The following is a 52243-nucleotide window of genomic DNA, read 5'->3' on the forward strand; positions in this document are numbered from 1 at the left end:
GTGCAGATGGAGCGTGTGGAAGTGCTGCGCAATCTCCTACAACATACACGTGCTCGTTATTTGGAATATTGTGATATTTTGTTAAAACAACCCGTCCGCTACCATCTTGTTCAACTGGAAGGTTTCGAACAACTTCATTTGCTTGAATACCAGCTGTCCAGACGATTGCATCACATTCAAGTGGTTCATCGTGGTTGTACACAATATTTGGTTCTACTTTTGTAATGTTAGAGTTTCGTATAATAGTAACCTTATGTTTTACGAACCATTCTTCTACGTATCTACTTAATTTCTCTGGATATGGGAATAGAATTCTATCTTTTCGATCAAATAAGTGAATTTTTAAATCAGAACGGCTTTCGCGAAGTTCACTTGCAACTTCAACGCCACTTAATCCAGCACCAACGACAGCTACTGTTGCGTTTGGTTCTAGACTATTTAATTGTTCATATGTCTTACGTGTTTGTTCAATCGATTGTAGGCTATGTGTATATTCCTTCGCCCCAGGAACGTTATGATATTTATCCTCACAGCCAAGACCGATAATTAAATCATCATATGGGATGGCTTCGCCGCCATCGAGATGAACAGCTTTTTCTTCGAGATCAATATTTGTTATTGTGCCGTATTGAATATTGAGGCGTGGGTGCTCGGGAAACGGTATACGAATATGTGTTTCTGAAATAGTACCCGCAACTAATGCATAATATTCAGTTTTGAAGCAATGGTATGGTACTTTGTCGATTAATGTCACTTGTACATCATCTGGAAGTTGGTTGCTTGGAAGTAGCCGCTGCAGAATTCTCATTCCACCGTAGCCGCCACCTAGTATTACGAGGTGTTTCATGATGGATTACCCCTTTTCTGTTGAAATATCCCCTAATCATACAATTTTATATTAATAAAATATTTTGACTTTACTCAATCAAATTATATCGAATTTGTGAACAAATAACAATGCATGAATGAATACTCTGTTGTACAATAAGAAGAAAAGTAAAGTAAACTGTTTTTCCTTTTTAATTACTATTTCATTGCGAGCATCATGTTATATAAAATAAGTCCATCTACTTTGAAGTGAAATAGTGAAGTAACTAAATAGTTTAGAATGTATAACGAAAACAACAAGAGACAGCTTAGTTTTCTTCTTATAGATAGTCAGAAGGTAATTTGTTTTGTAGTACAGGGGGGAGAATTTTGATTAAACCATTAATTGAATTTTGTGTAGGTAACCTTGCGAGTGGTTCACAAGCAGCTTTAGAGAAATTAGAAAAAGATCCGAATTTAGATGTAATGGAATATGGTTGTTTAGGATATTGTGGTATTTGTTTTGAAGGGCCGTTTGCACTTGTAAATGGTGAAGTCGTACAAGGTGCTACAGTAGAAGAACTTGTCCATAATGTATATGAGTATTTGGATGAAAATCCAATGTTTTAAGGTGTTGCAATCAGCAGCACCTTTTTCTATTAGATAAAATCTTCTTTCGCGGGGGAGGATAATATTGTATGTAAATAAAAAAGGCCCTTGTAGAAGGGCTTTTTTCTTACACAATTTGTGCAAGAATGGCTCATCGCCAAATGTTGTCAAATATGAGAAACGGGGGACATTCATATTGTGTTCTAAAAGCGTGCATTTTATACTTAAAATAACAAACTATTTTTGGAGTGAATACAAATGAGCCAATTTTCTTTTACAAAAATGCATGGTCTTGGCAATAGTTATATATATGTAAATATGTTTGAAGAACAAATTCCTGAAGAAGATTTAGTTCTTGTGGCGGAAAAGGTTTCAAATATTAATACTGGTATTGGAGCAGATGGAATGATTTTAATTTGTCCATCTGACGTAGCTCCGGTGAAAATGCGCATGTTTAATAATGATGGTTCAGAAGGAAAGAGCTGTGGTAACGGTTTACGCTGCGTAGCGAAATATGCGTATGAGCATAAACTAGTAGAAGAAACAGTTTTCAAAATTGAAACGTTAGCTGGTATTGTAACAGCGGAAGTAACGGTAGAAGAAGGGAAAGTTACATTAGCGAAAATCGATATGGGAGCACCGCGTTTAACACGTGCAGAAATACCGATGCTTGGTGAAGGTGAAACACCATTTATTCGTGAAAACTTCTTATACAATAATCATCGTTATGCATTTACAGCTGTTTCAATGGGGAATCCGCATGCGGTTATTTTTGTTGATGATGTAGAGCAAGCACCTCTTACAACACTTGGTCCAGTCCTGGAGACACATGAAATGTTCCCAGAGCGAGTAAATGTTGAATTCGTCGAAATTTTGAATGATGCAGAGATGAACTTCCGTGTTTGGGAACGTGGATCTGGTGTAACACAAGCTTGCGGAACAGGGGCGTGTGCTGCAGTTGTAGCCTCTATTTTAAATGGGAAAATGGAACATGGTAAGGAAATTACAGTTCATTTAGCTGGCGGCGATTTAATGATTGCATGGACAGAAGAAGGCAATGTGTTAATGAAAGGACCAGCAGAAGTAATTTGCCGCGGAGTGTATGAGTACAAGATAGAAGCGTAAAGATGTATAATAGAATGAGAACAGAAAGGATGGTGTATTTCATGATTGAAGTAACAGAACAAGCAGCTTTTCAAATTAAAGATATGTTAAAAGATGCTGAAGATGGAGAGAAGTACGTGCGCCTTGCTGTACATGGCGGCGGATGTACTGGCCTTTCTTACGGGTTAGGATTTGAAGTAGAACCAAAAGAAGACGACACAGTTCTTGAGTTTTTCGGTGTTGAATTTGTTATCGATACAGAAAGTGCTCCGATTGTTAAAGGAGTAAAAATTGATTATAAACAATCTATGCTTGGCGGTGGATTCACAATCGACAATCCAAACGCAATCGCATCATGCGGATGTGGATCATCTTTCCGTACAGCATCGAATGCTGGTAAGCCAGAAGAGTGCTAAATTTTTAGCCGAAATAGAAAAAGACCTTTTTAGCGATGGAATAATCGTTAAGGAGGTCTTTTCTTTTGCCGTGAAAAATCAAAAAGCTACCTTCTAAATTTAGAAACCAGCCTTAAGATATTTGTACAACGAGTTTTAAAATCTTAAACTAATTTATCTTTGCATATATGCAGGTAGTAGTGAGTTGTTTGCCGTCAGCTGAAAAATCTTCATTACGTAATATCCCTTCAAGCTCAAAGCCTAATTTTTCAGGGATCGCACGACTTTTCGTATTGTTAGATTCACATCGTATTTCAATCCTTCTAAATTTGAATAACTGAAATCCAAAGTTTGTTAACGCACTTACTACTTCTGTCATATATCCATTTCCACTAAATTGCGTGTTAATCCAGTATCCAATTTCACATTTAGAAACCTTCCAATCAATTTCGTGAAGGCTAGCAGTTCCAATAAAATCATTCGTCTCCTTATGGTAGATAAGATAGCGAAAGCTTTCTCTTTTCAAAAAATCTATATGCGCATTTCTCAGGAGAATTTCCGTTTCTTCAACAGTAGGAATTGACTGGAATAAAAGCAACCACTGCTTTAATTCACTAATTGAATCTTTAATAGCTTCGTGTACTATATTCCCTTCACCAGCTTGAAGTGGTGCCCGAAGAATGAGTCTGTCTGTTTCTATTTGTAACGGAACATCTAATAAAATAGGATTCATATTATTTCACCTCTCGAAAACTAGAAAACAATAAATATATATTCAATTCATCATTTAGAAATCCCTTTTCACATATTGAAAACGAAACCGCTACTTAGAAAGGAGTTAAATGATTCCTTTTTAAGTAGCGGTTTTTCTTTTGTTTTGACATTTTGTATACAAACGTATACACTTTTGATTAACGAAATAAATGTATACATTTGTATACAAAGGGGGATTTGAAATGAGAAAAGATAAGTTCATGAAAGAAGGACACCACCGTGGTGAGCGTCATAAAGGGAGAGACGGATCGCATCATCGCGGACCGAAAACATTTCGCCGCGGGAGAGCGATTGCCTTTTTAGAAATGATGAATTTGAAACGAGCGACAATTAAACAACAGTTAAGTGAGCCGGAATTCCAGTCTATTCAGCAAATTTTAATCGGGGAATTAAAGGCAATTGATATGGTTATTAATGAATTTACACAACTATTTGAAATACATGAGAGTGAAACAGAAGAAGCGCCTATGTTAGATGAGAAGGAAAATCTAGAGCAAGGGACTGCATCTGATGAAACAAATTAATCGTTATATCGATTCAGTGTTTTGTGGCCAAGATGTCCTTTTGGATGAAGTGATTGTTTCCATAAAAGAAAACGAAATGCCGCCGATATCGGTATCGCCTTCTTCGGGTAAACTTTTAACGATGTTAGTTTCCATTTCTGGAGCGAAAGATATTTTAGAAATAGGTGCATTAGGTGGGTATAGCGGAATTTGTCTTGCGAAAGGTTTTGGAGAAGAAGGCATGTTAACTTCTCTTGAATTAGAAGAGAAATATGCAGAGATAGCACATCATAATCTACATAAAGCGGGATTTGGAAAACAAGTGTCGTATATGACTGGTGCTGCCTTACAAAGTCTTGAAAAATTAGCTGCAGGTAATAAGCGATTTGATTTCTTCTTTATCGATGCCGATAAGGAGAATTATGAAAATTATTTAACGTATTGTATTGAGCTTGCTAAACCAGGTGCTGTAATTGTTACAGATAATGTTTTAGCTGGCGGTAGTGTAGTGGGTGAAAGTGTGAAATCAAAACGTTATACAGAAGTTATGAAGAAGTTTAATGAAGTAGTAGCCAATCATCCGAGGTTAGAATCTGTACTTATTCCAATTGGTGACGGGATGACGGTTTCTAGAGTGAAGAAATAATTATTATCTTACAAAAGTGTAATGTTCATGTCATGTTTTTGAATTTCTTCTTTAAGCTCTGGGCTTTAAGATAAGAATATAAGAAAAAATATATGAGGTGAAGGAAATGAAAAGATACATTGCACTGTTTAGTATTTTAGTTGTATTCGCAAGTCTGTTAGTTGGTTGTGATATTAACCGTATGGGTAAAGATGAGTACTACGTTCAAATTACAGTAGATGGAAAAGAAGTTCATAGTAAAGCTGATAATGGTCAAAAATTTAAAGATTATGAATATAAGCTAACTGGCTTTGATAAAGACGGTAAAGAGAAAGAATTAGAATTTACTGCACAAAAAAACTTACGTAAAGATGCATTCCTACGTGTATATCATTCAGATAAAAAAGGTGTATCAGCTTGGGAAGAAGTAAAGAAAGATGAGCTTCCTGCGAAAGTGAAAGAAAAATTAAGTGTGAAATAAGACAGAAGAAGGAATTGACGAACAGGGTCAATTCCTTTTTATATTCTCAAAATCCTCTTCTGAAATGACTTTAAATCCATGTCTTTTGAATAAAGCAGTTGTTACCCCGTAACCAGTTTGCTTATTCCCGTTAAATTCTCCAGTGTAAATCGTAGAACTACCACAAGATGGACTACGTTCTTTCAAAATAATATATTCAGGATGTAAACCTTTCATTTGTTCTAGAGCTTTATAAGCGCCATTTACAAATGCTTCTGTGACATCTTCACCGTCTTTTGTCACCACTTTTGCTTTTCCATCCAAAACGTCATCGCCATTCCCGCCAATAATTTCAGCTGAAGGACGAGGCGTTGGTAATCCTCCTAATACTTCAGGACAAATGAGGACTGTATCTTCTTGTTGCAGTAGCTCCTCTATTTTTGAAACGAGATTGTCATTTCCATCATACCGACAAGCGATGCCACCTAAACAAGCGCTAATTACGATCATATTGTCACCTCCAAAAAATTTTAAAATACCCCGCCAATTTTGCTTCCTGACTCTTACCTATAAATGAGGTGATAAAAATGGGAAGCTTATATAATTTAATGAAACCATATAGTGAATTTCGAAGTAAAGAAGAGTTTAATACATATCAAAGACAAATTTTGAAGTGCTATCGATTTCAATTAAATAAAACGGATACAACTATCATTTATTTTTTAGGGAAGTATGCGGTGAATGAGAAACAGAAAACAGTGGGAGTTGCTTGTCCGTTAATGGAGACGATTGCTACAAATGTTGGAAAAAGTATTCGTACAGTACGCCGTTCAATTGCAAAATTAGAGGAACTAGGAATTATAAAGCGTGTTGCGACAAAAGAAAGACATAAGCGCGGCGGATATAGTGCGAACTTATATGTATTTCTTACATCTGCAATTGACCGCATGGATGACCGTATGAAACTGTCCGCATGTGAAAGTGAGGATCGTGCAGATGGCTGTAGTAAAAATGAGCAAAAAAGTGAAGGGGAAACAATTCTTTTTAAAAACATTCCACAAATAAAAGAGAATAGAAAAGAAACGTACGAGCTTGATGAGACGTATTGCCGTCACGATATACCGAAGCCTTTTATATACGCACTTGTGCCGATGACGCGTAATCCGAAGAAGATTAATATATTTTGGAGTAAGGTGGAACTTGCATATAAAAAGAGCGGGTTACTAGAGCAAGGTGTTTTACTGGAGCAAATATTAGCGGATGAAGAAGTGTATGGAAACTTCATTTGGCGAGTAAAGAGTGTTGTGAGAGCGTATAAATACGGGGAAATCCGTAAAAATGTGAAGGCGCTTCTATATAGTACAGTGCGGGATCTATTTTTAGAGGTTGGATTAGAATGGGGAGCAGCTGTGAGAAGGAGTAAGGGGATAACGTTATTTAATCCGTTTAAAAAAGAGCCATGCGTATAATACATGACTCCAAGTAGTTAATCAAACTTCCTTACAACTGGAACACGAATCGCTACAAATAGTACGAAGACGATAACGGCGATTGCACCGCTTTTCATAACGGTTACGATTGGAATTCCTATTGCAAGTGCGATTGATGTGAATGCATAAGAAAGCGGGATAAAGCCCATTGATGAGAGCATAAGTAGACTCATTACGCGTCCCATCATTTCTTCTTTTACTGTCGATTGAATCATCGCCATAAGCGGAACGATAGCCATTGCAATTGTAATACCGTAAAACATGCCAGCTAATAATGCTTGCCAAAGTACGGTGCTAAAGTTGATGGATAAGAAGAATACACCAGACAGTAGCATCATGATAATGCAAAATAGACCGCGTCTACGATTAATATTTTTTAAACCGACAATGACAGCGCCTATTGCCATTCCGCCCCCTACAGATGCTTCTAAGTAACTAAACTGAAGCGAGTCACCGTGCAGAACATTTTTAACGAAAAGCGGGAAACCGACTTGCATCGGGCCGATTAAAAATAAGTTTAAAAAGGCACTACAAATAAGGAAGGTTGAAAGGAATGGTGATTCCTTTACATATAAGATTCCTTCTTTAATAGAAGTGAACATGCCTTTGTCTGTATTTTGCTGTTCTGGCATCGTAAATTGTATTTTTTGAACGAGTATGGCTGCGACGATTAGTAATAAAATCGTGATCGAAAAGATCGTTTCATAGTTCGTAAATTTAATAAGAATTCCGCCAAGTACAGGGCCTAGGATGACCGATGCTTGATTTGACATTTGTGTAAGTGAGTTTGCTTGTGTTAAACGGCTTTTTTCTACAAGTTCAGGCAAGATAGATCCATCAGCTGACCAGAAAAAAGCATCAGCAAGCCCGAAGAATAAAGCGAATAAAGCAAATGTATATAGTGTTACATCACCTACGATGAACCATGTAAGGATGGTTGCGACGAGAATAGCACGAATAATATTAGAATAAAACATAATGTTTTTTTTCGGGAATTTATCAGCTACAGCACCGCCGATAATCATAAAAATAAGCCTTGGAACACTAAGAGCTACGAAAACAACACCGAGTGAAGCCTCAAGGTTTAATGTTTTTGCTATGTACCACGTTTGTGAAAAAGTAAAAAAGGCTAAAGCAAAACTTGAAAAAAGAGTAGCTGCCCAAAGAAAAAGGAAATTCGTATTTTTTAATAACGGTTTCGCATTTTCTTTTAAAGCAGATTTATTTTGTTGTAGTTCCTCCATATTGCTTCCTTTCTATGTGACAAATTTAAACTGAAAAACCTGTTAACAATCACTTTATACAGTTTCTAATATTTCTATACTGCACTTTCTCATTGTAGACAATAATGTTGGGTTTGCACAGTGGCTATTTAACGACAAAAAAGAAGATACCAAATGGTATCTTCTTTTTTGTCGTTCAGGCTAATGCAATATAAATATCCAATTGTACGTTGTTTGGATCTGTTGCTTTTTCATCATAAAGCTCAAAGTCTGTTGTAAAAGCACGTTTGTTTTCTTTTGACCATTTCCAAATATATTCCCAAGCCTCACAAACGACTTCAGCAACTGGTCCCTTTCTCGTTGTAAATACCGCATACGTAGCGGCAGGTATTGTTAAAATTGTCATATTTTCAGGAACGTCTTCTAATGAAGAAACGGGCATACCGATTGTAAATTGATATGTACCAGTTTCATCTGATTCGTAATTTGAGTAGAAAGCGAATGTTTCTTTCGTTTGTTGATTTGGGATGTGATGCATCATTTGTTCTTGGAAGTAGCGGTTCCAAAGTTGTGGGATTTTTCCTTCAGTAGATGCCTCTATTTCATTTGTCGTCGTAATCGAAACGCCGATTGCTTGGAAAGCTTCTTTTTTTACTATAATAGGTTCTTTCATTTTAAAATATCCCCCTTATCAAATAGAACGTTTGTTCTTATTCATTGTAACATATTTTGGAAGGATACGGTAGCACAATAACAAAAGAACTCCTTTTACGTAAAAGGAGTTCTTTTCATTTCTATATTAAAACATACTAGAGCTGTGCATCGGTTGAAGTTTTGCGTTTGGATCGAAGTAAGCTTTTGCATTGTTTACTGCTGTTGGTGCTTCACCGAAGCCGCAAGCAATGAGTTTTACTTTTCCTTCATATGTACAAATGTCACCAGCAGCATATATGCCAGGAATATTTGTTTCCATTTTCGAGTTCACAAGAATGCTGTTTTTTTGTATATCTAAGCCCCAGTTTTTGATTGGGCCAAGAGAGGAAACGAAGCCGTAGTTTACGATGACATCATCCACATCGATGATAATTTTTTCTTCTGTTTTTACATGCTGAAGAACGACTTGTTCAATGTTGTCATCACCAATGAGTTCTACTGGTATGTACGGTGTGCTTACTTCTGCACGAGAATTCATTAAGCTTTCTACGCTATGTTCATGTGCACGGAACTTATCACGGCGATGAACGATTGTAACTTTTTCAGCGATCGGCTCTAACATCATTGTCCAATCGACAGCTGAGTCGCCGCCGCCAAATACTACGACGCGCTTACCAGCAAATTTATTCATATCATCAACGAAATAATGTAAGTTTTTCTTTTCATACTTTGCTGTATCTTCTAATTCTAAGCGGCGTGGTTGGAAAGCACCATTGCCAGCAGTAATAATAACTGATTTAGAATAGTGAGTTTGCTTATTCGTAACAAGTTTAAATATACCGTCAGCTTGTTTCTCAAGCGTATCAACAGCTTCTTCTAAGCAAACGGTTGGATCAAATTTTTTCATTTGCTCTTTTAAGTTATCAACTAGTTCTTGTGCGCGCACTTTTGGAAATCCAGCTACATCATAAATGTATTTTTCAGGGTAGAGTGCGGATAATTGTCCTCCAAGTTGAGGTAAGCTTTCAATGATTTTTACACTTGCTTGTCTCATACCGCCATAAAATGCTGTGAACAGCCCTGTTGGACCACCACCAATAATTGTTATGTCGTAAACTTTTTGATTTTCTGCCACTTTCATTCCCCCTATAGATGGAATTTTGATATTGATTTCATATATTGTTCATATGTACACGAAAATCCTGCAAATGATGACACTTTCAAATAAATGATAGCATATTTGAGTTCATAATACTTCTGAAAACGACTGAATTGTGTGTAAGTTTTCGCATAGATGCTTTTTTAATTGTATAAAATATGGTGAAAGGAAAATACATGAAAAAAAGGCTGAAAAACCCTTGAAAACGCTATGTTATTTTAAAATATTGATAATTCTCCAGACGCTTGAATTCTGGAATAAAACCGACTAATATAGGGAAGTATTATGTTAAATTTCTATGACAAAATTCGTACGATTTTTTGACTGCGTTTTGTTATGATATAGAATGTGATAAATTCCACATTCTTGACAAATATAGTTTTTAGTACTTGGTATTATTTTTCATTACTATTATATAAAGAAAAGGGTTGTGATTTGGTGAAGACTCCAAAAATCGTAGTTTTAGGTGCAGGTTATGGCGGGATGATTACGACTGTTCGTCTGCAAAAAGCATTATCTGTAAATGAAGCTGAAATTACGTTAGTAAACAACAACAGCTATCACTACCAAGCGACTTGGTTACATGAGAGCGCAGCTGGTACATTACAAGATGAAAAAATCTGTCTAGATATTCAAGACGTTATTGATACAAATAAAGTGAACTTTGTACAAGACACAGTAGTAGAAATTAAAGCTGCTGAAAAACGCATCATCTTAAAAGACGGCGAGCTAGAGTATGACTACTTAGTAATCGGTCTTGGTTTCGAATCAGAAACATTCGGAATTACAGGATTAAAAGAGCATGCATTCTCAATTGCTAACATTAATGCAACTCGTGAAATTCGTGAGCATATGGAAGCTAGTTTCGCTAAATATGCAACTGAAAAGCGCGATGAGTTAGTAACAATCGTTGTTGGTGGTGCTGGATTTACTGGTATCGAGTACGTAGGTGAGCTTGCAAACCGTGTTCCTGAACTTTGCAAAGAGTATAATGTACCACGTGAAAAAGCACGTATCATCTGTGTAGAAGCTGCTCCAACAGCACTTCCAGGTTTCGATCCGGCATTAGTAGAATACGCTGTAAAACAACTTGAGAAAAAAGGTGTAGAATTCCGCATCGGTACAGCAATTAAAGAAGCAACTGAAGAAGGTATTATCGTTGCAAACGGCGATGATACTGAATTAATTAAGTCTGAAACAGTAGTTTGGGCTGCGGGTGTTCGTGGTAACGGTATTGTAGAAGAGTCTGGCTTTGAAGCAATGCGCGGACGTGTAAAAGTTGATGAGTACATGCACGCTCCAGGATACGAAGATGTATTTATGGTTGGTGACGCAGCGTTAATCATTAACGAAGAAATTAATCGTCCATACCCACCAACGGCACAAATCGCAATTCAAGAAGGTTACAACATTGCACACAACTTAACTGTGTTAGTTCGTGGTAAAGGCGAAATGAAAAAATTCGCATTCGACAATAAAGGATCTGTATGTTCTTTAGGTCATGACGATGCAATGGGCGTTGTTATGGGCAAAAAGTTAACAGGTTGGAAAGCTTCCTTCATGAAGAAAGTTATCGATAACCGTTACCTATTCTTATTAGGTGGACCTTTATTAGTTCTTAAAAAAGGTAAATTAAAGTTCTTTTAATATATAATAGAAAAAGCAGAAACGGCTAAGAGCTGTTTCTGCTTTTTTCATTTTAAAAATATAGTATAATATATAAAAAAGAAAGAATATTCTGTCCGTTCTAGTAGAGGAGGGTATTACATCATGGAGAAGCGAGGGAAAGTATGGCTAGCTGTTGGTGGCTTAGTAGCTACAAAAGATGGCAGGTGGCTGTTCGTTAAGAAAAAATATAGTGGATTAAAGGGGAAATGGTCTTTGCCGGCTGGTTTTGTAAATGAAGGTGAGACGGTTGATGAAGCTGTGAAACGTGAAGTGTTAGAAGAGACAGGTATCGTCGCTCATGTGAAGGGGATCATTGGTGTTCGATCGGGCGTGATTCGCAATGAGATTAGTGATAATATGATTATTTTCCTTTTGGAGCCTGAAGGAGAAAACATTATTGTACAGGAGAAGGAATTGTCTGAAGTAGCATTTTTACATCCAGATACGATTGCGGACGATCCAAATACGTCTCTACTTATCAAATATTTGTTTGAAGGAAGATCAGAACTACATCTTGAGATGAACAAAACATTAGATCCAGGAGAGCAATTTGGTTATACAGCCTATCATGTATTTACGGCGCATGCGAAGGAGAGGGAGAAAGAGTGAGTATACCAGTACTACTTATTTCAATGATGTTATTTTTTATTTTGTTTTTTGGAATTGGATTTTTACTCAACATGATATTGCGAGCGACATGGGTAATGGTTATTGTGTATCCGATTGTTTGTATACTTATTATTAATAAGGCGAGTGTGTGGGATTATTTTTCAAAGCCGAAAGAAACATTCTCTTCATTTGGGACAAGTGTATCACATTTAGGGCAGGCAGATGTGTTTATTCTATCTACTGGATTAGTAGGTGCTGCTTTAGCCGGAATTGTCATTAAGAAACTTCGGAAAAGCGGATATCAAATGTTTTAATCTCCAATTCATTTGGGGATTATTTTTTTTGCATATTCCTTCATCGTATAGGGAATGATTAACGATGAAGGAGTGTGGAATATAAAAATGTTAAAACGATATTGTATTCGCATTATGATGACTTGTTTACTTGTATCCGCATTATGCGTAACATGGAATGCTTTCACAGGAGTTTCTTTATTAGAGATTGTAAAGAAATATGAGGGAACGAGTGCAAAAGAAGTACATGCAGCAGAAGTTAAGAGAAATGTTGCTCCGAGTAAAGAAGTGATAAATGCTTTAGAGCAGGCAAACGACTGGTCTAAATATCGTTCAATTGAAATGACTGCAACAGGTTATACGTCGGGAATTGAGTCAACTGGTAAGAGACCGGGACATCCGGAGTATGGTATTACATATTCAGGAGTTAAGGTGAAAAGGGATTTATATTCCACAATCGCTGCGGACTTACGCGTATTCCCAATTGGAACGATTCTATTCGTACCAGGTTATGGGTACGGTGTAGTAGCTGATAAGGGCGGTGCAATAAAAGGAAACCGTCTTGATCTGTATTATGATACGGTGAAAGATGTTTATAGCCAATGGGGTAAGAAAAAAGTGAATGTGTATGTAGTGAAAGTTGGAAATGGTAAGTTTTCAGAAGAAGAGTTAACGATGTTAAATCAAGACGAAACGATGCAAGTGTTTCGTGGTCAATATTTAAAACAAAGATAGTCTAGTGGTAATTACGCTAGACTTTTTTATTTTATAAATAGAAGAAATATGGATTATAGAGGATGTAACAGAAGTTAGAATTATCGCATTTTATCGAAAATAAAGTTATAATAAAGGCAGAGTAGAGAAATTTAGGGGGTCTGAACATGTTTCAAGTACAAAAAGAATTAGCAAGCCATGAAGCAGTAATCGTTGCCTTATTTGAAGAAGAGAAAACGAGTAGTTTTGTACAAGAACTGGACAAAGCGTTTGAAGGACAACTACAAGTTTTATTAGAAGAGAAAGAACTTTCTACGAAGAAGAAAGCTATTTCAAAAGTACATAGTTTAGGAAAAACAAATGTGAAACGTTATTATTTCGTTGGTTTAGGTAAGAAAGAGTCTTACACGACAGAAACGTTGCGTGCTGCTCTTGGTAAGGCGTTTAAAACGTTACAAGCAGCAAAAGTACAAGATGCAGCAATCTTGCTTGATTCTTTCGTAACGGAGAAATTAGATGCGATTGATGTAGCTCATATTGCAGCAGAAGTACAAGGTCTTGGTACATATGAGTTACAAACGTATAAATCAGATAAAAAGGATCGTGTAGAGTTAGAGAAGTTCACGGCTATTACAGCGGAAGATGCACAAGAAATTGAAGCTGCATTAACAGTTGGCTACGTACATGGACGTGCAACAAATTCAGCTCGTACACTAGTAAATATGCCGCCAAACGTACTAACAGCGACGAAGCTTGCTGAGTATGCTGTTGAGTTAGCGGAAAAGTATGATATGGATTATAAAGTTCTTGAGAAAGAAGAGATGGAAGAGCTTGGTATGGGTGCGTTACTTGCAGTAAATCAAGGATCTAGTGAGCCACCAAAAATGATCGCTCTTATTTATAAAGGAAAAGAAGAGTGGACAGATGTCATTGGATTCGTTGGAAAAGGGATTACATACGATACAGGTGGTTATTCTTTAAAACCACGTGAAGGTATGGTCGGTATGAAAGGTGATATGGGCGGTGCAGCTGCTGTTTTAGGTGCGATGGAAATCATCGGCGAACTTCGCCCAGAGCAAAATGTGATCGCTGTTATTCCATCAACGGATAACGTTGTAAGTGGTACAGCATTTAAGCCAGACGATGTAATCACATCTATGAGCGGAAAAACAATTGAAGTATTAAATACAGATGCAGAAGGTCGCCTAGCGTTAGCTGACGGTATTACGTATGCGAGAAAACTAGGTGCAAACTATCTTATTGATGTTGCGACATTAACAGGTGGTGTAATTGTTGCACTTGGAAATCATACGACAGGCGCAATGACAAACAATGAAGAGTTGTTTGAGCAAGTGCTAGAGGCGTCTATGGAAACAGATGAATCAATTTGGCAATTACCGATTTTTGATCGTGATAAAGAACGCGTTCGAAACAGTAAGTTTGCCGATTTAAATAACTCACCAGGCCGCGAAGGACATGCGGTTATGGCAGGTACATTCTTAGGTGAATTTGCTGAAGATACACCTTGGGTACACTTAGACATCGCTGGAACATCTGAAACGTCAGGAGCGCATGATTTAGGGCCAGCTGGAGCAACAGGTGCAATGGTACGTACACTTGCAACGTTTGTTGAAAGGTTTAGTGATGGAGAATAAGCAAAAAGATAAAGGTGAATGGTTGTTACAACTTATAAGCAATCATAAATGAAATAATAGCAAAGAAGATAATTGCATTGTTATTACTATGAGAAGTAAGTTTTTGATAACTGAATATTTTTATGAAGATTTTCCATATAAATTATTATTTTGTTTTAAACATTTATCCTGTAGTTTGATCCAAAGAAAATGACCTCCAAATGAATCGTAGATTCGTTCGAAGGTCATTTTTTAATAGTTTATTGATTATATCCGACAATTTTATTTGTATCGATATCGACGTACACTTCAACGTTTTTGGGATAGGACGTATCAGATGGGAAATGCACGAGGTAGACACTTCTCCCTTCATATTCTTCATTGAATTGACGGCTATTATGTTTATGCAATATTGTTTTGATCATTGTTGCATTTTCCCAATCACCGATAATATATTGCTTTTCTTGATTGGATAGTTGATTCCAAACTGCCTTTTTTATGCCTTTTTCTGTTTCTTGATTTTGATAGGAAATGTCTTTCGAATTATTCGTATCGATGCAACCTGTAAAAGTGAAGCATACGAAGAGTATTGTAATAAATTGCTGTAATATGTTCTTCATGGCTAGCATATCGCCTCCCTGTTCCCATACACTTCAATTAGCAGAAAGAAAATTCCTGCTATGCGAGGAAATATAAGTGTATTATATGTTTCATAATGAAAATGTATATAAGGTTCCATCTAAGGCAAATGACGTTATACCAGTTTCCTCAGATACAACAAAAATAAGTGCATCACTGACTTCAGAGAGTCCAATTGCTGCGCGGTGACGTGTTCCCAACTTTCGATTGGATGTCAAAGCTTGTTGCGATAAGGGTAGTATATTTGCTGCTGATATAATATGGTTATTATTTACAAGAACAGCACCGTCATGAAGTGAGTTTCCAGGGTAAAAAATAGATTCTAGTAACTGAACTGTTAAATGAGCCTGAATTTCTATACCAGATTGGATATATGCTTCTAATGATTTTTCTCTTTCTATAATAATAAGAGCTCCATGGCGTTTTTGAGATAATTGCCTGATTGCAGTTAATAGTTGGATATAGCAATCTGTATATGGTGATAAATATGTTTTGAGATAGTAAGAAGCGGTTGTTGATTGAATTTGTAATAGTAATTTATGTATATCTTCGACTTTACATAAAAGGCATTTATCATTGTTCTCTAATGTGTTTTGCATATCTTGAAGTGCAAGGGAAATATCTTTGATAATCTCTTGGATATGTTGTTGTATTTCTGGTTTAAGCGCCCATTCTTGCATTGTACCTCACCTTATTCGAGAATATATTTATTTATGTATAGCTTTTCAATTTATACAAAAAGTATTCATAAGAGGTGCTGTTTTATACATTTAATGTAAAAGTTTTTGTGAGTATTAAATATAGTATTGAGGAAAATATCATTTTCACCATATAATTAAATTGTGTTTGATTGAGAGGAGAGAATTTAAAATGGAATGGAAAAAAGAATATGAACGCTGGAATACATTTGCTAGTTTGGATATAGAGTTAAAACAAGAGTTAGAGGAAATGAAACAAGATGTAAAGAAAATTGAAGACAGTTTCTACAAAAATTTAGAATTTGGTACAGGTGGTATGCGTGGTGAACTTGGTGCTGGAACAAACCGTTTGAACGTATATACAGTACGTAAGGCGACAGAAGGTTTAGCTCAATTTATTGAGAAACAAGGAGAGGAAGCAAAAGCACGTGGTGTTGTTGTTGCGTATGATTCTCGTCATAAATCACCTGAATTTGCAATGGAAGTAGCTGCAACACTTGGTGCCCACGGTATCACAACATATGTGTTTGAAAGCTTACGCCCAACGCCAGTGCTTTCTTTCGCAGTTCGTCATTTACATACAGTAAGTGGAATCGTTCTTACGGCAAGCCATAATCCGCCTGAATATAACGGGTATAAAGTATACGGTGAAGATGGTGGACAATTGCCTCCAAAAGAAGCTGATGAGTTAATTAGCTATGTAAATGCAGTAGAAGATGAGTTAACAGTTGAAGTAGCTGACGTGGAGCAATTAAAAGCTAATGGTTTATTACATATTATTGGACAAGAAGTAGATGATGCATATGCAGCAGAATTGAACAATGTCATTATTAATAAAGAAATGGTGCAAAAGGTTGGTAAGGACTTAAAGATCGTCTTTACACCATTACACGGAACATCAAATATTTCTGTACGCCGTGGTTTAGAAGAAGTTGGATTTACAGATGTAACGGTTGTAAAAGAACAAGAGTTACCAGATCCAAACTTCTCTACAGTGAAATCACCGAATCCAGAAGAGCACGCAGCGTTTGAGTATGCAATTCGTGACGGTGAAAAAATTGGCGCAGATGTGTTAATCGCAACTGATCCTGATGCAGACCGTCTAGGAGTAGCAGTTCGCAATCATGATGGTGAGTTCCAAGTGTTAACTGGTAACCAAACAGGTGCATTAATGCTTGATTACTTACTATCTCAAAAGAAAGAAAACGGAACGCTTCCAGAGAACGGTGTTGTATTAAAAACAATCGTAACGTCTGAAATTGGTCGCACAATTGCGAAAGCGTACGGTTTAGATACAGTTGATACGTTAACTGGATTTAAATTTATTGGCGAGAAAATTAAGCAGTATGAAGAAAGCGGACAATATGAATTCCAATTCGGTTACGAGGAAAGCTATGGTTATTTAATTAAGCCATTCTGTCGGGATAAAGATGCTGTTCAATCTGTTTTATTCGCATGTGAGGTTGCAGCATATTATAAGGCGCAAGGAAAGACATTGTATGATGGATTGCTTGAAGTGTTTGAAAAACATGGTTATTTCCGTGAGGGACTTGTGTCATTGACCTTAAAAGGAAAAGATGGCGCAGAACAAATTCAAAACTTGATGACAACATTCCGTGGAAATTGTCCTGTAGAAGTAGCTGGTTTAAAAGTTACAATTGCTGAAGATTATAAAGCAAGCTTGAGAACAAAAATTATAGGGGATGGAACAGAGGAAATACATTTACCAAAATCAAATGTGTTAAAGTATTACCTTGAAGATGGTTCTTGGTTCTGTTTACGTCCGTCTGGGACAGAGCCTAAAATCAAATTTTATTTTGGGGTGCAGGGAAGTACGCTACAACATAGTGAAGAAAAACTTGAAAGTATAAAGAATGATATTATGAACCGAGTTCAATAATATATTAAAAAAGCATGAGCGTTAGGTGCTCATGCTTTTTTTTTTGAAACTTGGAGTAAATTTTCTTGTTCGAATTTTTATCAGTAGTTGGTTTTATTGTCACAAATTGGACGCAATCAGTAGATGCATTTAATTAAGTTCAGAATGAAATTTTGGATCAATTATGTTAAAATTTGTTTCGTGTGTATATAAACTAAAAATGACAATTTGTAAAAAAGTGATGATATAACTATCAATTTTAAAAAAAGAGAGTTGAGTGTATGAAAGCATCAATGAAGCATTATATATTTTTACATGTTGCCTTTTTTTTATACTCTATCATAATGGTGTATATGAAATGGGCGGCAAACTTTTCAGTTGGATCAATTTCTTTTTTTATTGCCTACATGATTCTTGTAATTCTTTTATTTGGATACGCAATTATTTGGCAGCAAGTTATTAAACCATTTGAAATATCTAAAGCGTATTCACATCGGGGAGTCATTATTTTATGGGGACTATTATGGTCAGTGGTGTTCTTCGGCGATACAATAAAATGGAATAATTTGGTTGGTGCAGTCATTATTATTATAGGGATTGTCGTGGTGGTAAAAGATGAATAAATTTGTGTTGCTTTACATTTTTGGAGTTGTTTTAGCAAACTATTCGCAAATTTTATTAAAGAAGGCAACATTATCGAATTATGATACAAAGTGGAAGGAATATGTAAATCGCTACGTAATTGTAGGATATTCTTTATTTGTAATTAACGCTGGATTAAATGTAATTGCCTTGAAAGGTGTTCCATTAAAACAAGCGCCTGTTATTGAATCGCTTAGTTATATTTTTATTTTAATATTCAGTTGGTATTTTCTTGGTGAAAAAATAACGAGAAGGAAGATATTCGGAAATCTGATTATTATTATAGGCATTATTGTGTTTTGCATTCAGTAAAAGTCATTTTTCGTGCATCTACTGTATGCCGATATTTAGAAAATAATATAATCGAGGTGTTTGTAGCATGATAGGAAGAAAAAAGATATTTTTATCTTTTTTTATAGTTTTTTGTGCAGTTTTATATGTGTTTTTGACGGGACCTATACACACTGTAAATAAGAGTCTTGTTTATAGCAAATATAAGATGATTGATTTAGCGCAAGGTGAAGAAGTGCGTCAAGAGATTCATTTTGCAGGTGAAAACCCAAAGCATTTGCTGTTACCTCTTACAAGTGAAAGTTATCATAAAAACGCTGTGTTAGAGTATGAGCTCTCGGCTAAAGGGAAAATCGTGAGTAAAGAAAGAGTCGATTTAAAAACATGGGGCGGAGAAAATTATATTAAGGATCCTCATTTTAAGAGCAGTATTATAATTCCTATTGAAAAAGACATAAATAAAGATGCTGTCTTGAAAGTAAAAATAGTAGAAGCTGAAAATGGCGAAAAAGTTACTATTCGTACAGGGGCATCATTGTCTCCAGATGAAAAGCTGACTGTTAATGGTAAAGAAGAAAGTGAACAAGCGATAGCTGCAAAGGTAGCATATGATCAACTTGATTGGTTTAAGGTTGGAAAAGCAGTTGTTACCGCATTAGCTACTTTATTAGCTTTATTCCTTATTGGTAATAACACAGTTAAAAATTTTGTCGTTGTTACCGGAATAATGGGGGTTATGTTCAGTTTCAATAATCCACTTTTTGAGGCAACTGATGAAAACTTCCATTTTGCAAAAGCGTATGATATTAGCTTAGGGAATCTTCTCTCTACAAAACAGGGAGATAAAGTGGGCGTTAACTTACCAGAGAATATTGATGATATGCCACGCCCGAATCAATTTGAAACAACTTATGGGTTATTGGCAAATGGCGAAAGATACGATAGGGCTAAGAGTGATATTTGGGATACGTATACATTTGCAGATAAAACGAATTTTGTAGAGCAACCCACAACAGCTGTTTATACACCAATTCCTTATATTCCACAAGCTCTTGGCTTAATTATTGCTAATCTATTGGGGCTAAAAGCTTTTAGTGCGCTAATGTTAGGAAGGATTTTTAATTTAGCTGTGTATATTGCTTTGAGTGCTCTTGCGATAAAAATTATTCCAAGGTTGAAAAATACGTTAGCATTTTTAGCGGCATTTCCATTGTTTGTATCATTGGGTGCGTCGTTTTCAGCAGATGCAATGCTGATGGGGTTAAATTACCTGTTTATTGCTGTAATGTTGCAGAAGCTTATGCGTTCTGAAAAGAATACGTTAGGAATTAAAGATTTTATTATTCCAATTGTTTTATTAATCTTAATAGTATTATGTAAATTTACGTATTGGCCGTTATCATTCTTGATTTTTGCGTTTATTGGAAGGGATTTATTCCGTACAAAAATGCAAGGTGTTATGTCATTTTTATTACTGGCAGGAATACCAGGTTTGATAATGAGTTCTTGGAACCTATTCGTAATGAAATTTGTGGGAACTATTAATCCAAATGAAAAAATTAATCCTGTTAGTCAATTGAAGTTTATACTAGAGCATCCAGTTGAAGTAATGAAAGCTTTCTTTGGAACATTTGAAAGTGGAATGAGCATGTGGATGAACATGCTAAATCAAGTTGGATGGGTAACTCATTTAATGAGTGGTATTGTGCTTATTAGTATGATAGGACTTGTAATGACAGCCATTTTTGATTATAGCGAAGATGGATTTAAATTACGTAACTTCGATTATGCAGTCTTTATAATCACAATTACAAGTGTAGTTGGGCTAGTTATGTTAAGCTTATATTTAACATGGTCTGAAGTTGGTGCAGATTTCATTAGCGGTTTACAAGGAAGATATTTCTTACCTGTCATTCCAATTGTATTGTTCATCTTTAATGAAAGAATGAATGTGAAACAACACTCAGAGTTAACAGCGCAACGCTCAGCCAGATTAGCATGTTGTATGCTATTGTATGCAAATGTGTTTATGCTAGGATATTTTTATTAAAATTAGTGGAGTGAGGGATTCCAATTGTTAAAAAAGAAGTTGATTATTATTCCTGCTTACAATGAATCAACGAACTTAATACACGTTGTAGAGGATATAGAGAAGAATGCTCCAGATTTTGATTATGTTATTATCAATGATTGCTCAAAAGATGATACAGAGCAAATATGTAAAGATAATAATTTTAATTATGTAAGTTTACCGATCAATTTAGGAATTGGTGGAGGCATGCAGACTGGTTATAAGTATGCTCAGCGCCATGGATATGATGTTGCGGTACAATTTGATGGTGATGGACAACATGATGCGGCCTATTTAGGAGCCCTTCTTAAAGAAATGGAAGATACGGGAGCAGATATGGTTATTGGCTCACGTTTTATTAATAAAGAAGGATTCCAGTCTTCATTTACTAGAAGAGTTGGGATTCGTTTCTTTGAAAAATTAATCAAAATTGTATCTGGAAAGAGAATAACGGATGCGACTTCTGGATTTAGAATGGTAAATCGTAAAATTACTAATGAATTTTGTGAGTACTATCCAAAAGACTATCCAGAGCCGGAAAGTATTGTTGCTGTAATTAGAAAAAATTATGAAGTAAAAGAAGTTCCAGTACTTATGCGAGAAAGAATGGGCGGGACATCTTCAATAGTAAATTACAAAGCCATTTACTATATGATTAAAGTAACACTTGCGATTACAATTGATCGATTAAAACCTAAAAGAAAGGAGAATGCTTCGTGACAATTCGCCTTCAAATATTAATTATTTTAGGAGTTATAGTAGGATTAATTATTTTTACAAACCTAGTCCGTAAAGAAAAATTGGAATTGAAATATGTATTAACATGGTATGGAGTGTTAATCGGTATTTTAATGATTGGGATTTTCCCAAAATCAATTGATGTGGTTTCATATTTATTGGGAGTTGCTACACCGATAAATGCGCTATTCTTTTTGGGATTCCTTTTTGTAACATGTGTTTTATTTTTCTTAACTGTTGTAGTTTCGAGATCTTCCATTCGAATTAAAGAATTGACGCAAGTTATAGCTATTTATCAGCATGAAAATGAAAAAATGAAGCGAAAATTATTAACTCATAAAGAAAAAGAAGAAAAACAGAAAGTAACTGTATAATTAAATAGGTGACATAAGCGAAGCAGAAATATACTGGATTTCTGCTTTTCTTATGTCACCTTCTTTATGGGTCTCATAATAATGCTTTGGAGGAGAATAAATGGTAAATATAAAAATAAGTGAGAAAATGTTTAAGGTTATCTCCTTAATATGTTTGTTAGGGGCAATTGGGTACTCGCTAGGATATCAAGTCCTATGGCTACTTTATAAAGAGCCTGCAATGTTAGGGTGGATGTTTGATGATTTTCATTTCTTTTACTATGCATTTCATACAATTTGGAATGATAATGCTATAAGCATGATGTATGATTTGGACCATCAAATGGAGACATTTCGTCAACTATATGGTGAAACAAAAGGTGCACTAGGATACTATATGTATCCACCACAGTTCGCTGTATTTCTTTCGTGGTTCGCAGCATTTCCTTATGAAAAAGCACGCCTTTTATGGACCATGTTCAATAGCATATTATTCATATTAGGTGTATGTTTCGTAATACAAGCTGCGTATAAAGGAAGGGCAAAAGGGGTAAAGTATCTCTTGTTTTCTGCGGCTATTATTATTTATCCAGTATTTGCTGATTTTTATTGGGGACAATCCAATCGTTTAATCTTCTTTTTAGTATGTTTAACATATTATTTTTATCAATCTAAACATAAGTGGTTGGCAGGGATTCCGATTGTTTTTGCTACTAGTTTTAAATTACTACCGGGTATTTTTCTTGTATACTTCCTATATAAGAAAGAGTGGAAGGTGTTTTTAAGCGCTGTGATTACAACGATTATTACATCAGGGATTACTATTGCTATAGTTGGATGGAATGTAGCTTGGGAATATGTAACAAATGATTTGTTTGTTGTAAATGGAATTAATGAAATGCATGGTGGAGCACCTTGGGATAGCTCATTTAAAGGAGTATTAAAGACATATTTCCCACACGATTCAATGAGTATAACTCACCTTGTGTATGTCGTAATACTATTAGCAATTACATTTCTAGTTATTAGAAAATGTAAAAAAGACAGCTCGTTGGAGTTTGTCCTCGTTACAGCGCTTATGCTGTTATTCTCACCTGTTGTTGAAGTACATTATCTTGTATTAATGATCATTGTAATCGTATGTGTACTTTCACATATATTTAACAATTCATTAATAGAAGAATTCGTAGATGGTAATATAATGTATAACATTAGTCTAGATGCAAAAAGTGTATGGCATTTAGTTGTTACGGCGGTCTCAATCAATATTTTGATGGATTCACCAGAAGGAATGAGTTACTTCATAGCCATGTTATTCCTATTCTATGTATTATTAGGTCGTTACTATATTCAAAATAAAAAATAGAGTTTAGTAAAAGTTTACGTATAATTTGAAATTGTTATGGTAAAAAAAATTAAATTATATAATTTTAAAGATATATATTTACGTGGCCGTTCACATGTTTATTAACATGCACTTATTTAGCTTTTTTGCAAAAGGAAATAAGTCCATATTTGTCAGATTCGCTACGCTTTTTAGGACCAATTGTACGAAGGATACAGTAAAAAAAGGGGCTCATGAGTAGAGAATAAGGAGAAGCACATGAGAGATTAATAAGTAACCTTGACGAATAAAGAGACAATCATGTAGAATTTGTACGAAGTGTCTTTTGCAGTTAGTGAAGAAGTTAACATGTAAAAAACTTTAGTTTAATAAGAAAATTGATAGATATATAGTATAAAAGTTATACTCATTTGGATAAGAATGTATCCCATAAATATGGTTTGATAAGGGAAAAATAATAAAAATAACTACTGCTTGGACAAATATGAATATATACCAAAGATGAGAGAAAGAGGTTATAAGCATGAAAAAAGTAAGAAAAGCTATTATTCCTGCAGCTGGTCTTGGGACACGTTTTTTACCAGCTACAAAGGCACAGCCTAAAGAAATGTTACCAATTGTTGATAAACCAACAATCCAATATATCGTAGAAGAAGCTGTAGCGGCTGGTATTGAAGATATCATTATCGTTACAGGAAAAGGAAAACGTGCGATTGAAGATCATTTCGACAATGCATTTGAATTAGAGCAAAACTTATTAGAGAAGAAAAAATATGATTTACTTGAAAAAGTACAAGCATCTTCGAAAATGGTAGATATTCACTATATTCGTCAAAAAGAACCACAAGGTTTAGGACATGCAGTATGGTGTGCTCGTAAGTTCATCGGCGATGAGCCATTTGCTGTTCTTCTTGGTGATGATATTGTACAAGCTGAAAAACCTTGTTTAAAACAGCTTATCGATGAGTATGAGCATACACTTTCATCTGTGATCGGTGTGCAAACTGTTCCAGAAAATGAAACGCATCGCTATGGTATTATTGACCCATTAGAAAAAGAGGGTCGCCGTTATCAAGTGAAGCAATTTGTTGAAAAACCGGCTCTAGGTGAGGCACCTTCAAACTTAGCAATTATGGGGCGCTATGTGTTAACACCAGAAATATTCCGTTTCTTAGAAGAGCAGCATATTGGTGCTGGCGGTGAAATTCAATTAACAGATGCAATCCAAAAGCTAAACGAAATCCAACGTGTGTTTGCATACGATTTTGAAGGAAAGCGTTATGATGTTGGAGAGAAGTTAGGCTTTATTCAAACAACAATCGAAATGGCGTTACAACATGAAGAGTTAAAAGATGATTTATTAGCAATCATGGAAGAAATTGTGAACGGACAAAAAAATACTGTGAAAAATTAACTTATTTATAAATATGTGAGGTTAGACATAGTGAATTGGAGAAAGAGGTATTCTAAGATAAACATCCAGTTTACTATGTCTAATCTGTGCTTATAAGATGTTCTTTATGAGCAGGCTTGAAAAAGAAAGGAGCACCTTTTTTGAAGACTATTACTATATTGGTACCGGCATATAATGAAGAAGAGGTATTAGATCAATTATATAGTCGTTTAACAGGGGTATTTCAAGGCATTCCAAATTATAACTTTGAAATTTTGTTTGTTAACGATGGAAGTAAAGATCGTACGTTAGATATTATTAAGGAATTTAGAGTGAATGATAAGCGTATTTCGTACGTAGACTTATCACGAAATTTTGGGAAAGAAACAGCAATGATTGCGGGTCTGGATCATGCAATTGGAGATGCAGTAATTATCATTGATGCTGATTTACAAGATCCACCAGAATTAATCCCTGAAATGATTAAGTACTGGGAACAAGGGTATGATGATATTTATGCAAAACGACGCTCTCGTTCAGGTGAATCATGGGCGAAGAAATGGACAGCTGGTAAATTTTACAGCTTGCTAAAGAAAACAACAAGAATTCCGATCCAAGAAAATACAGGGGATTTTCGTTTATTAGACCGTCGTTGTGTTGAGGCATTAAAGAAAATTCGTGAAACGCAGCGTTATACAAAAGGGATGTTTAGCTGGATTGGTTATAATAAGAAAGAAATTTTATTCGATCGTGACCCTCGTGCTGCAGGTGAAACAAAGTGGAACTATTTCAAATTAATGGATCTTGCTATTGAAGGAATTACATCCTTTACAACAGCGCCATTGCGCCTTGCATCGTTCATGGGATTTACTGTTTCATTCTTAGCTTTTATCTATATGATTTGGATTATTATTAAGACGCTAATGTATGGTGAGTCAGTAAGTGGATATCCATCTATGATGACAGCTATTCTATTTATCGGTGGTGTACAGTTAATTTCCATCGGTATTATTGGGGAATATTTAGGACGTATCTTCAATGAAACAAAACAACGTCCGCTATATTTTGTAGATGAATATAATGATGATAAAGTAACGAATATCGATGGCGATCAAAACATGGCGAAATTATACAGCGTAGAAGATCGTAAAGTAAAATCAAATCACTAGGGGATTAGAAGTGTGAATAATAAAGCGAAAGAAATCTTTAACTATTTACTTTTCGGTGGTTTAACGACGTTAATCAACATTGTGACGTATTTTATTTGTGCAACGTTAATTGGAATGGATTACAAAATAGCAACAACAATTGCTTGGATTGTATCGGTACTGTTTGCGTATATTACAAATAAGAAGTATGTATTTAACAGTCAACAAACAAGTTTTGCTCACGTAGTAAAAGAGTTTGTCTACTTTATGGGATTCCGTATTGTATCGTATTTCATTGATATCGCATCCATGATTGTTTTAATTGAATGGCTAGGTATGAATGATTTAGTAGCAAAAATTATTGCAAACGTTATTGTTGTGGTTGTTAATTATTTTGCGAGTAAATATATTATTTTTAAAAAGAAGACCGATATAGAAAACGGTCAAAATATATAAAAAACAATGGCTTGGCTCTATGCCGGCTATTGTTTTTTATACATAGAATTTGGTAATAAATGATTAATGAAGAATGATATGGAGGAGTATAATGCAAGCTCTGTTAGATTTGTTTAAGAAAAGGAAGTTTTTATATACTTTTGCTTTTTTACTTCCTTTTTCTATTTATGGTGTAGTTTTTATTTTACTGGGTGTTGCACCGTTTGGAGAAAAATCAATCCTTGTAACGGACTTACACACACAATATGTGCAGTTTTACACGTATTTATATGATGTGTTTAAAAATGGAAAAAGTATATTTTATAGTTGGGAAGGTGGAATGGGGTTAAACTTCATTGGAGTATTTGCTTATTATTTAGCTAGTCCTTTTTCACTACTCATTGTCCTGTTTGATCGTTCGCATATTCCAGAAGCGATTATGTTAATGACGTTATTAAAAACAGGATTAGCTGGTTTTACAATGACATATTATTTAAGTCATATGATGAAGCGTCGTGAAATTGCTATTACGCTATTCTCAACTTTTTATGCCTTAATGTCATTTGTAACAGTATATTCTTTCTGTGTAATGTGGTTAGATGCCATTTATTTACTACCCCTTATTATGTTAGGTATTGAAAAGCTAGTTACAGAAAAAAAATGGGTGTTATTCACATTTAGTTTAGCACTTACATTTATTACGAATTTTTATATTTCCTTTATGGTAGGGATTTTTACATTTATCTACTTTGTAGCACGTTATTGTGTGCTTTACGATATTCGAAATATAAAATTATTAATGCAAAGGTTCGTATGGTTCTGTCTTGGAACAGGATTAGCAGGTGGAATGTCTGCATTTATTACGCTACCAACATACATGGATTTAAAGAGCAACTTTGTTGAACGTACTAAGATTCCATTCTCTACAGCATTTAATTTTGATCCGTTTGATTTTTATGCACGATTCTTTAATGGCGTAATTGATACGACAGTAAATGGAATGCCAAACGTTTATGCAGGTGTTTTAACTGTATTACTCATTCCATTATTCTTTATTACAAAAAGAATTTCATTGAAAGAAAAGATTGTATATGGAAGCGTACTGTTATTCCTAATCCTTTCTTTTGAAATTCCGTTTTTAAATATCGCTTGGCATGGTTTTGAGCCACCAACGAATTTCCCGTATCGTTATTCATTTACATTCTCCTTTGTACTCATTTATGTAGCAGTTCGAACGTTTATGGTATTCGAAGAAGAATTAATACCAGCTTTAAAAAAGGTTGTATTGTTTAATATATTTATGCTGCTATTATTAGGAAAAGTTGCACCAAGTTATATGCAGTCAAATAAGATTGTAATTAATGCCTTTTTAATCATTATGTATGCATTATTGTTATTTGGAAAAGTTCGCTTGCGAAAAAATAAAGCGATTATCTCTTTGACTTTATTCGCTATAGTGGGGCTAGATGTAGCAGCTAATACAGTATACATGGTTAAGTTAATGGGTTATGAATACGGATATATTAATCGTCAAGAATATGCTTCGCCGTATCCAAAATATGAAGAGACCATTCAGAAAGTAGCCGAACAGGACAAGGGGCTTTATCGCATGGAAACGACAAGAGGTGTTACATGGAATGATGCGCTACGTTTTGGATATAAGGGCGTAACACACTTCAATTCTGTGGCAAATGGTCACTTGAATTTATACATGCAAGATTTAGGTTATGGGTATCTAGAGGCATTAATTTTACAAAATGGTAAAGGGATTCTCTCTACTGATGCCTTGTTTGGTGTAAAATATATGATTTCTGATCAACCTTTAAGTAAATACGGATGGTCTGAAATCGATCATGTTGGAAGCAATTATGTATATGAGAATAAAAATGCGCTTTCGTTCGGATACATGGTAAATAAAGATGAATTTGATGTTAAAGGAAAAGATAAGTTGAAAGTACAAAGAATCAACTATACAAATTCCTTTGAGAAGCAAAACGAATTGATTGGTAAATTAGATGGGCAACAAGTTAGTTATTACCAACCGTTAAATCCACTTTCTGTAGAATATAATAATTTAGCAGTTGTAGAAACGAGAGAGAAAACGAAAAAAGATCTACAGGCTGAAACTGAAAAAATAGCTCAAACAAATCAAAAGCCAATCGAATTGGTTAAACAGCAGGATGGACAAAAAGCAAGTATTAAATACACATTTGATGTAAAAGGTAAGCAACAATTGTATACAAAATTACGTGTGGAACCAACTGATATTACAAAAGTATATGTAAATGGAAAATCACTTGGTAAAAAATTCACTGAATATCCTCGTTACTATTGGAACAATGGTATTTTAGATTTAGGATATTTTGATAATGAAAAAGTCGAGGTTGAAGTTGAAGTCAAAGGAAGTAGTCATTACGTTGAGTTGGAACAACAACTATTTTATGGACTTGATGTAGAAGCATTTGATAAGCGAGTAAATGTACTGAAACAACAGTCATTTGATGTAAAGAATTACACAAGTCGTACGGTATCAGGAAAAATTGATGTGAAGGAAGATAACTATTTATTCCTATCTATTCCATATGATAAAGGATGGAAGGCAACAGTTGATGGTAAAGAAGCTAAGTTACTTAAATTAAATGATGCATTCCTTGGATTAGATTTAGAAAAAGGAACGCATACAATCGAATTAAAGTATACTTCCCCAGGATTTGTAATGGGAGCAGTTGTTTCGTTTATTACTTTTGTTATCACATTACTAGGCGCTTTTATTGTATCAAGGAAACAGAAAAAAATATAATAAAAAAGGACTACTGATTATTTCAGTAGTCCTTTTTTATTATATATACATCCCGTAATGAGGAAGAAATACATCATGAAGACGGCATTTTCTAATATGTTATAAAAGGCACTTCCTATAATAGCACCAGCAACTAAACATAAGATAATGGGACTAAATATTGAATTTCTTCTTAGTTTCCAGAAAGTACTTAAAATTCCATATGCAAATATCGAACATAAAATGACTCCAATAAGTCCTGTTTCTGCTAGAATTTGGATGTATTGGTTGTCAGAATAAAAATTCCATGTAATATTGTACGATTTATAAATTGGTGACGAGTATGTTTGAGTAGCTGCGTCACCAAATGTACCGAAACCATAGCCGGTAATTGGTTTGTCACGGAAGATTTCTAATGCTTTCTGTACATAATATATTCGACCATCTTGCTTACTTAATTCTAATGTGTCCTCTGAGAGTGCTTCTGAAAAGCGTTTTGCACCTAGAGAATCTCCTTCTAAATAGTTTGTCATGAGAGAGATTCCAGTAGCGCATATAAATGAGATGGTTAGTATAGGGATTAATGCTTTCCAATACGGTATATTAAGATGGATAATGATATAAAGCACTCCAAAGGTTATTAACGTTAAAAATGCTCCGCGTGAATAGGTTAACCATAAAGTTGTCGCGATAATTGTTAGTCCTACATAGAGTGTGTACTTCATTCGTATGGAAGCATTTTTTAATAAATATAAAGAAGTAAGAAATGCAATCGTTAAATAAAGTGCAAGTTCATTTGGGCCACCAGCCATACCATATATACGAATTTTATTAGTAGGAGCTAGATCAAGATTTTTCCATACCTCTGGTAGTAACATACTACGAAGAGAAATTTTTTCAATTAAACCTTGAATAGAAATGATAATTGCAGCCACAAAAGTTACTTTTGCAAACAATATGAAATCATCTCGGGTGAACGACAATCGAGAGACGATATAGAATACAAAATAGTATAGTAGAAGGGTATGTAACTGCATGATTATTGCTACTAAAGATACATTGTTAATTAATCCTACAATCGCTCCGAATAAGCAAAATAGGAAATATGCGATTTCAAAGTAATGAAATGTAAAAAGTTTTGAAACTGTATTTCGATATTGAAAAATGATTTTGCATAATAGAGCGAGAATAATGAAAATCCCAATAAATTTAAACCCTGCATTGTAAGCAGATAAAAAGGGGCGCATTGGAATAAATAATAGTAAATAAGCAATACCGAGCTTTTCATCTCGAAATGCAGTTATTGCTAACAGTGCGGAAATGAATAGCCCGGTATAAGTTGCTGAAAATATTAATCCTACTATAATAAGGAAAATACTTAAAGTAATATAGTGAAATCGATTTAGCTGAATCATAATATATTAAGCCCCTTTAACATGATGATGGTATGCGGTAAATATGTTTCACCTCTTCTATCATTTTAGAGAAGGTGAAATGTTGTAAATAATATTCGCGTCCGCATTCTGCTAAAGAATAGTAGAGTTTGTCATCTTGTAATAATGTTGCCAGTGCAGTTGCCAATTGTTCGACATCTCCATATGGTATAGAAATACCAGATTGATTTGGAACAATAACTTCTGGTAATCCGCCAATATTTGTCGCAATCACGGGCTTTTTCATAGCAATCGCTTCAATTGCTACGTAGGATAGCCCCTCATTTTTAGAAGGAATTACGATGATATCGTGTGCACTATATTCTTTAATAATGTCATCTCGAAAACCTAATAAAGAAACGGAATCATTTAATTGTAAAGAAGTCACTAAGTCTTCTAATGGAGTTTTTAATGGACCATCTCCAATAATGTTACAGTGCCATTGTAAAGAAGGGTATTTTGTTTTTAGTTTTTGTAAGCCGTGTATTAAAAATGGTTGTCCTTTTTCTTCACTTAACCTCCCAATTACAGCGATTTTCATCGGTTTATGAACAGATGGTAAATTGTTTAAATAAGGATCCTCTAAGCCATTATAAATTATTTTTAATTTATCTTTCTGAACTCCTTTTTGAAGGAGTTGCTGTTTCATAAACTGTGAAATACAAATGATGGTGTCATTATAACGAGTGAATATATTATTGCACCATTTTAAAGGAAGTGACATGGGGACATCCACATGGTATGTCCAAATGACACGGATGGATGCCCCTAATAACTTTGCTAAAATTGCAATATAATTTTCACGTAAAAATTGTGCGTGAACAATATCTACTTGCTCTTTTGCAATTATTTCTTTTAGTTTCCATGCAGTTTTTATATCAAAAGGGTGTTTCATTTCTATTTGATATATGGGTATATTTAATGCTTCAAACCTATGTAAGAAAGGACCAGGAGTAGAATATACAAGAATACAACATTCTGGATCCATAGATTGAATTAAATCTAGGACGTATTTTTCTGATCCACCATCCCCAACATAATTCAAAAGGTACATAATTTTATTCATTTATATCATTCCTTTTACCTAAAAATAGCGATAGCAATTGTTGTAGTTCTTTAATCTTTAACATGTAAGTGACTAATAAGTAAACGATGGCGCCAATCGCTATTGCTAATAAAATAAGCAACTTTGTATCATGTGTAAAATGAAGCATCAGCTTGGAAGTAAACAAGCTGATAAAGGATGCCACAATGCATTTGAATAAAAAGCCACCGTAGTACAAGTTTACTGCTTCTTTCTCTTTCATGAATTTTTGGAACATCCACAATAGTATGATTACTGTACTAGCCGATGCTATTGACGTAGATAGAGCTGCACCAGCTAAGCCCATTTTGTTAACGAGTATAATACATAATATAACATTTATAATCATGGAAAAAATTGATGCGTACATAATATATCGATTCAATTTTAAAGAAAATAGTAAACGATCAAGTAAATCTTTTAAAGGTTGCATGAGAGCGGCTAGCGCATAAAATTGCAATGCAGTTGCTGTCATCATAATAGAATCTTTCCCGAATTCACCATAGTTATAAACAACTTTGACAATTTGTTCTGTAAAAAAGGTAAAATAAATAAAAACGGGAATAAATAAATATAATAATACTTTTATATTCGTTTCCATTAAATTTACGAAATCTTTCCATTTTGAGTCAGTTACATAACCGACAAATTTAGGATACATAACTGTTAAGACTGGAGCAGCGATTAATCCAAGAGGAATGAAGTATAATTTTTGGGAATAATTAAGGGCTGCAATAGATCCTTCTTCTAATCCAGATACTAGTGTACGATCCACAAGTAGATTAATTTGAATAGACATACTTGTAATGAAAGCAGGAATACTCAACTTAATCATCGTTTTTAAAGAAGGGTCTTTCCAATCGATTACAAATCGATAGCGATACCCCTCGCGCTTAGAAGCAAAATAAACAAGTGTATTTTGTACAATGTTTCCGATAATAACGCCTAATGCGAGTGCGTAAATTCCAATCCAATTAACAAGGGAAACAAATATAATAAGGGTAATACCATTTAATACAACCCATTGCATGCTTGTAATGCGAAATTTATGTAAACTGTTCAAATAAGCATTAAAAATATCAATCATGAATGTACAGAATACAGTTGGGAAAATGATTTGTAATAGGTAAGCTGATAATAAAGCTGTTTGCTCTGGGAGCCCATTTGCAAATATTGAAATAAATAAGTTCGGCTGTAGTTCAATGAGCAAAAGCGGAATGAAAAAAATAAGTAGAACAATGTTTAAAAAATTATTCATAAATCGATATGCTTTAAGGGAATCTTTTCCCTTTAACTCCATAAAGATAGGAATGAAAGAAAAGGCGAAGGCCCCTGTGATACCAGTAAAAACAATAGTTGGTATATTTAAAGCTACAACGTATGCATCAACGGCATGGTTTGTACCGAAATAAGCTCCAAGTGTGATTTCTTTTGCAAAGCCAAGTAGCTTTCCTAAAGCTGTCCCAAGCGTAAAAAATAGTGTTACTATGAGAAATCTTTTTGTATGTTCTTGAGAGGATTCTCTCCCCATCTATAATCAAATCCTTACTTTAGTTTAATTCTTTTTCAAGCATAATTTATTTGTATCTAAAAATCAAATATATATGAAGAATAGAAAGTGCTAACCATATGAAAAAAGAGGCTATCTTCCAATAGAAGGATAGCCTCTTTAGTACGTAATAAAAACCCGATTAGGGAAGGGGAATAATGATCAAGGGAAACGGTATCTCATGCAAATATCAAAAAAACAACTTATGAAACGAAGTGACTGTTTCGATAAGCAGAACGGCGTACAGCATAGTATATGCGAGGTGCGATAATAGCACCGATAATTGTAAATGCAATATCTTTTACTGCAAACCACATCATAATCATCCAAGCAGCTTTATAACTCATATTACCACCCATAAAGAAATTGACTGCCCCGTACATATAAGTAGTACCGATAATATAAGTTAAAATGATTCCTGTGAAAGAGGCAATTGCAAATGTACTGAATGTTGGTCGTTCTTTTTGTTCTACTAGTTTTCCGGATACGTAAGCAACGATAATAAATGCAATAATAAAACCACCAGTAGGATCTAAAAGTGCTCCAAATCCAGCTTTGAAGTTAGCGAAGATTGGTGCACCAGCTAAGCCAACGAGCATATACACAGTCATTGATAATGCGCCAAGTCTACTTCCAAGAAGAAGCCCTGCTAAAATTGCGAAAAATGGTTGCATAGATAATGGGATGCCCGCCACTTGCAGGAATGGTGCCCAAGATACAATATTTGCACCAATGGCCATAAGAGCGACGAACATGGCAGCTAATGCTAAATCTAAAACATGAAATCTCCTCATAATGTTAACCTCCTGTTGTTTTTAGGTTAACATTATCGTAGCGAAAATATTTACTTGTTGTCAATCAAAATATTTTGATAAGAAGGCTTCAAATAATCTCTTAGCAACGTATACGGAATACGAAATTGAGGAATTCCGCTTGAATAAGGAGCAATCTCATATAAAGGGAAATAAATGACGAGATTGTCCGGTTCTAAAAAGAAGTGGAACTTTTTCGTGCTCATGACCTTTTCAGTTGCATCGGGAAAATAAATGCCTTCATTTTGTTTAATTTGTCTTACGATTTCAGCGCGGATTACTTCTTTATATTTATCTTCTTGTTGAAATAAATCATCTAAGCGTAGTAACTTTTTTTCTTTTAAATCAAATGTGTTTGCCTTCCACGTATAAAGACCGTGTGCTCCGCCTGTATATTGATAGTAATTCAAATATAGGCTAAGTAAGGGTGGTTTATTTAAGGAAACTTTATAATCAACATTCGCCACGTACGGATGAAAAGGTGTGCTAGATCCTTCCGTTTCTTTATAATATTTTTTTGCGTCTTTTTCTAATTTGGTTTTAAATTTGTCAGTAGATTTTTTGTAATAGAAATTGAGCTTATTTTGAAATTTAGAATCGGAAAAATTGTGAAAAGAAGGTCTGTTAATTTGATATTCTATATAAGGTTTCTTACCTTTTTGTGTTACAGTCTGAACATCGATTGTCAGGTTGGATGCTTTGGCTGCTAGTGCACAATTTGGTACAATAGTCAGCAAGGAGAACATAAGCAGTAATATACAAAATTTCTGTTTCATTTAGGTGAAACCTCCTTATATAAGTGTTATAAGTAGTTTGAAAATAAATAGGTAAAATTATACATTCAATTAAAGTAAGAGAAGGAGGAAACGATATGGGAAAAACTTTAATGGATTCACTTGGAATTGAGTTGTTAGAGATGACAGAAGATAAGGTGGTTGCTACGATGCCTGTTGATGAGCGTACGCATCAGCCGTTTGGTTTTTTACACGGCGGTGCATCTCTTGCATTAGCAGAAACAGTAGCAAGTGTCGGTTCGTACAATTTAATTGATCAAGAGAAATGTATTTGTTTCGGTCTAGAAATTAATGCAAATCACATTCGCTCAAAGAAAGATGGGATTGTAACAGCGATCGGGACACCGATACATAGAGGACATTCAACGATGGTTTGGGATGTACGTATTATTGATGAGAATGATGATTTACTATGTATATCAAGATGTACAGTAGCAATTAAAGAAAAACGTGAAAAGTAAAAAGAGGCGGCTCAATAGAGCGCCTCTTTTTTATAATTAGAACTGGATTTTCTTCTCTAAGAAGCCTTTTAGCTCGCTAATTGGCATACGAACTTGTTCCATTGTGTCACGGTCACGTACTGTAACAGCTTTGTCTTCAACTGAGTCGAAGTCGTAAGTGATACAGAATGGTGTACCGATTTCGTCTTGACGACGGTAACGTTTACCGATAGAACCAGTTTCGTCAAAGTCTACCATGAAGTCTTTAGCTAGTTCTGCGAATACTTCAGTAGCACCTTCAGATAGCTTTTTAGATAATGGTAAGATAGCTGCTTTGTATGGTGCTAAAGCAGGGTGGAAACGAAGAACTGTACGAGAATCATTTTCTAATTGCTCTTCTTCATATGCATCACATAAGAATGCTAATGTTACGCGGTCAGCACCTAAAGATGGCTCGATGCAGTACGGTACGTAACGCTCATTCGTTTGTGGATCGATATAGTTAAAGTCTTCATTAGAGTGTTCCATGTGACGTTTTAAATCGAAGTCTGTACGAGATGCTACGCCCCATAGTTCGCCCCAACCGAATGGGAATCTAAATTCAATATCAGTTGTTGCGTTACTGTAATGAGATAATTCCTCTTCACCGTGGTCACGAAGACGCATGCTTTCTTCAGTCATACCAAGTGAAAGTAACCAGTTCTTACAAGTTTCACGCCAGAATGCGAACCATTCTAAATCTTCACCAGGCTTACAGAAGAATTCAAGTTCCATTTGTTCGAATTCACGTGTACGGAATGTGAAGTTACCAGGCGTGATTTCGTTACGGAAGCTCTTACCGATTTGGCCAATACCAAATGGAAGTTTTTTACGCATAGAGCGTTGTACGTTTTTAAAGTTTACGAAAATACCTTGTGCTGTTTCAGGACGAAGGAAGATTTCGTTCGTGCTAGACTCTGTAACACCTTGGAATGTTTTGAACATTAAGTTGAACTGACGGATTTCAGTGAACTCTTCACTACCACAATCAGGACATTTTACTTCATGTTCTTTCATTAGGTCAGCCATTTGGTCGAAAGTAAGACCATCAACAACCATTTCGATGCCTTTTGCATCTAATGCATCTTCAATTAATTTGTCAGCACGGTGACGCGCTTTACATTTTTTACAGTCGATCATTGGATCGTTGAAGTTACCAACGTGACCAGAAGCGATCCAAGTTTTTGGGTTCATTAAAATAGCTGCGTCTAAACCAACGTTGTATGGAGATTCTTGAATGAATTTTTTCCACCAAGCTTTTTTAACGTTATTTTTTAATTCGATTCCAAGTGGACCGTAATCCCAAGTGTTTGCAAGACCACCGTAAATTTCAGAACCAGGGAAAACAAAACCGCGATGTTTCGCTAAGTTTACAACTTGTTCCATTGAATACATAATAAAATCCTCCTTTTGAAAGTTAACGTATTGGCGATGACGTGCTCTGGTACTTGTGAAACGAGCGGTATATGCTTTGAAAAACATAAAAAAACGCTCATCCCAAGGCTTAATTGCCTAGGGACGAGCGTTTGCCCGCGGTTCCACCCTAGTTGATACACAACAGGTGCATCCACTTTATCACGTATTGCTCGAGACTGCCGTTTCCTTGCGGCTTCAGGCTTTCACTATCCCTGAATCGCTTTTTGTGCAAGTACTTATAAGTCCGTCATCGCTACTTATATTAATAATAATGAACATATTCTAACACGTTCTTTTTTAAATCTCAATAGAGGAACGCGTCTATCTATGATAGAGTCTCGCCTATTTTTTCGTGATTTATTCCGTAATTTTGTTTAATGTGCTTGATTGCTTCACGTTTACTAAGCGAGGCAAGCTCGTTATTTTGTACGTATTCCCAAACGACATCGGGCTTTGTTTTTGCATATTCGCGAAGGACCCAGCCAATCGCTTTTTGAATGAAAAATTCTTTTGAAGAATGTAGTTGTCCAATAATCCAGAAAAGAAGTTCTTCATCCATCTTTTGTTTATATTTTAGCTGGAATAAAATAGCGGCGCGTTGTAACCATATGTTATCTGATGCAATCCATTTTGGAATATAGGCGGAAATTAATTCTGGATGTTTTAAAAAGATATTCCCTAAAAATGTAGGGACGATGCTATCAACAGAATCCCACCAAGATTTTGTTACAATGAGTTCTTCTAAAAACGGGATATGAGTTTCGTTTATATGCTTTTTATATTTTTGCATAATATCGAGTGCAGCCGCTTGAAATTCACGTTCTGGTAAGTCCCAAAGTTCACGCACGATGATTTGGAAGTCTTTTTGATCTGGGAGAGTATGTATTTGGATGACGTCTTTTAATAACTGTCTTCTCTCGGGAGTTTGAATGCCGAGAAACGGGAAGTGATTTTTCATATAACGTGCCATCGGTTCTGCTTTTTCCGGATTTTTGTGAGCTATGAAATGTTCTTGTAGTGCTTTTACAAATGGATGCATCAGTTGTTCTCCTCTCTAATTATCTTACTCTTATTATTATACAGAGAGTTTGGTTGAATTTAAAAACATAACTTGCAATGGAATGAAATATGTTGAGAGTAGAGAGGAGAGGATAAGATGGAAGATCAGGGTTTACTAGCAGGTTTCTTTGCTCTTAGTTTTGCGTTTATTCTTGTTGTATTGATTTGGGCAATTATTGCGTATTTATTAACGGCTTTTGCACTGTATACGATGGCGAAAAATGATGGTGCAACGGATGGTGCTCTTGCGTTTATTCCTTTTTTAAATAGTAAGATATGGGGGGACTTAGCGAAAGATAAATTACCGGATTTCTTAAAAGAAGAAGCAGGATGGAAAGTATTCGGCATATATGTCGCGTGTTTCATTTTTAACTTCGTACCAATTCTATATTTATTAGCAACAGCTGTATCGATTGTACTATCTATTTATCTTATCTACGCTATTTTAGACAGGTACGGAACGAATTCTATATTATTTACAATTATTCATACAATCACATTTTCGGTTTTCTTACCGATACACTTATTTATTATTCGGAATGAGCCGGTAAGATATAACGAGTAGATATATGCGGGGAGCTGTTTCGAAGATATTTTGGAACAGCTTTTTATCGGTAAATCGATATTTCGTTGACTAAGAAAAGAGGGCTGCCACATAGGACAGCCCTTTTTCTACTACATAAGGTAGCGTAAATAAATATAAATATGAGAAATGATTAATGAAACGATCATAATTGGGAAGCCGACTTTAAGGAATTCCATGTAGCTAAATTTATGGCCCTCACGACTTGCGATACCTGCAACGATTACGTTAGCAGAAGCTCCGATTAATGTTCCGTTCCCACCTAGACAAGCACCTAATGCTAATGCCCACCATAATACGTCGATTTGTGCGTCAGAAGGTGATAAACCTAGCCCAACTGCCATATCGTTAATAAGCGGAATCATTGTTGCAACGAATGGAATGTTATCAATTGTTGCCGAGGCGATACCAGATACCCATAAAATAAGGATAGATGCTTGAGAAATATCTCCGCCCGTTATTCCAATTACTTTTTGAGCTAAGGTTTTGATAAGCCCGATATCGATAAGTCCTCCAACGAGTACGAATAGTCCTGCGAAGAAGAAGATTGTTACCCACTCTACACTTGCGAATACTTCTTCAATTTCATGTTCTTTCACACCGATTAGCATAAGTACAGTAGCACCAGTTAAGGCAATGATAGCTGCATCAACATGGAAGATAGAATGAGTCATGAAACCTACGATTGTAAGTCCAAGTACTGTTAAAGATTTTTTCATTAATACTGGATCTTTAATGTATTGCTTTTCATCTAGACTCATTAATTTTTTAACTTGTACAGGATCAGCAATTAATTGTTTACGGTACATGAAGTAAAGTATTGTCGCTGTAACAGCAATAATAATAATTACGATAGGTGCTAAGTTGAATAAGAAAGCATTGAAATCTAAATGCTTATTTGCAGAACCAATCATAATATTTGGCGGATCACCAATTAATGTTGCTGTTCCTCCAATGTTTGAAAAAATAATTTCAGAAAGTAAATAAGGAACAGGATTTACTTGCAGTATGCGCGTAATAGATAAAGTAACTGGAACAACAAGAAGTACAGTTGTAACGTTATCTAAAAATGCGGAACCAAGCGCAGTAAGTAAGGAAAGTGAAATTAAAATTTTAATTGGATTTCCTTGCGCTCCTTTTGCTGCTTTAATGGCAACGTATTGGAAGACACCCGATTTACTCGTAATGTTCACCAAAATCATCATACCGATGAGTAGTGTAATCGTCCCCCATTCAATATGTTTCGTAAAGGCGTTGTGTAAATCAACGACCCCCATAATTACCATGAGTGCTGCACCAAGAAGTGCGATGACAGCGCGATTAATTTTTTCAGAAATAATAATGGCATATGTAATTAAAAAGACTGCGATAGCAAAATAATACTGCCAGTTTGCGAGCTCTTGCGTTGTTTCGTGCAAAACTCTCATCTCCTTTCATTCACTTTTCTTAGTGTGTCAAAAATTAACTAGATGAAACACACATAACGTCATTATAAAGTAGAAAAAAGGGGGATGTAAATGAAAGGGCTTATTTTGTCATATTTTCTGCATCGTTCATTTTTTCTTATTTTTAAAAATATTTGTGGGCATTTGACATATATATAAGATACATCCAATCTGAATATTTAAAATGGAATTAGCATTCGAGCTTGTTCGTGTAGGAGTGTCAAATAGAAAGGAATGACAAAGATGATAAGGAAGGGATCGTATGGATGAACAACAATTTTTATTTTTGGATTTTGAGTTTACGATGCCCCAGCACAGAAAAAAACCAAAAGGATTTTTCCCGGAAATCATTGAGGTAGGACTCGTTTCGGTTGTTGGCTGTAAGGTAGAAGACACGTATTCAGCTCATGTTAGGCCGAAAACTTTTCCTTCTTTAACGGATCGATGTAAGAAATTTTTAGGAATTAAACAAGAAGTCGTAGATAAAGGAATTTCGTTTCCAGAACTTGTTGAAAAACTTGCAGAATATGAAAGGAGATGTAAACCAACCATTGTTACGTGGGGAAATATGGATATGAAAGTGTTGAAGCATAATTGTGAAATGGCAAGAGTAGACTTTCCGTTCTTAGGACAGTGTCGTGATTTATCACTTGAGTATAAGAAGTTTTTTGGGGAGAGAAATCAAACAGGATTGTGGAAAGCAATTGAGGCATATGGAAAAGCAGGGACGGGTAAGCATCATTGTGCGCTAGATGATGCGATGACGACGTATAATATTTTTAAATTAGTAGAAAAAGATAAAGAGTATTTAGTGAAACCAGCACCTCCAACATTGGGAGAACTCGTTGATTTTTCAAAAGTGTTAAAGAAAGTGAGTACACAGTAACGACCAAATTGCACAGTATGTAATTTGGTCGTTTTGTTTTTTTAAAGTTTGTAGTCTTTTTTTAACTGCTCTAATGTTTCTAGACTACGAACCGAAAAAGGTGAATCATCTTCAGAAAATGAATTCATTTGAGTTTCTAATGCTAATTTGAGTGACTCTGTATACTCTGGAATTTCTCCTTCATATTTCTTCACCATTTGCTCTGGAATGTTCGTCTGTTCACGGAAAGCTAAAGCACGTCTTTCATGGAAAAATGGTACGTCAGCTTGTTTTACGTTATGTAAGTCACCTTGCACCGGATGTTTTAAAACAGCTAACACTTTTACGACGTAACTGCCAGGACGGCTATTTGTAACTTCGCCGATGTATTTGCCAGTTTTATAAATACCAGTAACGATTTCACCAATTTCAAATGTTTCTCTCATATTTTTCACCTCAAGTTTATAGTAAGGAAAGTGTGCGAAGGAGTCAAAGAAATCATTCGCTTTCGGAATGCCCCCTTGAGAATATGGATAGGTTCCACTATAATTTTATATTATATAACAGAAAATTCTGATGTTTTATAAATCCTCTAATAAGGAGTGTTCTATTTATATGATGCCTTTATATTTTCCGGAAGATAAAACAGAATATATTATTCCAGGGATTGTTTGCGTTCTATTTATCATTGGTGCCGTTGCTACGTGGCGTATGTTCATTCGTGTATCCAAACGAGAAGCGGAGCGGTTACAGAAAGTTGAAGAAAAACTTTTAGCGGAAAAGAAACAGTAACTCATTTTTGTATGTTTCCCTCCATGCTCGGACAATCTAAAGGCAGAATATATTTTGGAGGGAATAGAATGAAAAAACGGCTTTTTTTCAGTTGTTGTTTATTATTTCTGATGGCAGGTTGTGACCAAGGAAAGCCGAAAGAAATTGACGTGAAATTACATAATGCTTCAGGCGATGAAGTGGGGACTGCGAAAGTAGTGCAGCAAACAAGCGGAGTGAAAATCACGATTAAAGGGGAAGGGTTCGCACCTGGCCCGCACGGCATGCATGTACACGAAATTGGTGAGTGTAAAGCACCACGTTTTGAATCATCTGGTAATCATTTTAATCCTGATGATAAAAAGCATGGACTTCTTAATCCGAAGGGTGCAGAAAACGGTGATTTACCGAACGTAATTGCAGACGGTTCTGGAAAGATTAAAGCGGAAATCAATGCACCACATATAACGCTGGAAGAAGGAAAAACGACGATTCATAGAAAAGATGGAGCGTCTATTATTATTACAGAAAATGCTGATGATGGTATGACACAACCGACAGGTAAATCCGGCGATCGAATTGCTTGTGGTGTCATTGTAAAAAAAGCGTCGGATATGAAGAAAAAGTAAAAGCTACCGTGCATGGTAGCTTTTTTTGTGAAACGTAATTGAAAATATATCAGCGGTTATTGGGATATATCGATTTGCCAACAAGAATTGAGAAAGGAGGCTGCCCACGATTGATTAGGGGGCAGCCTCCTTTCTTATTATGAAAACGTATGGCGCAGTCTGTTTAAAATTTCTTCTAAAACAGATCTTGGACAGCCGATGTTAATTCGAATATGTTCTTCGCCGCCTAATCCGTATTTCTCACCAGGTTCAACGATGATTTTCCCTTTTTCCTCAAGCAATGTGGTGCGTTCGTTTTGAGAAAGCTGTAGGCGAGAGCAATCAATCCATAATAAAAAGCTACCTTCTGGTTTCGTTACAGAAAGAGTAGGTATGTGATCTTTAATATATTTACAAGCGAATTGAGCGTTATCTTCTATATATAATCGAATTTCATTTAGCCAATCGTTACATTCTGTATAGGCACTTTGCATCGCTGTATAGGCAAATGTATTTAATCCGTGGAAACCTTGTCTATATTGGATAGATATAAAGGTTTGACGGAGTTTTTCGTTTGGAATGATAATAATCGATGCCTGTAATCCAGCGATATTAAATGTTTTACTCGGAGCCATACAAGTAATCGTGCGCGCTGCTAATTCTTCAGATAAAGAAGCAAATGGTGTATGAGTACGATCTCCATAAATAATATCGGCATGAATTTCATCCGCGACAACGATTACATTATATTTTGTACATAACGTGCCAAGTTGTGTGAGTTCCTCTTTTGACCAAACACGCCCGATTGGATTGTGAGGACTACAAAGAAGCATGAGTTTGACGCCTTGTTGAAATTGCTTTTCTAAATGATCGAAGTCTATCACATATGTATCATTTTGTTTCTGTAAAGGACTCACGCATAATTGTCTGTTGTTTGTTGTGACCATTTCGAAAAATGGGGGATAAATAGGTGGTTGTACGAGAACGGATTCGTTTTCCTTTGTGAAGGCCTGTATGCTCGTACTAAGAGCTGGAACGATTCCCGCGCTAAAGACAATCCAATCTTTTTGAATATCCCAGTTGTACTGTTTTTTTGTCCAGTTACAAATAATATCTCCAATATTTTCGGGAGGAAGTGTATAGCCGAAAATAGGATGCTCGATACGTTTCTTTAAAGCAGTCTGAATTGGTTGTGGTACTTCAAAATCCATATCAGCAATCCAAGCATGGAGAAGTTCTTCGTTTTTATACGTATCCCACTTCGTACTATGAGTTCCACGTCGATTGACTGTTTTATGAAATAGTTGCATAAGTTTGCCCCCTTCTTCTGTAAACCGTTAAGTTATGAAAGTTCTCTCTCTTCTTATAGAATAGCTGATGTGATAGGATAAAGAAAAGTATTAAAAAGTGAAAAGGCGGGAAGCGAATGGGTACATATGAAAAGATGATAGAGGTTGTGAAGAATTGGGATCCGTTTCAAATGGGACCGGAGTTTTATGAAACAGAAGCGAGCGATGTTGTGAACGTCGTAAGTGTGTTCGACGATCCAAAATACATCGCAAAAAAGATTCAACATATATACTTTATGTCTTTTGAGGAAGTACCTGCGCTTGGAAAATGTGAGAAGTTAGCTGTGGAATTACTTGTAATAAAAGAAGGCGGAAGTTGTTCATTGTAGGCTGTCGGAATTTCCGACAGCCTTTTGTATTATTGTGCAGAAAAAGCGATAATTTCTTCATAAACAAGTTCAGGCTTTTCTTCAGGTAGTAAATGTCCTGTGTTTTCGTAAGAAATAAATTTCGAGTTTGGTAAATCTTTGTGTAGCCGATGACCTACATGTACAGGGACGACACGATCTTTTTCACCCCAAATGAGTAGTGTAGGTGTTTCAATTTTTTGTAATTCAGTTGAAGATAAATCACCTTCACGGTCTCTTATCATACGAGTTAAAGCAGGGAATATACGGTTGTCATAAAAAGGAGCGGAGTAACCCTCCTTCATTTCATCGTCAATTAATGAGTGATCATGAACGACATTCATTAAGTTATGAACAATGCCGCGCCGTATAATCCAGTTCTTTACGTATAAATGAAAGAACGGTAAATAAGAAGAGTATAGTAAAGGTAAGGTTGCGCGTGCTAAATAGCTAGAGCTGCATAGTAAAATTGTCTTTGAAATTAATTCAGGGCGTATACGGTTTACATAGAGAGAAATTTGTCCACCCATAGAATGCCCAACTAACACAATATTTGAGAGAGATAAATGTTCAATTAAATCGATAATAACCGTTGCTAAATTATGATAAGAATATTTAAAGAGATGAGACTTATCACTTTTTCCGAACGGTGGCAAATCAAGAGCTAGTACTGTTCCTGCTTTCGATAATAAAGGAATGAGGCGGCGGTAACTGAATGAGGAAGATAAAAAGCCGTGAACGAGTACGAAAGTAGGACGTTCCGTTTTGTTGTCATGTTCATACAATTCGTAATGAATAGTAGTGCCGCGAGTGGAAAAAGTGAAATAAGGACAAGTATATTCGTGATTCATTTTTTGTCACTCCATTGATTTTTGTTCATATCATCTCCAAGGCAGAAAAAAATATGTTAACAAAAAAAGGCAAGATGACGATGTCATCTTGCCTTTCGTTTATTCATCATTACCCGCGAACAATATTAGGCGGTGTTTTTCCTTGTAACCCTGCAACTAAATTTTCAGCGGCTGTCATAGCCATTTGCTGCCTAGTTTTTAACGTTGCAGATCCAATATGCGGTAAAGTCACGACATTTTGTAATGATAAGAGCGGATTATCTTTTTGAATCGGCTCTTGTGTAAACGTATCAATGCCTGCTGCAAAGATTTTCTTTTCTGTTAACGCTTGGATTAACGCTTCTTCATCTACTGTTTTTCCGCGAGAGGCATTAATGAAGATTGCTGTTTCTTTCATTAATGAAAATTCCTTTTCTCCGATAAGATGATACGTTTCATCTGTTAATGGAGTAAGAAGAACAATAAAATCAGATTGTTTGAGTAACGTCTGTAAATCACAATATGTAGCATCGAATTTTTGTTCAGCTTCTTCTTTACGGCGACGGTTATAATACAGAACATTCATATCAAATCCGAATTTCGCTCGTTTTGCAACGGCTTCTCCAATTCGTCCCATTCCGATAATACCGATTGTACTATGGTGTACATCCAGCCCGAAGTGCTCTTTTCCGATTTCGGCGTTCCATTCACCATTTTTCACGTAGGAGTCGAGTTCGCAGACGCGGCGACCAGCAGATAACATAAGAGCGAAAACAAGGTCTGCTACTGTATCATCTAATACATATGGTGTATTCGTTCCAATGACATTGCGCTTTTCCATTGCTTGTAAATCAAAATTATCGTAACCGACAGAAATGTTGCTTACTACTTTTAAGTTAGGAGCTACATTTAATAATTCTTCATTAATAGCAGATCCGAAATTTAATAATCCATCTTTATCTTGTATTTTCTCTAGTAGAACATCACGAGGTACCTTCTCATTTTGCTCCCATTTTTCATAATCACAGTGTTCTAATAAATAGTTTTCTACAAATGTTGGAACTGGTTCAGCAATATAAACTTTTGGTTTCACGGTTCCATCCCCTTTCGCTTTATCACGCATTTTTCCGCTGATTAAAGTTTCACTTTATTTTGACATAATTCACTAAAAAAATCTTCTTTTCAAACTGGAAAGGGTATTTGTATAATTTAGACACAAACGAAAAGGAAGGATGATTTATATGGTGACAGAAAAAGAATTAGAATTATTAGCTTGTCTTGAAAAAAGTAGTCGATTATCTGTAGATACATTAGCAAAGCTGTTAAATATAGAAGTAAAAGAAGTAAAGAAGATGGTTGAAAAATTAGAAGCGGAAAAGATTATTGTGGATTATGTAACACATATCGATTGGACGAAGGTAAAAGAACATACAGGTTTAACGGCGATGATCGATGTGAAAGTTACGCCAAAGCGCGGCGTTGGGTTCGATGCGGTTGCTGAACAAATTTATCGTTATTCAGAAGTGAAATCTGTGTATTTAATGTCAGGGACATACGATCTTTCTATTACATTAGAAGGAAAGACAATGGGAGAAGTAGCGATGTTTGTTTCTGAGAAATTAGCAACAATTGAATCTGTCGTTTCTACAACAACGCATTTCATTTTGAAAAAGTATAAACATGAGGGAATTATTTACGAAAAAAACGATGATGATAAGCGCATTGTGGTGACACCATGAAGCAATTTGAACTATCTAGAACGGCAGAAGCTTTACAACCATCTGGTATTCGAAAGTTTTTCGATTTAGCAGCAAATATGAAAGGTGTTATTTCTCTTGGAGTAGGAGAGCCTGACTTTGTTACACCTTGGAATGTAAGGCAAGCATGCATCCGTTCTTTAGAACAAGGATATACGTCATATACAGCAAATGCAGGATTATTGGAACTTCGTCAAGAAATAGCAAAGTATCTAAAAAAACAATTTGCAGTATCTTATGATCCGAACGATGAAATCATTGTTACAGTTGGAGCGAGTCAGGCGTTAGATGTAGCGATGCGCGCCATTATAAATCCTGATGATGAAGTACTCATTATTGAACCAAGTTTCGTTTCTTATGCACCGCTTGTGACATTAGCTGGAGGAGTTCCGGTTCCTGTGGCAACGACTTTAGAAAACGAGTTTAAAGTACAACCAGAACAAATTGAAGCAGCTATTACAGCGAAAACAAAGGCAATTTTGCTTTGTTCACCAAATAACCCAACAGGTGCAATGTTAAATAAATCCGAGCTTGAAGAAATAGCAGTGATTGTTGAAAAGTACAATTTAATCGTATTATCTGATGAAATTTATGCAGAGCTTGTATACGACGAAGTATATACAAGTTTCGCGAGTATTAAAAATATGCGCGAGCATACAATTTTAATTTCGGGATTTTCAAAAGGGTTTGCGATGACAGGATGGCGTCTCGGTATGATTGCAGCTCCTGTTCAATTTTCGGAATTAATGCTCAAAATTCATCAATATTCCATGATGTGTGCACCGACAATGTCTCAGTTCGCAGCACTTGAAGCGTTACGCGCGGGGAATGATGAAGTAATTCGGATGAGAGATAGTTATAAGAAACGCCGTAATTTTATGACGACATCGTTTAATGAAATGGGTTTAACGTGTCATGTGCCGGGCGGAGCATTTTATGTCTTTCCTTCTATTTCTTCAACTGGACTATCTTCGGCAGAATTTGCAGAACGGTTATTATTAGAAGAAAAGGTGGCTGTTGTACCTGGAAGTGTATTTGGCGAAAGTGGTGAAGGATTTATTCGTTGCTCGTATGCAACATCGCTTGAACAACTTATGGAAGCAATGAAGAGAATGGAACGGTTTATAGAAAATAAAAAAAGGACAAAACATAATACGTTTTGTCCATAAAAGGGGGGGAATACTAGAAAGCCATGTGTTAGTATTCTATCCCAATATTAGAAAATTATACGTACTCTAGGAAATTTTTCGTTAATTTTGAATGAGTTCTGTCATAGTGGTATAATTTACTAATATAAGGTATGCGTATCCTGAGTAGCTTTACTTAGGGTACGTACTAACTAATCGGATATTTAACAATAAATCATCTGCTTTGCTATCTACAATTGTAGAGAAAATGGTAAACGTATGGGAGTGTTTCATATGTCAGAACAATATACAACTGGAGTGGTTGTAACAGGGAAAGTGACTGGGATTCAAGATTACGGAGCATTTGTAGCGTTAGATGCAGAAACACAAGGGCTTGTGCATATATCTGAAATTACAAATGGATATGTAAAGGATATTCATGACTTTTTAAAAGTCGGCGATACAGTAGAAGTAAAAGTACTTTCAATTGATGAAGAACACAGAAAAATGAGTTTATCGTTAAAAGCGGCGAGAAGAAAACAAGGGCGGATTCTTATACCGAATCCATCTGAGAACGGATTTAATACGCTGCGTGAAAAGTTAACAGAATGGATTGAAGAGTCCGAGTTAACAAAATAAAAGAGGAGCGCATATGAGCGTTCCTCTTTTACTTTATCTTATGATATATATTTGCAAATATGATTGCATGCAATCATATTCGTATGTCGGAGGTGAAGTAAGGACATACTGACTAGCGAATTTCGTTCGTTTCTGGGTGAGTGCCAAGATTTTCTGATGGTTTAAAGAGTAAACCAAGGTTGATAAGCCCAGAAATACCAACGATGCCGTAAATAATACGGGAAAGAGCTGAATTTTGTCCACCGAAAATGGCTGCCACTAAGTCAAACTGGAAGAACCCGATTAGTCCCCAGTTCACAGCGCCAATTACAGTAAAGACTAATGCGATACGTTGCAGAGTACTCATGAAAAAGCCCCCCTTAATTGTGAAGCATGAGCAAGCGATGAGTTAATTAACTCCTTTATAGAATGGCGTAGTTATGTTGTTTTTATACATAAAAAATATAAGAAAAAGGATGTATATACATCTATACAGAAAAATAAGAATTTTTATGCAAAAAATGAACTTTTTCTAAAAAATATATTTTGGTTACGTTTACAATGGTTGAATCGCTTGATTTACAACTTCAGTTTCGCTAAAGTGAATACAGAAATACATATCCATAATTGGAGGGAAAAAGATGAGTACACATGTAACGTTCGACTATTCTAAAGCGTTATCCTTCATCGGTGAACATGAAATCACTTATTTGCGTGATGCAGTGAAAGTAACACATCATGCAATCCACGAAAAAACTGGAGCTGGGAACGATTTCCTTGGGTGGGTAGACCTTCCGCTTCAATATGACAAAGAAGAATTTGCTCGCATTCAAAAATGTGCAGAAAAAATTAAAAATGACTCTGACATTTTACTTGTTGTAGGTATTGGTGGTTCTTACCTAGGAGCACGTGCAGCAATCGAAATGTTAAACCATTCTTTCTACAACACACTTTCTAAAGAACAACGTAAAACTCCACAAGTGCTATTTGTTGGACAAAACATTAGCTCCACTTACATGAAAGATTTAATGGATGTATTAGAAGGTAAAGACTTCTCTATTAACGTTATTTCCAAATCAGGTACAACAACAGAGCCGGCACTAGCATTCCGTATTTTCCGTAAGTTATTAGAAGAAAAGTATGGAAAAGAAGAAGCTCGCAAACGTATTTATGCAACGACAGATAAAGCACGTGGTGCATTAAAAACATTAGCTGATAATGAAGGTTACGAAACATTCGTTATTCCAGATGATGTTGGAGGCCGTTTCTCTGTATTAACGCCAGTTGGTTTATTACCAATCGCAGTTAGTGGCTTAAATATTGAAGAGATGATGAAAGGTGCAGCTGCTGGTCATGGTGACTTCGGTACATCAGAACTAGAAGAAAACCCAGCTTATCAATACGCAGTAGTTCGTAACGCTTTATACAATAAAGGAAAAACAATTGAAATGCTTGTTAACTATGAGCCAGCACTTCAATACTTCTCTGAATGGTGGAAACAGTTATTTGGCGAAAGTGAAGGAAAAGATCAAAAAGGTATTTTCCCATCTTCAGCAAACTTCTCAACTGACTTACACTCATTAGGTCAATACGTTCAAGAAGGTCGTCGTGACTTATTCGAAACAGTTCTGAAAGTAGGTAAATCTACACATGAACTAACAATCGAATCAGAAGAAAACGATTTAGATGGATTAAACTACCTTGCTGGTGAAACTGTAGACTTCGTAAACACGAAAGCATACGAAGGTACATTACTTGCACATAGCGATGGTGGCGTACCAAACTTAATCGTAAATATCCCTGAATTAAATGAGTACACATTCGGTTACCTTGTATACTTCTTCGAAAAGGCATGTGCGATGAGCGGCTACTTATTAGGCGTAAATCCATTTGACCAACCAGGAGTAGAAGCATATAAGAAAAACATGTTTGCTTTACTTGGTAAACCAGGATTTGAAAAGTTAAAAGCAGAATTAGAAGAGCGTTTAAAATAATAAAAAGCGACCGGAATCCGGTCGCTTTTTATTATTTTATCGAAAAGTCCATCGGTATATTCAAACTAGAGTGGGTATGCTAAAGAAAAAGTCTAGGAGGGATGGGCTTGATTCCGATTCAATCAAATTTAGAAGGACGTACATATGCGTTATATAAGTTAGAAGAGATAATGAAGCCACTTGGGTATAACATTGGTGGCAATTGGGATTACGATAAAGGATGCTTTGATTACAAAATCGATGAAGAAGATGGATATCAATTTTTACGAGTGCCATTTACAGCAGTGAATGGCGAATTAGATGTACCTGGTGTAATAGTCCGTCTTGGAACGCCTTATATTCTTTCGCACGTATATCAAGACGAACTAGATGATCACGTAAATACTTTAACGGCTGGAACGAGTGGAATGGATCAATTTGCTGAGCCGAAAGATCCAGATGGAGATGTGAAAAGAAAATATATCAATATTGGGAAAGTGCTCATGCAGGAACTAGAAAAACATTTTCTTAATGGTGAATAACAATGAGTATGTCGCTTTCAATGAGAACAAAGGAATGGACTGGATTAATCATATATTGTTCGTCGCGTTTTATACCTAGTAAGAGAATATTTTGCTTTAAAAGAGTATAGCTACAATTTGCAAAAGTTTGTCCAGTGCAGGAAGGATAAAGCTCCATCAGTTGTAATTTGTTATCAGAGATTTCATCGTAAAGTGAGAATAGTACGCCTGAAATGGAAGGGAATAAAAGAGAAGCGGTAAATACGTAGCTCGTTAATTTATTTCCTTCTATAATTTCTGATACACCAGCTCTAGTTGCATTTTGTATTTGTTCAGAAGTAAGAAGTTCAGCGATGCAGTGAATGTTTGGATTAAGACCTTTTGCAGTTAAAATATTTAAAATGGACTGTGTATCTGCTAAGCTTTCATTTTTTTCTTTATCAGCTGTTATTAATATAGTGTGAGCAGTTGTAATATTAGCTTTTAATAAAGTTTGATCGTGATGCGGGCAACCCTTTATAAATTCTAAATGATGAAATGGTTTTGGAAGTAAAGAAAGTGTTTCATCAATTAAAACGATATCAAGGTTCGGTTGTAAGATGTGCATTTGTTTTACAACATGTTTTGCCCGTTCATTCCAACCCACGATAATCATATGACCGTTAGAGGTAGCGGCTTCTTCTCCTTTAATTTTCATATATTGTTTATTAATCATATCAGTGGCGAACAGAACCATATAATAAGAACAAAAACCGGTTCCAAATAAAATAATACCCATACCGATAAGTTTGCCTATTAGTGTATGCGGGGCAAAGTCACCATAGCCAACGGTGAAAATGGTAACGATTGACCACCAAACTCCATCAAACCATGTGGTGAAGTGTGATGGCTCTAATCTATGTATAAGGAAGCCAGAAAAAGCAGTAAGTACAACAATAAAGCAAACTAAACGAAAAATAATGGAATCACGAAATGTATCTACTAAATTTGGACGGGATTTCAAACTCTTATTCCTCCTTACTTTGCAGGGCTACATTCATTGTTACCATTATAGAAAAAAGAAAAACTCTCTAATTTAAAAGAGAGTTTGTTTTACATTACATACTTTCTAATTCAGTTTGTTGGACACTTTCAAGATGCTGGAGGGCGTAGTAAACATCAGCAGTATGCCTTTTTTGATCGATGGATAATTTCAAATGTAAATAGTGAGAGCCATTCTCCAATGTTTTGAGCTTCATATTCTTAACTTTTATATCCATTTCTTTTATTTCTTCAATTACAATTGGGATATTGTCCATATTTCGCACAACAAGTTTTACTGCGATATCACGTTGACGAAATGATCTCGGTCCTACAAATTTCATTGCTAATGGTATAAGTTCAACGCTAATCATAAGGAAACACATTCCGAAAATCGCTTCGATATAGAATCCAGCCCCAACAGCAATACCAATACCAGAAGCACCCCAAATCATAGCAGCAGTCGTTAGTCCTGCAATGCTATCGTTTCCTCTTCGTAAAATAACACCGGCACCTAAAAAACCGATTCCTGATACAATTTGAGCGGCAAGTCGAAGTGGATCCATATTCATATGATCGGTATGTGGTAAATTGTAAGCCGCTTTAATAGAAACAATCGTCAGGAGGCAACTAATGATAGAAATAACTAAACAAGTTTTTAAACCAAGTGG

General features: G+C 35.5%; 57 protein-coding genes (2 of these 57 only partly in view). 34 read left to right on the forward strand and 23 right to left on the reverse strand.

Annotated features, from left to right (window positions below; all coding sequences use genetic code 11):
- Nucleotides 1-847, reverse strand: partial view of an NAD(P)/FAD-dependent oxidoreductase gene (locus QEP67_RS02540; RefSeq protein WP_000682062.1) — the 5' portion only. It extends 224 nt beyond the left edge of the window; the window shows 847 of its 1071 coding nt (coding positions 1-847); it begins with the start codon at nt 845-847; its stop codon lies beyond the left edge, outside the window.
- A 350-nt stretch (nt 848-1197) separates the two neighbouring features.
- Between QEP67_RS02540 and QEP67_RS02545 the strand changes: the two genes are divergently transcribed.
- The 3 genes from QEP67_RS02545 (at nt 1198) to QEP67_RS02555 (ending at nt 2936) form a co-directional block, all read left to right on the forward strand.
- Nucleotides 1198-1437 (forward strand): YuzB family protein, encoded by a 240-nt coding sequence (locus QEP67_RS02545; RefSeq protein ID WP_000595024.1) that lies wholly within the window; start codon nt 1198-1200, stop codon nt 1435-1437.
- Nucleotides 1438-1674: 237 nt separating this feature from the next.
- Nucleotides 1675-2541, forward strand: coding sequence for a diaminopimelate epimerase (gene dapF, locus QEP67_RS02550; protein ID WP_000077406.1), 867 nt, complete (start codon nt 1675-1677; stop codon nt 2539-2541).
- A gap of 41 nt (nt 2542-2582) precedes the next feature.
- Nucleotides 2583-2936, forward strand: coding sequence for an iron-sulfur cluster assembly accessory protein (locus QEP67_RS02555; RefSeq protein WP_000573829.1), 354 nt, complete (start codon nt 2583-2585; stop codon nt 2934-2936).
- Between the two features lie 148 nt (nt 2937-3084).
- Here QEP67_RS02555 and QEP67_RS02560 read toward each other — a convergent pair whose 3' ends face one another.
- The gene (locus tag QEP67_RS02560; protein WP_061673394.1) at nt 3085-3648 is read right to left on the reverse strand and encodes a GNAT family N-acetyltransferase; all 564 of its coding nucleotides are present in this window, start codon (nt 3646-3648) and stop codon (nt 3085-3087) included.
- Nucleotides 3649-3871: 223 nt separating this feature from the next.
- Here QEP67_RS02560 and QEP67_RS02565 point away from each other — a divergent pair, with 223 nt between their 5' ends.
- From QEP67_RS02565 to QEP67_RS02575, 3 genes are all read left to right on the forward strand, one after another.
- Entirely contained in the window at nt 3872-4213 is a 342-nt protein-coding gene (locus QEP67_RS02565) for a hypothetical protein (protein WP_001224265.1), read from the forward strand.
- Entirely contained in the window at nt 4200-4838 is a 639-nt protein-coding gene (locus QEP67_RS02570; protein ID WP_000809687.1) for an O-methyltransferase, read from the forward strand. The genes QEP67_RS02565 and QEP67_RS02570 overlap by 14 nt, the downstream gene beginning before the upstream one ends.
- A gap of 106 nt (nt 4839-4944) precedes the next feature.
- Nucleotides 4945-5298, forward strand: coding sequence for a YxeA family protein (locus tag QEP67_RS02575; RefSeq protein WP_000833130.1), 354 nt, complete (start codon nt 4945-4947; stop codon nt 5296-5298).
- Between the two features lie 27 nt (nt 5299-5325).
- Here the strand turns inward: QEP67_RS02575 and QEP67_RS02580 are convergent, their stop codons facing one another.
- Nucleotides 5326-5787, reverse strand: a complete 462-nt coding sequence (locus tag QEP67_RS02580; RefSeq protein ID WP_048566611.1) for a DUF523 domain-containing protein — start codon at nt 5785-5787, stop codon at nt 5326-5328.
- Between the two features lie 77 nt (nt 5788-5864).
- Here QEP67_RS02580 and QEP67_RS02585 point away from each other — a divergent pair, with 77 nt between their 5' ends.
- Entirely contained in the window at nt 5865-6746 is an 882-nt protein-coding gene (locus QEP67_RS02585; RefSeq protein ID WP_000535283.1) for a helix-turn-helix domain-containing protein, read from the forward strand.
- 17 nt (nt 6747-6763) lie between these two features.
- On the opposite strand, the gene QEP67_RS02590 is transcribed toward QEP67_RS02585, so the two are convergent.
- The 3 genes from QEP67_RS02590 to QEP67_RS02600 form a co-directional block, all read right to left on the reverse strand.
- Nucleotides 6764-8011 carry an MFS transporter gene (locus tag QEP67_RS02590; protein ID WP_046959971.1) on the reverse strand — a complete coding sequence of 416 codons (1248 nt, stop codon included), beginning with the start codon at nt 8009-8011 and terminating at the stop codon, nt 6764-6766.
- A 175-nt stretch (nt 8012-8186) separates the two neighbouring features.
- Nucleotides 8187-8663 (reverse strand): GyrI-like domain-containing protein, encoded by a 477-nt coding sequence (locus tag QEP67_RS02595; RefSeq protein ID WP_000662566.1) that lies wholly within the window; start codon nt 8661-8663, stop codon nt 8187-8189.
- Nucleotides 8664-8789: 126 nt separating this feature from the next.
- The gene (locus tag QEP67_RS02600; RefSeq protein WP_000829777.1) at nt 8790-9779 is read right to left on the reverse strand and encodes an NAD(P)/FAD-dependent oxidoreductase; all 990 of its coding nucleotides are present in this window, start codon (nt 9777-9779) and stop codon (nt 8790-8792) included.
- 462 nt (nt 9780-10241) lie between these two features.
- Between QEP67_RS02600 and QEP67_RS02605 the strand changes: the two genes are divergently transcribed.
- From QEP67_RS02605 to pepA, 5 genes are all read left to right on the forward strand, one after another.
- The gene (locus tag QEP67_RS02605) at nt 10242-11450 is read left to right on the forward strand and encodes an NAD(P)/FAD-dependent oxidoreductase (RefSeq protein ID WP_000856605.1); all 1209 of its coding nucleotides are present in this window, start codon (nt 10242-10244) and stop codon (nt 11448-11450) included.
- A gap of 123 nt (nt 11451-11573) precedes the next feature.
- Entirely contained in the window at nt 11574-12080 is a 507-nt protein-coding gene (locus QEP67_RS02610) for an NUDIX hydrolase (RefSeq protein ID WP_000415296.1), read from the forward strand.
- On the forward strand, nt 12077-12394 hold the full coding sequence (locus tag QEP67_RS02615) for a YuiB family protein (protein WP_000027007.1): 318 nt from the start codon (nt 12077-12079) through the stop codon (nt 12392-12394). Before QEP67_RS02610 ends, QEP67_RS02615 begins: the two co-directional genes overlap by 4 nt.
- Before the next feature lie 87 nt (nt 12395-12481).
- Entirely contained in the window at nt 12482-13108 is a 627-nt protein-coding gene (locus QEP67_RS02620; protein WP_000920109.1) for a 3D domain-containing protein, read from the forward strand.
- Between the two features lie 146 nt (nt 13109-13254).
- The gene (gene pepA, locus QEP67_RS02625) at nt 13255-14742 is read left to right on the forward strand and encodes a cytosol aminopeptidase (RefSeq protein ID WP_048566609.1); all 1488 of its coding nucleotides are present in this window, start codon (nt 13255-13257) and stop codon (nt 14740-14742) included.
- 239 nt (nt 14743-14981) lie between these two features.
- Here pepA and QEP67_RS02630 read toward each other — a convergent pair whose 3' ends face one another.
- Together QEP67_RS02630 and cdaS are read right to left on the reverse strand one after the other, a co-directional pair.
- Nucleotides 14982-15341: a hypothetical protein gene (locus QEP67_RS02630; protein ID WP_003295594.1), complete on the reverse strand. Its 360-nt coding sequence runs from the start codon at nt 15339-15341 to the stop codon at nt 14982-14984.
- A 90-nt stretch (nt 15342-15431) separates the two neighbouring features.
- A complete protein-coding gene (gene cdaS, locus QEP67_RS02635; RefSeq protein WP_001158730.1) occupies nt 15432-16040 on the reverse strand; it encodes a sporulation-specific diadenylate cyclase CdaS in 609 nt (202 codons plus the stop codon).
- 190 nt (nt 16041-16230) lie between these two features.
- Here cdaS and QEP67_RS02640 point away from each other — a divergent pair, with 190 nt between their 5' ends.
- The 11 genes from QEP67_RS02640 to QEP67_RS02690 all read left to right on the forward strand — a co-directional run bounded on the left by QEP67_RS02640 (nt 16231) and on the right by QEP67_RS02690 (nt 29153).
- Nucleotides 16231-17958: a phospho-sugar mutase gene (locus QEP67_RS02640; RefSeq protein WP_000454881.1), complete on the forward strand. Its 1728-nt coding sequence runs from the start codon at nt 16231-16233 to the stop codon at nt 17956-17958.
- A 260-nt stretch (nt 17959-18218) separates the two neighbouring features.
- Nucleotides 18219-18560, forward strand: a complete 342-nt coding sequence (locus tag QEP67_RS02645) for a hypothetical protein (RefSeq protein WP_000648045.1) — start codon at nt 18219-18221, stop codon at nt 18558-18560.
- Entirely contained in the window at nt 18553-18891 is a 339-nt protein-coding gene (locus QEP67_RS02650; protein WP_001032267.1) for an EamA family transporter, read from the forward strand. Before QEP67_RS02645 ends, QEP67_RS02650 begins: the two co-directional genes overlap by 8 nt.
- Nucleotides 18892-18958: 67 nt before the next feature.
- Nucleotides 18959-20920 (forward strand): DUF2142 domain-containing protein, encoded by a 1962-nt coding sequence (locus QEP67_RS02655; RefSeq protein ID WP_064460050.1) that lies wholly within the window; start codon nt 18959-18961, stop codon nt 20918-20920.
- A gap of 24 nt (nt 20921-20944) precedes the next feature.
- Nucleotides 20945-21661 (forward strand): glycosyltransferase family 2 protein, encoded by a 717-nt coding sequence (locus QEP67_RS02660; RefSeq protein WP_000914144.1) that lies wholly within the window; start codon nt 20945-20947, stop codon nt 21659-21661.
- Complete coding sequence (locus tag QEP67_RS02665; protein ID WP_000155507.1) at nt 21658-22053, forward strand: DUF2304 domain-containing protein; 396 nt, start codon at nt 21658-21660, stop codon at nt 22051-22053. Before QEP67_RS02660 ends, QEP67_RS02665 begins: the two co-directional genes overlap by 4 nt.
- Nucleotides 22054-22153: 100 nt before the next feature.
- Nucleotides 22154-23398 carry a glycosyltransferase family 87 protein gene (locus tag QEP67_RS02670; RefSeq protein ID WP_000247193.1) on the forward strand — a complete coding sequence of 415 codons (1245 nt, stop codon included), beginning with the start codon at nt 22154-22156 and terminating at the stop codon, nt 23396-23398.
- A 502-nt stretch (nt 23399-23900) separates the two neighbouring features.
- Entirely contained in the window at nt 23901-24791 is an 891-nt protein-coding gene (galU, locus tag QEP67_RS02675; RefSeq protein ID WP_000757825.1) for a UTP--glucose-1-phosphate uridylyltransferase GalU, read from the forward strand.
- A 140-nt stretch (nt 24792-24931) separates the two neighbouring features.
- On the forward strand, nt 24932-25939 hold the full coding sequence (locus tag QEP67_RS02680) for a glycosyltransferase family 2 protein (RefSeq protein ID WP_000849659.1): 1008 nt from the start codon (nt 24932-24934) through the stop codon (nt 25937-25939).
- A gap of 12 nt (nt 25940-25951) precedes the next feature.
- Nucleotides 25952-26374, forward strand: a complete 423-nt coding sequence (locus QEP67_RS02685; RefSeq protein ID WP_001060121.1) for a GtrA family protein — start codon at nt 25952-25954, stop codon at nt 26372-26374.
- A 91-nt stretch (nt 26375-26465) separates the two neighbouring features.
- A complete protein-coding gene (locus tag QEP67_RS02690) occupies nt 26466-29153 on the forward strand; it encodes a YfhO family protein (RefSeq protein ID WP_001148346.1) in 2688 nt (895 codons plus the stop codon).
- A 17-nt stretch (nt 29154-29170) separates the two neighbouring features.
- On the opposite strand, the gene QEP67_RS02695 is transcribed toward QEP67_RS02690, so the two are convergent.
- The 5 genes from QEP67_RS02695 to QEP67_RS02715 form a co-directional block, all read right to left on the reverse strand.
- Nucleotides 29171-30547, reverse strand: coding sequence for an O-antigen ligase family protein (locus QEP67_RS02695; RefSeq protein WP_000615475.1), 1377 nt, complete (start codon nt 30545-30547; stop codon nt 29171-29173).
- Between the two features lie 16 nt (nt 30548-30563).
- Nucleotides 30564-31631 carry a glycosyltransferase gene (locus QEP67_RS02700; protein ID WP_001033743.1) on the reverse strand — a complete coding sequence of 356 codons (1068 nt, stop codon included), beginning with the start codon at nt 31629-31631 and terminating at the stop codon, nt 30564-30566.
- On the reverse strand, nt 31624-33180 hold the full coding sequence (gene murJ / locus QEP67_RS02705; protein WP_000532294.1) for a murein biosynthesis integral membrane protein MurJ: 1557 nt from the start codon (nt 33178-33180) through the stop codon (nt 31624-31626). Before murJ ends, QEP67_RS02700 begins: the two co-directional genes overlap by 8 nt.
- 221 nt (nt 33181-33401) lie before the next feature.
- Nucleotides 33402-33992 carry a biotin transporter BioY gene (locus QEP67_RS02710; RefSeq protein WP_001252152.1) on the reverse strand — a complete coding sequence of 197 codons (591 nt, stop codon included), beginning with the start codon at nt 33990-33992 and terminating at the stop codon, nt 33402-33404.
- Nucleotides 33993-34042: 50 nt separating this feature from the next.
- The gene (locus QEP67_RS02715) at nt 34043-34786 is read right to left on the reverse strand and encodes a DUF3298 and DUF4163 domain-containing protein (protein WP_000810340.1); all 744 of its coding nucleotides are present in this window, start codon (nt 34784-34786) and stop codon (nt 34043-34045) included.
- A 95-nt stretch (nt 34787-34881) separates the two neighbouring features.
- Between QEP67_RS02715 and QEP67_RS02720 the strand changes: the two genes are divergently transcribed.
- Nucleotides 34882-35265, forward strand: coding sequence for a hotdog fold thioesterase (locus QEP67_RS02720; protein ID WP_000520763.1), 384 nt, complete (start codon nt 34882-34884; stop codon nt 35263-35265).
- Nucleotides 35266-35301: 36 nt separating this feature from the next.
- Here QEP67_RS02720 and QEP67_RS02725 read toward each other — a convergent pair whose 3' ends face one another.
- A complete protein-coding gene (locus tag QEP67_RS02725; RefSeq protein WP_000287155.1) occupies nt 35302-36678 on the reverse strand; it encodes a glycine--tRNA ligase in 1377 nt (458 codons plus the stop codon).
- Between the two features lie 346 nt (nt 36679-37024).
- Complete coding sequence (locus tag QEP67_RS02730; protein ID WP_048566606.1) at nt 37025-37738, reverse strand: DNA alkylation repair protein; 714 nt, start codon at nt 37736-37738, stop codon at nt 37025-37027.
- A gap of 117 nt (nt 37739-37855) precedes the next feature.
- On the opposite strand from QEP67_RS02730, the gene QEP67_RS02735 reads away from it, so the two are divergent.
- Nucleotides 37856-38323 carry a hypothetical protein gene (locus tag QEP67_RS02735; protein ID WP_000390058.1) on the forward strand — a complete coding sequence of 156 codons (468 nt, stop codon included), beginning with the start codon at nt 37856-37858 and terminating at the stop codon, nt 38321-38323.
- Nucleotides 38324-38433: 110 nt separating this feature from the next.
- Here the strand turns inward: QEP67_RS02735 and QEP67_RS02740 are convergent, their stop codons facing one another.
- Nucleotides 38434-39759 (reverse strand): ArsB/NhaD family transporter, encoded by a 1326-nt coding sequence (locus tag QEP67_RS02740; protein ID WP_000545213.1) that lies wholly within the window; start codon nt 39757-39759, stop codon nt 38434-38436.
- Nucleotides 39760-40048: 289 nt separating this feature from the next.
- On the opposite strand from QEP67_RS02740, the gene kapD reads away from it, so the two are divergent.
- Complete coding sequence (gene kapD, locus QEP67_RS02745; RefSeq protein ID WP_000344317.1) at nt 40049-40672, forward strand: 3'-5' exonuclease KapD; 624 nt, start codon at nt 40049-40051, stop codon at nt 40670-40672.
- 41 nt (nt 40673-40713) lie between these two features.
- Here kapD and QEP67_RS02750 read toward each other — a convergent pair whose 3' ends face one another.
- Nucleotides 40714-41097, reverse strand: a complete 384-nt coding sequence (locus tag QEP67_RS02750) for a kinase-associated lipoprotein B (protein ID WP_001209346.1) — start codon at nt 41095-41097, stop codon at nt 40714-40716.
- Between the two features lie 169 nt (nt 41098-41266).
- On the opposite strand from QEP67_RS02750, the gene QEP67_RS02755 reads away from it, so the two are divergent.
- Nucleotides 41267-41443, forward strand: a complete 177-nt coding sequence (locus QEP67_RS02755; protein WP_000982763.1) for a hypothetical protein — start codon at nt 41267-41269, stop codon at nt 41441-41443.
- Nucleotides 41444-41511: 68 nt separating this feature from the next.
- Nucleotides 41512-42051: a superoxide dismutase [Cu-Zn] gene (gene sodC, locus QEP67_RS02760; RefSeq protein ID WP_000746514.1), complete on the forward strand. Its 540-nt coding sequence runs from the start codon at nt 41512-41514 to the stop codon at nt 42049-42051.
- A 137-nt stretch (nt 42052-42188) separates the two neighbouring features.
- On the opposite strand, the gene QEP67_RS02765 is transcribed toward sodC, so the two are convergent.
- The gene (locus QEP67_RS02765; RefSeq protein ID WP_001175870.1) at nt 42189-43340 is read right to left on the reverse strand and encodes a MalY/PatB family protein; all 1152 of its coding nucleotides are present in this window, start codon (nt 43338-43340) and stop codon (nt 42189-42191) included.
- A gap of 116 nt (nt 43341-43456) precedes the next feature.
- On the opposite strand from QEP67_RS02765, the gene QEP67_RS02770 reads away from it, so the two are divergent.
- The gene (locus QEP67_RS02770) at nt 43457-43708 is read left to right on the forward strand and encodes a YugE family protein (protein WP_000537643.1); all 252 of its coding nucleotides are present in this window, start codon (nt 43457-43459) and stop codon (nt 43706-43708) included.
- Between the two features lie 29 nt (nt 43709-43737).
- Here QEP67_RS02770 and QEP67_RS02775 read toward each other — a convergent pair whose 3' ends face one another.
- Together QEP67_RS02775 and QEP67_RS02780 are read right to left on the reverse strand one after the other, a co-directional pair.
- Entirely contained in the window at nt 43738-44577 is an 840-nt protein-coding gene (locus QEP67_RS02775; protein WP_001015207.1) for an alpha/beta hydrolase, read from the reverse strand.
- 109 nt (nt 44578-44686) lie between these two features.
- Nucleotides 44687-45679: a D-glycerate dehydrogenase gene (locus tag QEP67_RS02780; protein WP_064057630.1), complete on the reverse strand. Its 993-nt coding sequence runs from the start codon at nt 45677-45679 to the stop codon at nt 44687-44689.
- A gap of 118 nt (nt 45680-45797) precedes the next feature.
- On the opposite strand from QEP67_RS02780, the gene QEP67_RS02785 reads away from it, so the two are divergent.
- The 3 genes from QEP67_RS02785 to yugI all read left to right on the forward strand — a co-directional run bounded on the left by QEP67_RS02785 (nt 45798) and on the right by yugI (nt 48079).
- Nucleotides 45798-46295 carry an Lrp/AsnC family transcriptional regulator gene (locus tag QEP67_RS02785; RefSeq protein WP_000255704.1) on the forward strand — a complete coding sequence of 166 codons (498 nt, stop codon included), beginning with the start codon at nt 45798-45800 and terminating at the stop codon, nt 46293-46295.
- Nucleotides 46292-47482 (forward strand): aminotransferase, encoded by a 1191-nt coding sequence (locus QEP67_RS02790; protein WP_048566604.1) that lies wholly within the window; start codon nt 46292-46294, stop codon nt 47480-47482. Before QEP67_RS02785 ends, QEP67_RS02790 begins: the two co-directional genes overlap by 4 nt.
- A 252-nt stretch (nt 47483-47734) precedes the next feature.
- On the forward strand, nt 47735-48079 hold the full coding sequence (gene yugI, locus QEP67_RS02795; RefSeq protein WP_000003769.1) for a S1 domain-containing post-transcriptional regulator GSP13: 345 nt from the start codon (nt 47735-47737) through the stop codon (nt 48077-48079).
- Between the two features lie 112 nt (nt 48080-48191).
- On the opposite strand, the gene QEP67_RS02800 is transcribed toward yugI, so the two are convergent.
- Nucleotides 48192-48425, reverse strand: a complete 234-nt coding sequence (locus QEP67_RS02800; RefSeq protein ID WP_000105789.1) for a DUF378 domain-containing protein — start codon at nt 48423-48425, stop codon at nt 48192-48194.
- 274 nt (nt 48426-48699) lie between these two features.
- On the opposite strand from QEP67_RS02800, the gene QEP67_RS02805 reads away from it, so the two are divergent.
- Together QEP67_RS02805 and QEP67_RS02810 are read left to right on the forward strand one after the other, a co-directional pair.
- Nucleotides 48700-50052 carry a glucose-6-phosphate isomerase gene (locus QEP67_RS02805; RefSeq protein WP_000103656.1) on the forward strand — a complete coding sequence of 451 codons (1353 nt, stop codon included), beginning with the start codon at nt 48700-48702 and terminating at the stop codon, nt 50050-50052.
- A gap of 107 nt (nt 50053-50159) precedes the next feature.
- Entirely contained in the window at nt 50160-50573 is a 414-nt protein-coding gene (locus QEP67_RS02810; RefSeq protein ID WP_000612330.1) for a YugN-like family protein, read from the forward strand.
- On the opposite strand, the gene QEP67_RS02815 is transcribed toward QEP67_RS02810, so the two are convergent.
- Together QEP67_RS02815 and QEP67_RS02820 are read right to left on the reverse strand one after the other, a co-directional pair.
- A complete protein-coding gene (locus tag QEP67_RS02815; RefSeq protein ID WP_000842338.1) occupies nt 50560-51555 on the reverse strand; it encodes a potassium channel family protein in 996 nt (331 codons plus the stop codon). The two genes, QEP67_RS02810 and QEP67_RS02815, sit on opposite strands and share 14 nt — an antisense overlap.
- Nucleotides 51556-51649: 94 nt before the next feature.
- Nucleotides 51650-52243 carry the 3' portion of an MgtC/SapB family protein gene (locus tag QEP67_RS02820; protein WP_000384160.1) on the reverse strand. Its footprint extends 87 nt past the window's final position, so the window shows 594 of its 681 coding nt (coding positions 88-681); the start codon falls outside the window, past its right edge; the stop codon is at nt 51650-51652.

Origin of the sequence: Bacillus cereus group sp. MS39 (assembly GCF_040448665.1) — a bacterium.
In the GTDB taxonomy this organism is placed as follows: domain Bacteria; phylum Bacillota; class Bacilli; order Bacillales; family Bacillaceae_G; genus Bacillus_A; species Bacillus_A wiedmannii.

Excerpts from the sequence above, each read along its gene's own strand:
- QEP67_RS02570 (WP_000809687.1), top strand. The coding sequence starts at position 4,200 with ATGAAACAAATTAATCGTTATATCGATTCAGTGTTTTGTGGCCAAGAT.
- sodC (WP_000746514.1), top strand. The coding sequence starts at position 41,512 with ATGAAAAAACGGCTTTTTTTCAGTTGTTGTTTATTATTTCTGATGGCA.
- QEP67_RS02720 (WP_000520763.1), top strand. The coding sequence starts at position 34,882 with ATGGGAAAAACTTTAATGGATTCACTTGGAATTGAGTTGTTAGAGATG.
- QEP67_RS02670 (WP_000247193.1), top strand. The coding sequence starts at position 22,154 with ATGGTAAATATAAAAATAAGTGAGAAAATGTTTAAGGTTATCTCCTTA.
- QEP67_RS02590 (WP_046959971.1), bottom strand. The coding sequence starts at position 8,011 with ATGGAGGAACTACAACAAAATAAATCTGCTTTAAAAGAAAATGCGAAA.
- QEP67_RS02580 (WP_048566611.1), bottom strand. The coding sequence starts at position 5,787 with ATGATCGTAATTAGCGCTTGTTTAGGTGGCATCGCTTGTCGGTATGAT.
- QEP67_RS02765 (WP_001175870.1), bottom strand. The coding sequence starts at position 43,340 with ATGCAACTATTTCATAAAACAGTCAATCGACGTGGAACTCATAGTACG.
- QEP67_RS02700 (WP_001033743.1), bottom strand. The coding sequence starts at position 31,631 with ATGAATAAAATTATGTACCTTTTGAATTATGTTGGGGATGGTGGATCA.
- QEP67_RS02575 (WP_000833130.1), top strand. The coding sequence starts at position 4,945 with ATGAAAAGATACATTGCACTGTTTAGTATTTTAGTTGTATTCGCAAGT.
- QEP67_RS02650 (WP_001032267.1), top strand. The coding sequence starts at position 18,553 with ATGAATAAATTTGTGTTGCTTTACATTTTTGGAGTTGTTTTAGCAAAC.
- QEP67_RS02805 (WP_000103656.1), top strand. The coding sequence starts at position 48,700 with ATGAGTACACATGTAACGTTCGACTATTCTAAAGCGTTATCCTTCATC.
- kapD (WP_000344317.1), top strand. The coding sequence starts at position 40,049 with ATGGATGAACAACAATTTTTATTTTTGGATTTTGAGTTTACGATGCCC.
- QEP67_RS02735 (WP_000390058.1), top strand. The coding sequence starts at position 37,856 with ATGGAAGATCAGGGTTTACTAGCAGGTTTCTTTGCTCTTAGTTTTGCG.
- QEP67_RS02640 (WP_000454881.1), top strand. The coding sequence starts at position 16,231 with ATGGAATGGAAAAAAGAATATGAACGCTGGAATACATTTGCTAGTTTG.
- QEP67_RS02655 (WP_064460050.1), top strand. The coding sequence starts at position 18,959 with ATGATAGGAAGAAAAAAGATATTTTTATCTTTTTTTATAGTTTTTTGT.
- QEP67_RS02630 (WP_003295594.1), bottom strand. The coding sequence starts at position 15,341 with ATGAAGAACATATTACAGCAATTTATTACAATACTCTTCGTATGCTTC.
- QEP67_RS02565 (WP_001224265.1), top strand. The coding sequence starts at position 3,872 with ATGAGAAAAGATAAGTTCATGAAAGAAGGACACCACCGTGGTGAGCGT.
- yugI (WP_000003769.1), top strand. The coding sequence starts at position 47,735 with ATGTCAGAACAATATACAACTGGAGTGGTTGTAACAGGGAAAGTGACT.
- QEP67_RS02585 (WP_000535283.1), top strand. The coding sequence starts at position 5,865 with ATGGGAAGCTTATATAATTTAATGAAACCATATAGTGAATTTCGAAGT.
- QEP67_RS02775 (WP_001015207.1), bottom strand. The coding sequence starts at position 44,577 with ATGAATCACGAATATACTTGTCCTTATTTCACTTTTTCCACTCGCGGC.
- QEP67_RS02750 (WP_001209346.1), bottom strand. The coding sequence starts at position 41,097 with ATGAGAGAAACATTTGAAATTGGTGAAATCGTTACTGGTATTTATAAA.
- QEP67_RS02620 (WP_000920109.1), top strand. The coding sequence starts at position 12,482 with ATGTTAAAACGATATTGTATTCGCATTATGATGACTTGTTTACTTGTA.
- QEP67_RS02560 (WP_061673394.1), bottom strand. The coding sequence starts at position 3,648 with ATGAATCCTATTTTATTAGATGTTCCGTTACAAATAGAAACAGACAGA.
- QEP67_RS02800 (WP_000105789.1), bottom strand. The coding sequence starts at position 48,425 with ATGAGTACTCTGCAACGTATCGCATTAGTCTTTACTGTAATTGGCGCT.
- cdaS (WP_001158730.1), bottom strand. The coding sequence starts at position 16,040 with ATGCAAGAATGGGCGCTTAAACCAGAAATACAACAACATATCCAAGAG.
- QEP67_RS02610 (WP_000415296.1), top strand. The coding sequence starts at position 11,574 with ATGGAGAAGCGAGGGAAAGTATGGCTAGCTGTTGGTGGCTTAGTAGCT.
- QEP67_RS02725 (WP_000287155.1), bottom strand. The coding sequence starts at position 36,678 with ATGTATTCAATGGAACAAGTTGTAAACTTAGCGAAACATCGCGGTTTT.
- dapF (WP_000077406.1), top strand. The coding sequence starts at position 1,675 with ATGAGCCAATTTTCTTTTACAAAAATGCATGGTCTTGGCAATAGTTAT.
- galU (WP_000757825.1), top strand. The coding sequence starts at position 23,901 with ATGAAAAAAGTAAGAAAAGCTATTATTCCTGCAGCTGGTCTTGGGACA.
- QEP67_RS02710 (WP_001252152.1), bottom strand. The coding sequence starts at position 33,992 with ATGAGGAGATTTCATGTTTTAGATTTAGCATTAGCTGCCATGTTCGTC.
- QEP67_RS02780 (WP_064057630.1), bottom strand. The coding sequence starts at position 45,679 with ATGCGTGATAAAGCGAAAGGGGATGGAACCGTGAAACCAAAAGTTTAT.
- QEP67_RS02695 (WP_000615475.1), bottom strand. The coding sequence starts at position 30,547 with ATGATTCAGCTAAATCGATTTCACTATATTACTTTAAGTATTTTCCTT.
- QEP67_RS02595 (WP_000662566.1), bottom strand. The coding sequence starts at position 8,663 with ATGAAAGAACCTATTATAGTAAAAAAAGAAGCTTTCCAAGCAATCGGC.
- QEP67_RS02790 (WP_048566604.1), top strand. The coding sequence starts at position 46,292 with ATGAAGCAATTTGAACTATCTAGAACGGCAGAAGCTTTACAACCATCT.
- murJ (WP_000532294.1), bottom strand. The coding sequence starts at position 33,180 with ATGGGGAGAGAATCCTCTCAAGAACATACAAAAAGATTTCTCATAGTA.
- QEP67_RS02690 (WP_001148346.1), top strand. The coding sequence starts at position 26,466 with ATGCAAGCTCTGTTAGATTTGTTTAAGAAAAGGAAGTTTTTATATACT.
- QEP67_RS02755 (WP_000982763.1), top strand. The coding sequence starts at position 41,267 with ATGATGCCTTTATATTTTCCGGAAGATAAAACAGAATATATTATTCCA.
- pepA (WP_048566609.1), top strand. The coding sequence starts at position 13,255 with ATGTTTCAAGTACAAAAAGAATTAGCAAGCCATGAAGCAGTAATCGTT.
- QEP67_RS02645 (WP_000648045.1), top strand. The coding sequence starts at position 18,219 with ATGAAAGCATCAATGAAGCATTATATATTTTTACATGTTGCCTTTTTT.
- QEP67_RS02715 (WP_000810340.1), bottom strand. The coding sequence starts at position 34,786 with ATGAAACAGAAATTTTGTATATTACTGCTTATGTTCTCCTTGCTGACT.
- QEP67_RS02730 (WP_048566606.1), bottom strand. The coding sequence starts at position 37,738 with ATGCATCCATTTGTAAAAGCACTACAAGAACATTTCATAGCTCACAAA.
- QEP67_RS02770 (WP_000537643.1), top strand. The coding sequence starts at position 43,457 with ATGGGTACATATGAAAAGATGATAGAGGTTGTGAAGAATTGGGATCCG.
- QEP67_RS02785 (WP_000255704.1), top strand. The coding sequence starts at position 45,798 with ATGGTGACAGAAAAAGAATTAGAATTATTAGCTTGTCTTGAAAAAAGT.
- QEP67_RS02555 (WP_000573829.1), top strand. The coding sequence starts at position 2,583 with ATGATTGAAGTAACAGAACAAGCAGCTTTTCAAATTAAAGATATGTTA.